The organism is Bradyrhizobium sp. 149 (genome assembly GCF_023073915.1).
GTDB lineage: Bacteria > Pseudomonadota > Alphaproteobacteria > Rhizobiales > Xanthobacteraceae > Bradyrhizobium.
Window position 1 is genome coordinate 1,686,033 of the sequence record NZ_JADPKK010000022.1, and the last position, 56,600, is coordinate 1,742,632.

General features: G+C 64.3%; 53 protein-coding genes (2 of these 53 cut by a window edge). 21 read left to right on the plus strand and 32 right to left on the minus strand.

What is annotated here, in order from left to right; all coding sequences use genetic code 11:
* Both IVA88_RS25795 and IVA88_RS25800 read left to right on the plus strand, forming a co-directional pair.
* Positions 1-88, plus strand: partial view of a sugar ABC transporter permease gene (locus IVA88_RS25795; protein WP_247499962.1) — the end only. It extends 869 nt beyond the left edge of the window; only the last 88 of its 957 coding nucleotides appear in the window; its start codon lies beyond the left edge, outside the window; the stop codon is at positions 86-88.
* Complete coding sequence (locus IVA88_RS25800) at positions 81-977, plus strand: carbohydrate ABC transporter permease (protein ID WP_247499963.1); 897 nt, start codon at positions 81-83, stop codon at positions 975-977. Before IVA88_RS25795 ends, IVA88_RS25800 begins: the two co-directional genes overlap by 8 nt.
* A 445-nt stretch (positions 978-1,422) precedes the next feature.
* Here the strand turns inward: IVA88_RS25800 and IVA88_RS25805 are convergent, their stop codons facing one another.
* The 6 genes from IVA88_RS25805 to IVA88_RS25830 all read right to left on the minus strand — a co-directional run bounded on the left by IVA88_RS25805 (position 1,423) and on the right by IVA88_RS25830 (position 6,826).
* Positions 1,423-2,253: an energy transducer TonB gene (locus IVA88_RS25805; RefSeq protein WP_247499964.1), complete on the minus strand. Its 831-nt coding sequence runs from the start codon at positions 2,251-2,253 to the stop codon at positions 1,423-1,425.
* Entirely contained in the window at positions 2,253-2,699 is a 447-nt protein-coding gene (gene exbD, locus IVA88_RS25810) for a TonB system transport protein ExbD (RefSeq protein ID WP_247499965.1), read from the minus strand. The genes IVA88_RS25805 and exbD overlap by 1 nt, the downstream gene beginning before the upstream one ends.
* A gap of 3 nt (positions 2,700-2,702) precedes the next feature.
* Complete coding sequence (gene exbB / locus IVA88_RS25815) at positions 2,703-3,479, minus strand: tonB-system energizer ExbB (RefSeq protein WP_247499966.1); 777 nt, start codon at positions 3,477-3,479, stop codon at positions 2,703-2,705.
* 27 nt (positions 3,480-3,506) lie between these two features.
* Positions 3,507-4,022 (minus strand): heme utilization cystosolic carrier protein HutX, encoded by a 516-nt coding sequence (gene hutX / locus IVA88_RS25820; RefSeq protein WP_247499967.1) that lies wholly within the window; start codon positions 4,020-4,022, stop codon positions 3,507-3,509.
* Between the two features lie 26 nt (positions 4,023-4,048).
* The gene (locus IVA88_RS25825) at positions 4,049-4,381 is read right to left on the minus strand and encodes an antibiotic biosynthesis monooxygenase (RefSeq protein WP_247499969.1); all 333 of its coding nucleotides are present in this window, start codon (positions 4,379-4,381) and stop codon (positions 4,049-4,051) included.
* A gap of 99 nt (positions 4,382-4,480) precedes the next feature.
* Positions 4,481-6,826 (minus strand): TonB-dependent hemoglobin/transferrin/lactoferrin family receptor, encoded by a 2,346-nt coding sequence (locus IVA88_RS25830; protein ID WP_247499970.1) that lies wholly within the window; start codon positions 6,824-6,826, stop codon positions 4,481-4,483.
* 256 nt (positions 6,827-7,082) lie between these two features.
* Between IVA88_RS25830 and IVA88_RS25835 the strand changes: the two genes are divergently transcribed.
* The 4 genes from IVA88_RS25835 to IVA88_RS25850 are packed head-to-tail and all read left to right on the plus strand — an operon-like array spanning position 7,083 to position 10,149.
* Complete coding sequence (locus tag IVA88_RS25835; RefSeq protein WP_247499971.1) at positions 7,083-7,289, plus strand: hemin uptake protein HemP; 207 nt, start codon at positions 7,083-7,085, stop codon at positions 7,287-7,289.
* A 6-nt stretch (positions 7,290-7,295) separates the two neighbouring features.
* Positions 7,296-8,249 carry a hemin ABC transporter substrate-binding protein gene (locus tag IVA88_RS25840; RefSeq protein WP_247499972.1) on the plus strand — a complete coding sequence of 318 codons (954 nt, stop codon included), beginning with the start codon at positions 7,296-7,298 and terminating at the stop codon, positions 8,247-8,249.
* A complete protein-coding gene (locus tag IVA88_RS25845; RefSeq protein WP_247499973.1) occupies positions 8,246-9,343 on the plus strand; it encodes an iron ABC transporter permease in 1,098 nt (365 codons plus the stop codon). The genes IVA88_RS25840 and IVA88_RS25845 overlap by 4 nt, the downstream gene beginning before the upstream one ends.
* Positions 9,340-10,149, plus strand: a complete 810-nt coding sequence (locus IVA88_RS25850; protein ID WP_247499974.1) for a heme ABC transporter ATP-binding protein — start codon at positions 9,340-9,342, stop codon at positions 10,147-10,149. Before IVA88_RS25845 ends, IVA88_RS25850 begins: the two co-directional genes overlap by 4 nt.
* Here IVA88_RS25850 and IVA88_RS25855 read toward each other — a convergent pair.
* The 4 genes from IVA88_RS25855 to IVA88_RS25870 form a co-directional block, all read right to left on the minus strand.
* Positions 10,146-11,822 carry a mucoidy inhibitor MuiA family protein gene (locus tag IVA88_RS25855; RefSeq protein WP_247499975.1) on the minus strand — a complete coding sequence of 559 codons (1,677 nt, stop codon included), beginning with the start codon at positions 11,820-11,822 and terminating at the stop codon, positions 10,146-10,148. The genes IVA88_RS25850 and IVA88_RS25855 overlap by 4 nt on opposite strands.
* A gap of 437 nt (positions 11,823-12,259) precedes the next feature.
* Entirely contained in the window at positions 12,260-12,895 is a 636-nt protein-coding gene (locus tag IVA88_RS25860; protein ID WP_247499976.1) for a GNAT family N-acetyltransferase, read from the minus strand.
* A gap of 22 nt (positions 12,896-12,917) precedes the next feature.
* Positions 12,918-13,568: a CoA transferase subunit B gene (locus IVA88_RS25865; RefSeq protein ID WP_007596236.1), complete on the minus strand. Its 651-nt coding sequence runs from the start codon at positions 13,566-13,568 to the stop codon at positions 12,918-12,920.
* 15 nt (positions 13,569-13,583) lie between these two features.
* Positions 13,584-14,291, minus strand: a complete 708-nt coding sequence (locus IVA88_RS25870) for a CoA transferase subunit A (RefSeq protein WP_247499977.1) — start codon at positions 14,289-14,291, stop codon at positions 13,584-13,586.
* 289 nt (positions 14,292-14,580) lie between these two features.
* Here IVA88_RS25870 and IVA88_RS25875 point away from each other — a divergent pair, with 289 nt between their 5' ends.
* The 4 genes from IVA88_RS25875 to IVA88_RS25890 all read left to right on the plus strand — a co-directional run bounded on the left by IVA88_RS25875 (position 14,581) and on the right by IVA88_RS25890 (position 19,917).
* Positions 14,581-16,509: an AsmA family protein gene (locus IVA88_RS25875; protein ID WP_247499978.1), complete on the plus strand. Its 1,929-nt coding sequence runs from the start codon at positions 14,581-14,583 to the stop codon at positions 16,507-16,509.
* 207 nt (positions 16,510-16,716) lie between these two features.
* Positions 16,717-18,102: an ABC transporter substrate-binding protein gene (locus IVA88_RS25880; RefSeq protein WP_247499979.1), complete on the plus strand. Its 1,386-nt coding sequence runs from the start codon at positions 16,717-16,719 to the stop codon at positions 18,100-18,102.
* Between the two features lie 94 nt (positions 18,103-18,196).
* On the plus strand, positions 18,197-19,069 hold the full coding sequence (locus tag IVA88_RS25885) for a sugar ABC transporter permease (RefSeq protein WP_247499980.1): 873 nt from the start codon (positions 18,197-18,199) through the stop codon (positions 19,067-19,069).
* Entirely contained in the window at positions 19,066-19,917 is an 852-nt protein-coding gene (locus IVA88_RS25890; RefSeq protein WP_247499981.1) for a carbohydrate ABC transporter permease, read from the plus strand. Before IVA88_RS25885 ends, IVA88_RS25890 begins: the two co-directional genes overlap by 4 nt.
* 132 nt (positions 19,918-20,049) lie before the next feature.
* Here the strand turns inward: IVA88_RS25890 and IVA88_RS25895 are convergent, their stop codons facing one another.
* The 5 genes from IVA88_RS25895 to IVA88_RS25915 form a co-directional block, all read right to left on the minus strand.
* A complete protein-coding gene (locus IVA88_RS25895; RefSeq protein ID WP_247499982.1) occupies positions 20,050-20,862 on the minus strand; it encodes an ABC transporter permease subunit in 813 nt (270 codons plus the stop codon).
* Positions 20,863-20,866: 4 nt separating this feature from the next.
* The gene (locus tag IVA88_RS25900; RefSeq protein ID WP_247499983.1) at positions 20,867-21,781 is read right to left on the minus strand and encodes an ABC transporter permease; all 915 of its coding nucleotides are present in this window, start codon (positions 21,779-21,781) and stop codon (positions 20,867-20,869) included.
* Entirely contained in the window at positions 21,778-22,947 is a 1,170-nt protein-coding gene (locus tag IVA88_RS25905) for an ABC transporter ATP-binding protein (RefSeq protein ID WP_247499984.1), read from the minus strand. Before IVA88_RS25905 ends, IVA88_RS25900 begins: the two co-directional genes overlap by 4 nt.
* Before the next feature lie 75 nt (positions 22,948-23,022).
* Positions 23,023-24,483, minus strand: a complete 1,461-nt coding sequence (locus tag IVA88_RS25910; RefSeq protein WP_247500413.1) for a glycerol-3-phosphate dehydrogenase — start codon at positions 24,481-24,483, stop codon at positions 23,023-23,025.
* A gap of 135 nt (positions 24,484-24,618) precedes the next feature.
* Entirely contained in the window at positions 24,619-27,306 is a 2,688-nt protein-coding gene (locus IVA88_RS25915; RefSeq protein ID WP_247499985.1) for an EAL domain-containing protein, read from the minus strand.
* 202 nt (positions 27,307-27,508) lie between these two features.
* Here IVA88_RS25915 and IVA88_RS25920 point away from each other — a divergent pair, with 202 nt between their 5' ends.
* A complete protein-coding gene (locus tag IVA88_RS25920) occupies positions 27,509-28,612 on the plus strand; it encodes an NAD(P)/FAD-dependent oxidoreductase (RefSeq protein WP_247499986.1) in 1,104 nt (367 codons plus the stop codon).
* 106 nt (positions 28,613-28,718) lie between these two features.
* Here the strand turns inward: IVA88_RS25920 and IVA88_RS25925 are convergent, their stop codons facing one another.
* Positions 28,719-28,898, minus strand: coding sequence for a DUF465 domain-containing protein (locus tag IVA88_RS25925; protein ID WP_247319677.1), 180 nt, complete (start codon positions 28,896-28,898; stop codon positions 28,719-28,721).
* Positions 28,899-29,227: 329 nt separating this feature from the next.
* Between IVA88_RS25925 and IVA88_RS25930 the strand changes: the two genes are divergently transcribed.
* The 3 genes from IVA88_RS25930 to IVA88_RS25940 all read left to right on the plus strand — a co-directional run bounded on the left by IVA88_RS25930 (position 29,228) and on the right by IVA88_RS25940 (position 30,044).
* Positions 29,228-29,434: a DUF465 domain-containing protein gene (locus tag IVA88_RS25930; protein ID WP_027519980.1), complete on the plus strand. Its 207-nt coding sequence runs from the start codon at positions 29,228-29,230 to the stop codon at positions 29,432-29,434.
* 116 nt (positions 29,435-29,550) lie between these two features.
* Positions 29,551-29,769 carry a hypothetical protein gene (locus tag IVA88_RS25935; protein ID WP_247499987.1) on the plus strand — a complete coding sequence of 73 codons (219 nt, stop codon included), beginning with the start codon at positions 29,551-29,553 and terminating at the stop codon, positions 29,767-29,769.
* Positions 29,770-29,792: 23 nt separating this feature from the next.
* A complete protein-coding gene (locus tag IVA88_RS25940) occupies positions 29,793-30,044 on the plus strand; it encodes a hypothetical protein (protein ID WP_247499988.1) in 252 nt (83 codons plus the stop codon).
* Here the strand turns inward: IVA88_RS25940 and IVA88_RS25945 are convergent, their stop codons facing one another.
* Entirely contained in the window at positions 30,045-30,782 is a 738-nt protein-coding gene (locus IVA88_RS25945; RefSeq protein WP_247499989.1) for a GGDEF domain-containing protein, read from the minus strand.
* Positions 30,783-30,923: 141 nt separating this feature from the next.
* On the opposite strand from IVA88_RS25945, the gene purE reads away from it, so the two are divergent.
* Together purE and IVA88_RS25955 are read left to right on the plus strand one after the other, a co-directional pair.
* Positions 30,924-31,412, plus strand: coding sequence for a 5-(carboxyamino)imidazole ribonucleotide mutase (gene purE, locus IVA88_RS25950; protein WP_247499990.1), 489 nt, complete (start codon positions 30,924-30,926; stop codon positions 31,410-31,412).
* On the plus strand, positions 31,409-32,515 hold the full coding sequence (locus tag IVA88_RS25955) for a 5-(carboxyamino)imidazole ribonucleotide synthase (protein ID WP_247499991.1): 1,107 nt from the start codon (positions 31,409-31,411) through the stop codon (positions 32,513-32,515). The genes purE and IVA88_RS25955 overlap by 4 nt, the downstream gene beginning before the upstream one ends.
* Positions 32,516-32,551: 36 nt before the next feature.
* Here the strand turns inward: IVA88_RS25955 and aqpZ are convergent, their stop codons facing one another.
* The gene (gene aqpZ / locus IVA88_RS25960; RefSeq protein ID WP_247499992.1) at positions 32,552-33,274 is read right to left on the minus strand and encodes an aquaporin Z; all 723 of its coding nucleotides are present in this window, start codon (positions 33,272-33,274) and stop codon (positions 32,552-32,554) included.
* 262 nt (positions 33,275-33,536) lie between these two features.
* On the opposite strand from aqpZ, the gene rpsU reads away from it, so the two are divergent.
* Positions 33,537-33,851 carry a 30S ribosomal protein S21 gene (gene rpsU / locus IVA88_RS25965; RefSeq protein WP_007614218.1) on the plus strand — a complete coding sequence of 105 codons (315 nt, stop codon included), beginning with the start codon at positions 33,537-33,539 and terminating at the stop codon, positions 33,849-33,851.
* Positions 33,852-33,977: 126 nt separating this feature from the next.
* Positions 33,978-34,628 carry a tetratricopeptide repeat protein gene (locus IVA88_RS25970; protein ID WP_247499993.1) on the plus strand — a complete coding sequence of 217 codons (651 nt, stop codon included), beginning with the start codon at positions 33,978-33,980 and terminating at the stop codon, positions 34,626-34,628.
* Positions 34,629-34,655: 27 nt separating this feature from the next.
* Here IVA88_RS25970 and IVA88_RS25975 read toward each other — a convergent pair whose 3' ends face one another.
* From IVA88_RS25975 to IVA88_RS26025, 11 genes are all read right to left on the minus strand, one after another.
* Positions 34,656-35,624 (minus strand): hypothetical protein, encoded by a 969-nt coding sequence (locus IVA88_RS25975; RefSeq protein ID WP_247499994.1) that lies wholly within the window; start codon positions 35,622-35,624, stop codon positions 34,656-34,658.
* Positions 35,625-35,716: 92 nt separating this feature from the next.
* A complete protein-coding gene (locus IVA88_RS25980; protein WP_247499995.1) occupies positions 35,717-36,001 on the minus strand; it encodes a cupin domain-containing protein in 285 nt (94 codons plus the stop codon).
* A 35-nt stretch (positions 36,002-36,036) separates the two neighbouring features.
* Entirely contained in the window at positions 36,037-37,134 is a 1,098-nt protein-coding gene (locus tag IVA88_RS25985) for an ionic transporter y4hA (protein WP_247499996.1), read from the minus strand.
* A 139-nt stretch (positions 37,135-37,273) separates the two neighbouring features.
* The gene (locus IVA88_RS25990) at positions 37,274-38,755 is read right to left on the minus strand and encodes a sodium:proton antiporter (protein WP_247499997.1); all 1,482 of its coding nucleotides are present in this window, start codon (positions 38,753-38,755) and stop codon (positions 37,274-37,276) included.
* Positions 38,709-39,506: an alpha/beta hydrolase gene (locus IVA88_RS25995; RefSeq protein WP_247499998.1), complete on the minus strand. Its 798-nt coding sequence runs from the start codon at positions 39,504-39,506 to the stop codon at positions 38,709-38,711. The genes IVA88_RS25990 and IVA88_RS25995 overlap by 47 nt, the downstream gene beginning before the upstream one ends.
* Before the next feature lie 171 nt (positions 39,507-39,677).
* On the minus strand, positions 39,678-41,075 hold the full coding sequence (locus IVA88_RS26000) for an NAD(P)(+) transhydrogenase (Re/Si-specific) subunit beta (RefSeq protein ID WP_085349147.1): 1,398 nt from the start codon (positions 41,073-41,075) through the stop codon (positions 39,678-39,680).
* 42 nt (positions 41,076-41,117) lie between these two features.
* Positions 41,118-41,435, minus strand: a complete 318-nt coding sequence (locus IVA88_RS26005; protein ID WP_018453812.1) for a proton-translocating transhydrogenase family protein — start codon at positions 41,433-41,435, stop codon at positions 41,118-41,120.
* A gap of 11 nt (positions 41,436-41,446) precedes the next feature.
* A complete protein-coding gene (locus tag IVA88_RS26010; RefSeq protein WP_247499999.1) occupies positions 41,447-42,574 on the minus strand; it encodes a Re/Si-specific NAD(P)(+) transhydrogenase subunit alpha in 1,128 nt (375 codons plus the stop codon).
* A 135-nt stretch (positions 42,575-42,709) separates the two neighbouring features.
* Positions 42,710-42,862: an aa3-type cytochrome c oxidase subunit IV gene (locus tag IVA88_RS26015; RefSeq protein WP_008546229.1), complete on the minus strand. Its 153-nt coding sequence runs from the start codon at positions 42,860-42,862 to the stop codon at positions 42,710-42,712.
* A gap of 186 nt (positions 42,863-43,048) precedes the next feature.
* Positions 43,049-45,940 carry a cell division protein gene (locus IVA88_RS26020; RefSeq protein ID WP_247500000.1) on the minus strand — a complete coding sequence of 964 codons (2,892 nt, stop codon included), beginning with the start codon at positions 45,938-45,940 and terminating at the stop codon, positions 43,049-43,051.
* A 212-nt stretch (positions 45,941-46,152) separates the two neighbouring features.
* Positions 46,153-48,105, minus strand: coding sequence for a M3 family oligoendopeptidase (locus IVA88_RS26025; protein WP_247500001.1), 1,953 nt, complete (start codon positions 48,103-48,105; stop codon positions 46,153-46,155).
* 127 nt (positions 48,106-48,232) lie between these two features.
* On the opposite strand from IVA88_RS26025, the gene IVA88_RS26030 reads away from it, so the two are divergent.
* The 3 genes from IVA88_RS26030 (at position 48,233) to IVA88_RS26040 (ending at position 54,174) form a co-directional block, all read left to right on the plus strand.
* Positions 48,233-49,726, plus strand: coding sequence for a sigma-54 dependent transcriptional regulator (locus IVA88_RS26030; RefSeq protein ID WP_247500002.1), 1,494 nt, complete (start codon positions 48,233-48,235; stop codon positions 49,724-49,726).
* Between the two features lie 373 nt (positions 49,727-50,099).
* Positions 50,100-52,262, plus strand: a complete 2,163-nt coding sequence (locus IVA88_RS26035) for a L,D-transpeptidase family protein (protein ID WP_247500003.1) — start codon at positions 50,100-50,102, stop codon at positions 52,260-52,262.
* Positions 52,263-52,551: 289 nt separating this feature from the next.
* Positions 52,552-54,174 (plus strand): DUF882 domain-containing protein, encoded by a 1,623-nt coding sequence (locus IVA88_RS26040; RefSeq protein WP_247500004.1) that lies wholly within the window; start codon positions 52,552-52,554, stop codon positions 54,172-54,174.
* 51 nt (positions 54,175-54,225) lie between these two features.
* Here IVA88_RS26040 and IVA88_RS26045 read toward each other — a convergent pair whose 3' ends face one another.
* From IVA88_RS26045 to IVA88_RS26055, 3 genes are all read right to left on the minus strand, one after another.
* The gene (locus tag IVA88_RS26045) at positions 54,226-55,992 is read right to left on the minus strand and encodes an adenylate/guanylate cyclase domain-containing protein (RefSeq protein ID WP_247500005.1); all 1,767 of its coding nucleotides are present in this window, start codon (positions 55,990-55,992) and stop codon (positions 54,226-54,228) included.
* Positions 55,993-56,080: 88 nt separating this feature from the next.
* The gene (locus IVA88_RS26050; protein WP_007596286.1) at positions 56,081-56,353 is read right to left on the minus strand and encodes a DUF2312 domain-containing protein; all 273 of its coding nucleotides are present in this window, start codon (positions 56,351-56,353) and stop codon (positions 56,081-56,083) included.
* A gap of 209 nt (positions 56,354-56,562) precedes the next feature.
* Positions 56,563-56,600, minus strand: partial view of a DUF1244 domain-containing protein gene (locus tag IVA88_RS26055; protein WP_247500006.1) — the 3' portion only. Its footprint extends 265 nt past the window's final position; 38 of the gene's 303 nt are visible here — the last part of the coding sequence; its start codon lies beyond the right edge, outside the window — the gene reads right to left on this strand; the stop codon is at positions 56,563-56,565.

Below are 56,600 nucleotides of genomic sequence, written 5' to 3' on the forward strand. Positions count from 1 at the left end.
GATGATCCCGTTCCTGGTGTTCGCGACGCTGTTCTCTTATTTCGGCCTGGCGCGCCGCAAATGGCAGCAGGGAGAGAGCAATGACTGATACTGCCGCCCAACCCGCCGCCGTCGCGACGGCCGCACCCGACACCATGTCCTGGGATTCCGGGCTGCGGCGGCTGATGATGATCTACCTGCCGCTCGGCTGCTTCGTGCTGATCCTCCTGTTTCCGTTCTACTGGATGGCGATCACGTCATTCAAGCCGAACGCAGAGCTGATGAACTACAAGGAGCACAATCCATTCTGGATCTCCTCGCCGACGCTTGCCCACATCAAGCATCTGCTGTTCGACACCGCCTATCCACGCTGGCTGTGGACGACGATGCTGGTCGCAGTCGGCTCGACCACGCTGTCGCTGATTGCGAGCACGCTGGCCGCCTATGCCATCGAACGCCTGCGCTTTCGCGGCAGCCCCTATGTCGGCCTGGGCATTTATCTCGCCTATCTCGTGCCGCCGTCGATCCTGTTCATTCCCCTCGCAACCGTGGTCGTGCAGTTCGGCCTGTTCGACAGTCCGCTTGCCCTGATCCTGGTCTATCCGACCTTCCTGGTGCCGTTCTGCACCTGGCTCCTGATCGGCTATTTCAAGTCGATCCCCTACGAACTCGAGGAATGCGCGCTGGTGGACGGCGCCACAAGGCTCCAGATCCTGCGCCGGATCACGCTGCCGCTGGCGGTGCCCGGCCTGATCTCGGCCGGCATCTTCTCCTTCACGCTGTCCTGGAACGAGTTCATCTACGCGCTCGCCTTCATCCAGAGCGGCGCCAACAAGACGGTCCCGGTCGCGATCCTGACCGAGCTCGTCACCGGCGACGTCTACCAGTGGGGCGCGTTGATGGCGGGATCGCTGCTCGGCTCGCTGCCGGTTGCGATCTTCTACTCGCTGTTCGTGGATTACTACGTTTCGTCGCTGACGGGCGCGGTAAAGGAGTAGTCGGCGGGCGCCTTTACAGGCAACGATCACCTGCATAGGCTCCAGGGCATTGATTTTGATGTTCTGGAGCATTTGACATGAAGACATTGGCGTTGACCGTCATCGCAGTTCTGTTTCTCGTCCCCGCTGCGTCCAGCGCACAGGCCCAGACCGGAACCTCGACTGCAACCAAGAAGAGCAGCAAGCAACCACAGACCAAAAATCTTCCGCGGTGCAGCCGCGCAATGCAGATGGCCGGCAAGCCGTGTTACGGCGGATAACGCCACCGGCAAGCGCGTCGACGCGCTCGGCACGGTGATGGGACAAGAAGGCGAAGAAGCCGCTCAATGACGGCGTCTACACCTTCCCGTTCTTGACCATCGAGATCGTCCATCGTGTCGCCGAAGCCCATATCATCGTCGGCAACGCCTGGCGTAGCCGGGTGGCGGGCATGACAGCGGAAGGACTATCTGACCGTAAACTCCACCGGGATCGAAAAACGCATCGAGCCGCTCTTGATCTCGTCCGGGATCGGCGGAAACGGCGAGGCCTGACGGACCATCGACATGGCCTGGGCGTCAAACGCGGCAACACCGGACGAGCCACTGAGCCGGCTTCCCGTGACCTGCCCGCTACGGCTGACCGTGAAGCTGAGCCTCGCAATGCCGCGCTGGCCGCCACCGCCGGACGGATACTGGTGGAAGCGCATCAAATGCGCGCGGACGCGCTGATTATAGGATGCGATCACGGAGGCCACCGCGCCGGCGCTCATCGCGGATGCCATCGGCGCCTCGCGTTCGGCGCGCGGCGGAGCGCTGGTGCGCGGCGCAGGCATCGCCTCCGATGGCTTCCTGGCCTCGCGACGGACCAGCTTCGGCTTCGCCGGCGCAGGCTTTTCGACCGGCACAATCTTCGCCGGCTCGGGCGTCGCCGGTGTCGGCTTGAGCTTCTGCTCCGGCGGCGCGACGACGTCGGGCTTCTGCTGCCGCAGCGTCGGTGCGATGGTCTCCTCGATGGCCTGCCGCTGCAGCGGCTCCGGCGGGGAGGCGTCCGCCTCCTGCATCACCGGTCCCGGCGCTATCTCGTCCTGCACGGATTGCGGCGCCGAGGTCACCGGCGCCATGTCGATCATGATCGCCGGCAGGCTGACGCCCTGCTCGGGCTGCGACCTGAGCCAGCTCATGGCAAGAAGCGCGGCCGCGACGTGCAACGCCACGATCACCGCTGCCGATGCGCCCCATCGTGCGCCCTCGCGCTCGCCGAGTGGCTCGTGCAGGGCAAAGGCGTTCACCGCCATCAGCTGCGTCCGTCGAGGCCGACCAGCGCGACCTTCAAATAGCCGGCGTTGCGCAAGGTGTTCATCACCTCCATCAGGTCGCCATAGGAGACGGCCTTGTCGGCGCGCAGATAAATCCGCTCCTCCTTGCGGCCCTTGGTGGCGGCATTGAGCGAGGTGCCGAGCGCATCGCGGGCGACGACGTCCTCGCCGACCGCGATCGAGAGATCCGGCTTCACCGTGAGGAAGACCGGCTTGTCCGGCCGCGGCGCCGGCTCTGCCGCGGTGGCCGGCAGCTCGACGCCGACATCGACGGTGGCAAGTGGGGCGGCCACCATGAAGATGATCAGGAGCACCAGCATCACGTCGATGAACGGCGTGACGTTGATCTCATGGGTGACGTCGAGATCACCCGGGTCGCCGCGCTTGAGCGGCGATCCCGAACGTGCGCCGAGCTTCGCCGCCATGGCCTACTCCGCCGCTCGCGCCATGCGGAACTCTCTGTGGTCGCGCTGCCGGCTCACCAGCAGCATGAGCTGCGCCGAGGCATCGCCCAGCAGCGCACGGTAATTGGCGATGCCGCGGACGAGGTGATTGTAGATCACGACCGCCGGAATCGCGGCGACGAGGCCGAGCGCGGTCGCGAGCAGCGCTTCCGCGATGCCGGGCGCGACCACCGCGAGACTCGTGGTGTGGCTCTCGGAGATGCCGATGAAGGAATTCATGATGCCCCAGACCGTGCCGAACAGGCCGACGAACGGCGCCGTGGCGCCGATGGTCGCAAGCACGCCGGTGCCGCGCGCGATCTGCCGCGACATCGCGGCTTCGACCCGCTCCAGCCGCAACGCCACGCGCTCCTGAAGGCCGTCGTCGAGGATGCCGCCGGAGAGCCCTGCTTCCTTCGCGCAGGACTGGATGAGCTGGGCGACCGCGTCATGCGCATCGCCGGTCTGTTCCGCCACATCGCTCAGCTTCATATTGCCCTCGAGCGCGCGCGTCCGCTGCAAGGCGAGTGCTCCCTTGCGCCGTAGCTCGATGGTCTTGGCGAGCCAGACCGTCCACGTCATCAGCGAGGCGACGGCGAGCCCCACCATCACCGTCTTCACGACGATGTCGGCACCGAGGAACATGCCCCAGGGCGACAAATTGCGCGGCAACAGCGCCTCGTCGATCGCGAAGGCCGGCGTCGGCGCAAGCGCCAGCGCTATTGTTACGATCGCGTGCCGAAGCCTGGAACTGCCTTGCATTCCTGATCTCCCGACAGACAGAGAAAGCTACGCCGCCGGCTTTGCGGCTGTGCGCTCCGCAAGCTGCCGGAATCGCACAAGTTGGTCCGCGCGCAGCGCCCGGGTCTCGTCGCGGCCGACGAAGACCTTGAACATGATGCCGCCGTCGGCATTGACGAAGGCGACGAAAGCGGAAGTCTTGCCCATGAACGGACGCTCGACGAAAGCAAGAGCCGCGCAGCGCTCATGGCGGAGATGGCCGTGCAGGCCCTTCGGCTGCATCAGGTTGAAATAGCCGCGGCCGATCTCGCCCGCGGGAATTGCGCCCGTGAATTCGAAGATCGCGTCCTCCGTATGCACGATCAGCGTCACCTCGCCCCATTGTGCGATGTCCTGCATGACGGCGGCGAAATGCTCGCCGCCACCCATTCGAACCATCAACGGTGGCAGCGCCTCGATCACCACGCGCGGCGTGACCTTGCGCTCGCGCGCGACGTCCTCGATCACCGCGCCGGGATTGTCCGCCATATACGCCTTGAGATCGGCGAGATCGGTGCTCAGCATGTCCGGCTCCTTTGGTGCCCGGCTGCTCACGCAGCCGCGGCCTTGCGCTCGCTCTGGATCACCTCGAAGCCTTCGAACTTGGGATGGCCGAGATAGAGGCTCTCACCGGTCGGATTGTCGGCGCGGGCATGAGCACGGCGAAATTGGTCCGAGCGCGTCCAGGCCTCGAACGCCGCCTTGTCGACCCAGCTGGTGTGCGAGGAATAGAGCGTGTGGTCCTCGGCCTCAGGGCCCTTCAAGAGATGAAATTCGACGAAGCCCGGCATGCTGCCGAGATAGGATTCGCGGGTGGCCCAGACGGTTTCGAACGCAGTCTCCGCGCCCTTCTTCACCTGGAAGCGATTCATGGCGATAAACATATAAGTCTCTCCTTCTCATCAAGACGAAAACGCGGCGGAGCCGCGCTGGAGCATCAGCGCGGTCCGGCGGATATTGAGGGTGTGGCGACGCCCTGCGGCTTACGCACCTCCAAAGTGGATCTTCAGGCCGGCCTTGTAGACCCTGCCCGGCCCCGGGCTCGACCACAGCACGTCGTTCTGCGTGGTGCCGTCGGTCGAGCTGCCGGGAATGGCGTAGGGCCGGTAGTACTGGTTCAAGAGGTTGTCGATCGAGGCCGAGAACACGATGTCTCTGGTCGCGTTGTAGGTCAGGTACAGGTTGACCAACTCGTATCCGGTCGCGGGCAGATAGCCGGCGGGCACGTCGTTGTTGGGACCGAACGAGGCCCACTGCGCCGTCAGGATCAGGGAGCGATCGAGCAGGCGGACGCCGCCGGTGGTGACGACCTTGCGCGGGGTGATGGTCGCAAGCCCGACATTGGTCGCGGCGTTCTTGCCCTGGATGTAGTGCCCGGCGACACCGACGAACCAGTTGCCGGCGTCGTACATGGTCTCCGCCTCGAAGCCCTGGATGCGGGCCTGCGCGATGTTCTGGTACTGGTAGTACTGGCTGAGTAAACCGAACGGCGTCGCAACCGGCGTCGAAGGAACAAGGTCGATGTAGTCGCTGACGTCATTGCGGAACAGGTTGATCTTGCCGCGGAACGAGTCGGACGCGGCGAAGATGCCGTCATATTTCAGATTGAAGCCGACTTCCTTGTTCTTGCCGACCTCGGGACGAAGGTTCGGGTTGGGCAGGAAGCAGAACAGGCCGCTGGTCCCGTCGGGGCAGGGAAAGAAGGCCGGTCCGCCGCCGGTCGCATGCGCGCCCGAGATCACGGTTTCTGTGATCGATGGGGCGCGATAGCCTTCGGCGTAGCTGACATAAGGTTGGAAGCCGGCCACCGGCGTGACGCCAAGGGTGATCTTCGGCGAAAAGCGGTCGCCACCGGTGCTGGTATTGCCTGACTGCAGATTATAACGGTCATAACGAATTGCGCTCACCGCCTCGAACCAAGTGCCGTAGTTCTGCTTCAGTTGCAGGAAGCCGCCCGACACGGTGCGGATGCCGCTTGGCGTGGTGATGTTGGAGTTACCGCGGCTGTCGGTCGTGACGACGTCGTCCTGGAATGCGTCAACGCCGTAAGTCAGCGCATTGCGCCAGTCGCCGACATTGAAGCGCGTGGTGTTGTTGGCATCGACGCCGTAGGTATTGAGGACATAGCCGCGCTTGTCGCCGACGCAGCCAGAGACGTTGTTACCGAAGCCGCCGTTGCAATAGGCCGACGGCGTGGTGCCATAGTGATAGGCCTTGGTCTGGTCGTTATCAGTGCGATTGCCGTAGACCGACATATGCCAGTCGAACAGATTGTCGCTCGGCAACGCATAGTTCCAGGTGATGGTGCCGGTGTAGTTCTTGGCATCGGACGCATAGACCGACGAACCGCGATTCAAGGCGACCAACGCAGGGGTTGTCGTCGCGCCCCTGTTGAACTGGCCGATATCGTATTGATAGTCCTGGAAGATGGCACCGAACTTGACCTCGTGGCCGAGGGCGGGACGCACCGTGAGCTTCATCAGGCCGCTCTCGACCTGGTTGCCGGTGTTGCCGATCTCGGTGCCGTTGCCGTCCTTGTAATTGCCCTGCGTGCGGTAGACCGCACCGCCAAAGATATCGACATCAGGCGTGGCGCGTACACCGCCGAATACCGAACCAAGGCCGCGGTTGTTGTTGGAGCCGTACGAGCCGGAGAGATCGAGGCCCCAGCGCTCGCCGGGGCGCAGCACGTCTTCGATATCCTTGGTGCGGAACGAGACAAGGCCGCCGATCGCACCGGAGCCGTAGATGTTGGCGGTCGGACCGCGCACGACATCGACGCCGCCGATCAATTCAGGATCGAGGAAGAACGAGCCGTTGGCGTTGTGCCCGGTGCGCTGGTAGTTCTGCCGCGCCCCGTCGACGACCACGGCGACGCGCCCGAAATCCTGCAGGCCACGGACGTTGATGACGGTCGCGGGATCGTCGCCGCGCTCCTGGAACGACACGCCGGGCACGGCATAGAAGACATCCGACAGCCGGTTTGGCTGGAGACCCTGGATCTTGTCGAGCGAAACGGAGCTGACCGGTGCGAGCGCATCGATTGCGCGCTCCGGAGTCTTGGTTGCCGCGACCGTGATGGTGTCGAGCGTCTGCACCGGCGCGGTACCGCCGGTCTGGGCGCGGGCATTCATGACATCGGGCGCCGCCTGCTGCGCGACCGGCGGCTTGGCCTGCTTGCGTTTTGCCTGTTTCGGCCGCTCGGGCGACACACTTTCGGCTTGCGTCGGAGCAGTCTGCGCAAGACCGCTCTCCGTCACCAATGCCGCAATTGAAACCACCGACGCGCCCAAAATAAGGGCGCGCGAATACCTAGCCCCGTCAGCCATATCAGCCCCAGCCTGCACTTCACTTTTTGGAGTCTTTTGGCTGGCGTGCGTTCGCAACGCGAACGACTGGCTGGCTGATTTTCACAAGACGCGGACAAGCTGTCCGCTGCCATATTTGGTTACGTGGCAACACTTCGACGGTCAATGACATCAGGCTGCAGTTTATATCGATTGTAAATCGTCGTCGTTGGAAAGCGCTTCACGCCGCCTATACAAGCAGGACGCATCTGAAATTCGAAGGCGCATCGCACTTATCATGTCAGCAAGGTCCGGAGACAGCGGCGCCGATGCGGCAGGGCCGACACAAAGCCCTTCTGCAACAACGAGAACTTTGACCATGCGCGGGAGCCGGATCGACAGCCGCGAGCTCTTTGCGGCCGAGCGCGAGATCATCATCGCGCATGGCGAGGACAATTATCGCCTGCGTTTGACCTCGCAGAACAAGCTGATCCTGACGAAGTAACCTGCAATGACATTTTGTCGCATCCTCACGAACCTCCTGCTCTCCGGCACGATCGCGCTCGCGTCCAGCGCGCATGCGGCCGGTATCACCGTCAATGACGCGCGCAACCGCGATGTCGCCGTCGCCGACTTCGCGCGGACGGTCTCGATCGGCGGCGCCATCACCGAGATTCTCTATGCGCTCGGGCTCGAGAGCCGCTTGGTCGGTGTCGACACCACCAGCCTCTATCCGGCAGCGGCGCTGCACGACAAACCCAATGTCGGCTACATGCGCCAGATTTCGGCCGAAGGCGTGCTCGGCCTCAACCCCACGCTGATCCTTGCGATCCAGGGGTCGGGTCCGCGCGAGACCATGGACCTGCTGGAGACGGCGAAGGTGCCGCTGGTGCTGGTGCCGGAGACGTTCACCGAGGACGGACTGATCGAGAAGATCAAATTGGTCGGACACGCCATGGGCGTCGACGCGCGTGCCGAATGCCTGAGCGTCGCGGTCGGCGCCGATCTCGCGCAGCTGCGCGCACTGCGTGCCAAGGTGACGAAGCCGGTCCGCGTGATGTTCGTGATGTCGCTCCAGAACGGACGCGCCATGGTCGCCGGTCACAAGACCGCAGCCGACGAGATCATCCAGCTCGCGGGCGCCGCCAACGCCGTCGACGATTACGACGGCTACAAGATCATCGGCGACGAAGCGATCGTAGCGGCGAAACCCGATGTCGTGCTGTCGATCGAGCGCGGCAAGGATTCTCTCCAGGCCGACGCGATCCTTGCCCATCCGGGCTTTGCGTTGACGCCGGTCGCGGCCAACAAGAGTTTTATCACGATGGACGGGCTCTATCTTCTCGGCTTCGGCCCGCGCACCGCGGCGGCGGCGCGTGATCTCTCCGTCAAGCTCTATCCTGAATTGGCCGACCAGGGCGGCACGTTCACGTCGGCCTTGGCGGCGGCGAACTGCCGGCAATGAGTGTCGCGATCGGAACCGGGGTGCGCGGCACCGGGCAAGGCGCCAGCAAGGGTCGCAAATTCACGTCGGTCGCGCTTCCTTTGCTCCTCGCAGCGCTCATGATCACGGCGATCGTTGCGTTGACCGTCGGCGCGGCCGGCATTCCCCTCTCGCGGCTGCCTGCCGCGCTCGGCTTTGCCGGCAACGCAGCCGCCGATGCCATGACCGCCCGCGACCAGCTCGTGCTGTGGTCGATCCGCATCCCCCGGATCGCGGCGACCGCGATGGTCGGCGGCCTGCTCGCCGCCGCCGGCGCGATCATGCAGGGCCTGTTCCGCAATCCGCTCGCCGATCCCGCGCTGGTCGGCGTCTCCAGCGGCGGCGCGCTCGCGGCTGCAAGTGCGATCGTCTTCACCGATTCACGCTTAGGCGAGACGCTGCGTTTCCTCCAGACCGAGCTGTTGCCGCTTGCGGCTTTCGCGGGATCGCTGGTCACGACCGCGATCCTCTACGGCATCTCCAGCCGCTCGGGGCGGACCTCGATCGCGATCTTCCTGCTCGCCGGCGTCGCCATCACCGCGATCGCCAATGCCAGCATCGGCCTGCTGGTGTTCGTCGCCGATGACCGCCAGCTCCGCGACATCACCTTCTGGCTGCTGGGCTCGATGAGCGGCGTGACCTGGACCAAGGTCGCCGTGCTCGCGCCCATCCTGGTCATCGGGCTCGCGGCCTGCGCGTATATTGCGCGCGGGCTCGATCTGTTGGTGCTCGGCGAGGCCGACGCCTTTCATGGCGGCGTCGACGTCGAGCGCCTGAAGCGGATCTCGATCGTCATGGTCTCCGCCATGACCGGCGTCGCGGTGTCGATCAGCGGCGTCATCGGCTTTGTTGGCATCGTCGTGCCGCATCTGTTGCGCCTCGTCATCGGCCCGACGCACCGCCTACTGCTGCCGGCCTCGGTGCTGCTCGGCGCGATCCTGATGGTCGGCGCCGACACGCTGGCGCGCACCATCGTGGCGCCCGCGGAGATGCCGATCGGAATTTTGACCGCCGCGGTCGGCGCCCCGGTCTTCTTAGGGATCCTGCTGCGGCAGCGCGGGTTCGCCTCGCTATGAGCGCCGTGATCGAAGCACGCGCTTTAGGCAAGCGCGCCGGCCGCGCGACGCTGCTCGATGGCGTCGGCCTGAATGTGGGAGCCGGCGAGATGGTCGCCATCATCGGTCCGAACGGCGCCGGCAAATCGACGCTGCTGCGGCTGCTCTCCGGCGACCTCCGCCCGAGCGAAGGCGAGGTGCGGCTGAAGCAGCGCGATCTCCGCAGCTATACGCCGCGCGAGCTCGCCGCGCGCCGCACGATGTTGTCCCAGCACATCAACGTCAGCTTTCCCTTCACGGTCGAGGAGATCGTGCTGATGGGCGCTGGCGACCGCAGCCTGCGCGATGCCGGTCCACTCGTCGATGCCGCGCTGGACGAGGTTGGCCTTACGCAATTTCGCGAACGGCAATTGCCGACGCTATCAGGCGGCGAGCAGCAGCGCGCCCAATTCGCCCGCGTGCTGGTGCAGCTCGCCTGCGGCGAGGCCGAGCATGGACCGGGCCTTCTGCTGCTGGACGAGCCGACCTCGAGCCTCGACTTGCGTCACCAGATCGACCTCGTCGAAGCCGCGCGCCGCCGCGCTGCGAATGGCACCGCCGTCATCGCGATCCTGCACGACCTCAACCTGGCAATCCGATTTGCCGACCGGTTAATCGTGCTGAACCGCGGCCGGCTCGCCGCCGACGGCCGGCGCGCCGACGTCGTCACAAGCGAGACCATCCGCAATATTTTCGAGATCGACGCCGTCGTCCGTCAGGCTGACGACGGCGTACCTTACGTGCTGCCGCAATCGATGCGGGCGGCGGCGCCTGTTGCGGGAATTTAGCCGGCCGGCACGATCACCATGCTCTTGTCCTTCGGCCAGCGAATGCGCCAGGCGAAGTTGATGTCCTTGACCTCACCGGGCCTGGCATCGAACGACCATTCCAGCACACCTCGCCGGTCGCGGATGTTGCTTGCGGTCGCCGGCGTCGTCGCGGGAAGCATCTCGACGATAATGTCCTCGTTCTCGCTGACCGGCAGCTGATCCTCGATCGCGACCTTGATCGGGAAGTCGTGACCATTGCGTACGGTGGTCTTGAAAGCGCGCTCGTCGGTCTTCGACGTTGTCACCAGGAGACCGGCCGAACCCTCGTTGCGCTTGAGCACGGCGCGCTCGACCTTGATCTTGTCGTCGGCGCCGAAGCCGAGCCGCACGATGTCATCCTTGGCCGAAGCCGAGAGCTTGCCGCGGCCGACGAAGACGCCGTCGCGATAGATCGCGAGCTTGCCCGGCAGCAGTGTCGCGTCATCGGTCTGCTTGAAGCTCGCTTCGAGGAAGGCGGTCGGATCCATCACGGGTGCCGCGCGCACCATGAGATCGGCGGGCACGTTCATTGAAGTGATGCGCAGGCTCTTGGCACCCTCGGCGGCGCCGAGGCTGACGCGGCCGGGAATCCGGAAGGTGGCCTGGAAATCGCCGATTTCGGCAACCGCCTGCTGTTCGTCGGCGCGCTCGCGGATATCATCGGCCACCTTGGCCGCGAGAGATTCCACCTTTCGCTGCATCGGTGCCGCTGCAGGCATTGCCGTATCAGAGACTGAACCCAATGCCCGCGGCTTCGGGACCTGCGGATATTGTGCAACCAGCGAATTCAACTCCGGCGCGCTGCCGCCACGACCGATCCGAACCGTGGAAACGCCGAGCGCGACGTTCGACCAGTCCTCGCCGGTCGATTGCGTGACCTCGGCGCGGCGGACCAGCTCGACTTGCGGCTTGCGGTCCTTGGCGCCGGTGTCGAGCCGGGCGTCATAGAGCGGCAGCCAGCGCGCGTTACGAACAGCATAAGTGACCCGCAGCGTTGCCTTGGTCGCAGCCGCCGAAGCGACGTCGATCCGCACCTCGAGCTTGTTCGGCGGCTTGGCCGAGCGCTCGGCTTCGAGCTGCGCGATCTGGCGATCGATCTCGCGCTGTTTTCGCGTTGCATCTCGGATCGCGGTGTCGGCGGTCGCGATCTCCTCACCGACCGCGCCAAAGGCCGCCCGCCATTCAGTGATCGGACGGGCCTCGCCTTTCTCGCCGAGGCCGGCAGGGGACGCTTCGGCAAACCGCTGAGCGAATTTGCGCCGCGCGACCGCCGCATCGATTGCTCCCTGCAAATCGGAGCGCTCGTCCTTGAGCGTTTCGATGCGCTTGTCGAGTTCGGACAGGTTGACGGGCGGCGCGGCACGCGGGGGCCGCGCATCGATGGTGCCGATGGTCAGCTTGGCGCCCGCCTCGCCTTCGACGCGAAGTGAGGACGGGTCGAGCGAAAGCGGAAAATCCCTGGCGACCAGCGTGCTGTCGCCGGAGGCAAGGTCCAGCGCGATGACACGGGTGACGGTGGCGCCATCGGGATAGACGGTGACGGTGTCGATAGCCGATGTGGCGTCGATATCGGCGGCCCATGACGGCAACGCGGCCGCATTGGTCACCAGGACCAGACTCGTCGTCGCCAGATATTTTGCGATGATGCGCATAAATTTCCTCCCTGCCGATATCGCCGCGCCGCCAGCCGGACGCGCGAAAAGATGCCGCGCCATGTGATGAGACGCGGCGGGGAAGGAACCGGTTCGATTGGGGTTTCCGTGGGGCGCAGCTGCGGCGGCACCATGGCCGCGGAACGTGTCGGCGTCCCACGGCGAGAGCCTTCAGATGATGCAGGCCGAGACCTGCGTGGGCGAACCTTGGCCGAAGATACGGGCGAGCAGATCGGTTGCGTTCTTGGCGCCGGCCTTCTTCAGGATGCCGGCGCGAGCCCTCGGCCGCGTATGCGCTCGGATGCATACGCCCGGCGATCGCGTCGACCGTCATGGCCATGCGCGGGCGCTTGAGCACGTCGAGGCCGAGTGGCGAAGCAGATCAAGTCATAGGCGCTCTGCAAGCGTCATGGCCTTCGCCAGGACGACACGGGAATTCAGATCGCCCGCACAAACATGCGAAAGCCCGGTGCGCCGATGATTGCCTCGAAGGCGGGATCACGCTTCTCTTCGGAAAAGAAAAAACCGGCCTTGGCGTAGGCGCGCTCGGCGGGCTCGTTGCCGATCAGGAACGATATTGTCGCCCGGGCGTATCCAGCCGCCCGCCCCTTTTCGAGCGCATGGGCGATCAGTGACTGCACCAGGCCGCGGCCGCGATAGGCGGGATCGGTCGCGACATACTCGATCATCCAGTCGCCCTCGCCGCCCTGAACCCAGCAGGCGCGCGCGTAGGCGCCGCGTTGACGGATGGCCTCCAGCTCTGCCGCGGCGAGCCCGGCCGCGGCGGCGACTTCCTCGATCGCACGCCAGGCCGCGAGCCCCGTGCCGGCCGCCGGTAGCGCACACAAGGCGGCAGCAGGCTTGCCATCGATCTCGGCGACCAGGAATTGCGAGACGTGCCACATCGACACCGCGCGGGCGGCTGCGACGCGCACGATGAAATCGCGGCACTGTGTTTCAGGCCAACCGAGCGCAACATCGAACCAGCCGCGCGGCCGGTAGCCGCGCTGCGATGACAGAATGGTTTGTGCGATGAAAACGGCGTCTTCGGGACGCGCAGACCGTATCGTCATGCGCGCCCCCTTTGCGAAGACCCTACGTGTTCTTCAGCGCGACGCGGAATTCGGCTTCGGTCTTGGCCTTGACCTCGTCGAGCGAGACGCCGTCGGCGAGCTCGATCAGCGCCATGCCGCCGCTGCCATGCTTGTCGATGGTGAAGACGGCCAAATCGGTCACGACCATGTCGACCACGCGCTCGCCGGTCAGCGGCAAATTGCATTGCTTCAGGAGCTTCGGACCGTCCTTGGCCGAATGCTCCATCACCACGACCACGCGTTTGACGCCGGCGACGAGATCCATCGCGCCGCCCATGCCCTTGACCATCTTGCCGGGGATCATCCAGTTGGCGAGATCGCCGTTCTGGGCCACCTGCATGGCGCCGAGGATCGACAGGTCCATGTGGCCGCCGCGGATCATGCCGAAAGAATCCGCGCTCGAGAAATACGAGGTCGACGGCAGCTCGCTCACGGTCTGCTTGCCGGCGTTGATCAAATCGGCGTCCTCTTCGCCCTCATAGGGGAACGGGCCCATGCCGAGCATGCCGTTCTCGCTCTGAAGGCTGACGTCCATGCCGTCCGGGATGTAGTTCGAGACCAGCGTCGGAATGCCGATGCCGAGATTGACGTAATAGCCGTCACGCAGTTCCTTCGCGGCGCGCGCAGCCATCTGTTCACGGGTCCAGGCCATATCGCTCTCCTGATCTCAAGCTGCCGTGCGCGGGCGGGTGTTGCGGAATTCGATGCGCTTCTTGGCCGTTCCGACCTCGACGATGCGCTTGACGAAAAGACCGGGCGTGTGGATGTGGTCGGGATTGAGCTCGCCGGCCGGAACCAGATGCTCGACCTCGGCTACCGTGACCTTGGCGGCGGTCGCCATCATCGGGTTAAAGTTGCGCGCGGTCTTGCGGTAGATGAGGTTGCCGGCAGTGTCGCCCTTCCAGGCGTGGACGATGGCGAGGTCGGCGAACAGGCCGCGCTCCATCAGGTACTTCTGCCCGTCGAATTCCTTCACTTCCTTGCCCTCGGCGATCAGCGTGCCGACGCCGGTCTTGGTATAGAAGGCCGGAATGCCGGCGCCGCCCGCGCGGATGCGCTCGGCCAGCGTGCCCTGCGGATTGAATTCGAGCTCCAGCTCGCCGGCGAGGAATTGCTGGGCGAACAGCTTGTTTTCGCCGACATAGGACGAGATCATCTTCTTGATCTGGCGGGTTTCCAGCAGGCGGCTCAGCCCGATGCCGTCGACGCCGGCGTTGTTGGAGACCACCGTCAGGCCCTTGACGCCGGAGTCGCGGATCGCATCCGACAACGCCTCGGCGATGCCGCAGAGGCCGAAGCCGCCCGACATGATCATCATGTTGTCTTTCAGAACGCCCTCGAGAGCCGACTTGGCGTCGGGATAGACCTTGTTCATGCAAAAAACCTCGACTGAACCTTCGGCTTGCAGGCGTCGTGCCTTATTGGCGGCGATTATTAGGCGAAATCGTCCGAAGCCGTCAATGATACGGGGTTCTCCGCTCCGCCCGTGGGTGATAGAAGCTGCCCAAGTCGTGGGCGCAACCGTTCCCGTGGCCTTGAAAGCGACAAGAAAACCCATCAAGTTGCGGCACTTAACAACATAGGGCTTGGGCGTGGGGCGCGCAGGTTTCCCGGCCCGCCCTTCCGGCTCCAGCGACCAACCCGATCAGGACATGCCATTGACCATGGCCCAAGGAATGAAGCGCCTCGGGACGCCGATCGCGGCGCTGCTCGGCGTCGTGCTGATCGCCCTGATCGCGACCTCATGGCTCATCAACCGCGACGCGCTGCGCAAGGCGGTGGAAACGCAGATCCGCGACGTCACCGGGCTCGAGGTCAATGTCGCGGGCGCGATCGACATTTCGGTGCTGCCGGCCAGCTACATCTCCTTCCATGACGTCGGCCTGAAGGGCGGCGGCACCAGCGATCCCGCGCTCCATGTCGACGTGCTCACCGCGAACCTGCGGCTGCTGCCGCTGCTGCTGCAGCGGTTCGAGATCGCCGACCTGACGCTGCTGCGGCCGCGCATCCATGTCAGCCTGAAGCCGGACGGCGAAAGCAACTGGACGCCGTTCATCCAGACCATCGCGCGCACCATGAAGCCCGGCGCCGAGAATCAGGTGTCGTTCTCGGAGATCCGGATCCAGGACGGCGTGCTCAATTACGAGGACGCTGCCACGCACGGCACCGAGAAGTTCGAGGACATCGACCTGTCGCTGGCCTGGCCCTCGATTTCGCGCTCCTTCGCCGCGACCGGGCAGTTCGACTGGCGCGGCGAACGGGTCGACGGCTCGATCAGCTTTGCCGATTTCGTCGCCGCCCTCTCCGGCGAGCGTTCGGGGTTGAAGGCGCGGATCGCGAGCGCACCGCTCAAGCTCGCCTTCGACGGCAGCGTCGCCAACCGCACCAGCCCGATGATGGAGGGCACGCTCACCATCGACAGCCCGTCCTTGCGCAACGCGCTACGCTGGACCGGCCAGCCGCAGCCCGCCAGCGGCGGCTTCGGCCGTTTCGCACTGAAGGCGCGCGCCAATGTCGTCGGCGCCTCGATCGCGCTCACCAACGTCAATGTCGAGCTCGACGGCAACGCCGCCGAGGGCGTGATGACCTACGCCAATAACGGCCGGCAGACGCTGCAGGCGACGCTCGCAGCCGATGTACTCGACTTCACACCTTATATCTCCACCTTCCGCCTGCTCGCGAGCGGCGCGCGCGACTGGAACAGGCAGCTGTTCGATCTCAACGCCCTGTCGACCACCGACCTCGACATGCGTCTGTCGGCGGCCAAGCTGACGGTCGGCTCGACCAAGCTCGGCCGCACCGCGATCGGCGCCAATTTGCGCAACGGCACGCTGGCGCTCTCGGTCGGCGAGGCCCAGGTCTATGGCGGCATCGCCAAGGGCTCGTTCGGCATCGCGCGCTCCGACACGGTCGCCGACATCAAGGCGCAATTCCAGTTCACCGACGTCGATCTTCAGGCCTGCGCCTCTGAGCTGTTCGGGCTCAACAAGCTGTCCGGCCGCGGCAACATCAACGTCTCGCTCCTCGCGTCCGGCTCGAGCCCGTTCGGCCTCGTACAGTCGCTCGACGGCAGCGCCACCGTGACCGGACACGACGGCGCGATTTCGGGCTTCAATGCCGAGCAGCTCCTGAAGCGGCTGGAGCGGCGGCCGCTGTCCGGCGGCGGCAATTTCCGCAACGGCTCCACCCCTTACGACAAGCTCACCATCGCGGTGAAGTTCTCCGACGGCGTCGCCACCGCCGAGGACATCCGCGTCGAAGGACCTGCGGCGAAGATCACGATGACCGGCACCGCCTCGGTGCCGGCGCGCGAATACGACATGAAGGGCGTGGCCAGCCTCAACAGCGCGTCGGGGTTCGAATTGCCCTTCGTGGTGCAGGGCCCCTGGGATGATCCCCTGGTCTTTCCCGATCCGGAAAGCCTGATCCGCCGCTCGCCGGCCTCCGCGCCCCTGCTCGACATGCTGAAGGACCGCAAGGCGGGCGACGCGGTGCGCTCGGCTATCGAGCGCATCACCGGCAGCGGAAAACGTCCCGCACCGGGCGAAGCGCCGACGGCGGAGAACGCCAAGGAAGGCGCGAAGTCCAACTGAGGGCAGGGATCAGGCGGCACCAGCCGACAGGCGCGAATTGATCAGGGTGAATTGATGCGGCGATTGGATCGATGCGCAGATTAAGCATCTCCACAGGCCTATCCCCCACGACCTATGTCTGACAACAAGCCGCTAGATCGTACCACGGCCATGCGCTAGTGTTTTATACGACCGGTTAAAAACACCGGCCGTTTGAGGGAGAAAAACGTGAAATCCAAGGTTATTGGCGCAGTATCACTGGCGGTCGCTGCGGCCGGGCTGTTCGCAGCCGCTGCACCCGCATTTGCGCAGCAGAAGACGATTACGGTCTGGTGGGGCAAGGGCTTCTACCGCTCCGAAGACGACGCGCTGATCGAGACGATCAAGAAGTTCGAAGCCAAGACCGGCATCAAGGTCGAATTGTCGCAGTACGCGATCCAGGACATGATTCCGAAGACGGTCGCCGCGCTCGATGCCGGCACCGTGCCGGATGTCGCCTATTCCGATTCCTATGACGTGCAGGCGCAGGGCAAGTGGGCCTATGAGGGCAAGCTCGAGGACCTCACGGACGTCATGGAGCCGATCAAGGGCCGGTTCGTCCAGAACACGCTGGATGCATCGATCCTCTACAATGACGTCACCAAGAAGAAAGCCTATTACGGCTTCCCGCTGAAGCAGCAGAGCATGCATGTCGAGATCTGGAACGACATGCTGGAGAAGGCCGGCTTCAAGCTTGCCGACATCCCGACCGACTGGGAAGGCTACTGGACGTTCTGGTGCGACAAGGTGCAGCCGGGGATCCGTAAAGCCACCAGCCAGCGCATCTATGGCGTCGGCCAGCCGATGGGCGTGGAATCCACCGACGCCTTCCAGTCGTTCTACACCTTCATGGACGCCTACCATGTCAAGCTGGTCGACGACGACGGCAAGCTCACGGTCGACGATCCCAAGGTCCGCGAGAACCTGATCAAGGCGCTGAAGGACTACACCGACACCTACATCAAGGGCTGCACGCCGCCGTCCTCCACGACCTGGAAGGATCCGGACAACAACGTCGCCTTCCACAACAAGACAATCGTGATGACTCACAACTTCACGATCTCGATCGCGGCGAAATGGTTCGAGGATTCCCAGAACCAGGCACTCACGCCCGAACAGCGCGAGGCCGGCAAGAAGGCCTATGAGCAGGACATCGTCACGGCGTCCTTCCCCAAGGCGCCGGATGGTTCGACCATCCGCTACCGCTCCGACGTCAAGACCGGGCTGGTGTTCACCGCGGCCAAGAACAAGGCCGAGGCCAAGCAGTTCATCAGCTTCCTGCTCCAGGAAGACAACGTCCGCCCCTATATCGAGGGCGCGCTCGGCCGCTGGTTCCCGGTGACGAAGGAAAGCCAGGCCAGCCCGTTCTGGCAGGCCGACAAGCACCGCAAGGCCGTCTATAACCAGTTCATCGGCGGCACCGCCGCGTTCGACTTCACCAAGAACTGGAAGTTCACGATCCTCAACAACGAGAACGTGTGGGCCAAGGCGATGAACCGGGTGGTGAGCGAGAAGGTTCCGGTCGACAAGGCCGTCGACGAACTGATCGCCCGCATCAAGCAGGTCGCGGGTTAACTCATCATCCCCTCTCCCCGATCTGCGGGGGAAGGTATAAGAACAACACCGGCCGCGTTTCGCGGCCGGCAACTCTTTGAAGAGTCCGAAAAGAATGGCGATTACGCTCTCTGGCGATCAGTCGATCCCCGCACCGCCCTTGTCGTCGCGGCTGACCCCGCCGCAAATTTGGGGCATCGCGCTGCTCGCACCCTATTTGCTCGTTTTCCTTGCCTTCGTCGTCTACCCCGTCGGTTACGGGCTATGGCTGGCGCGGGCCCCGTCGAATTATGTCGCGCTCTATAACGACCCGATCTTCGCGCGCGCCGCCGTCAACACGCTGATCTTCCTGGTCATCGGCATCAACATCAAGATGCTGATCGCGCTGTTTTTGTCCGGCTTTTTCGCGCAGCAGCGCACCTGGATCAAATGGCTCTCCGTGGTATTCATCCTGCCGTGGGCTGTGCCGTCGATCCCGACCATCCTGTCGGTGCGCTTCATGCTCAATCCCGAATGGGGCATGGTCAACCATCTCATCTTCAATTTGACTGGCGACGACGGTCCGAACTGGCTGAACGACCCGACCGTGGCGCTGACCATGGCAATCGGCGTCCACATCTGGAAGTCGCTGCCGTTCTGGACGCTGATCCTGATGACAGGGCGCCTTGCGATTGCGCACGATCTGTTCGAGGCCGCCGAGGTCGACGGCGCGAGCTGGTGGCAGAAATTCCGCTACATCACGTGGCCGTCGATGCAGACGCTCTACATCACCTGCACGCTGCTCTCGATGATCTGGACGCTCGGCGACTTCAACAGCGTCTATCTGCTCACCGGCGGCGGCCCGGCCGACCTCACTCACGTGTTGTCGACGCTCGGCATCCGCTATCTCCGGCTCGACCAGCTCTCGCTGGCGATGGCCTCCATCGTCTGCGCGATACCGTTCGTCCTGCCACTGATGTACTTCATGATGAAACGGTTGTCGCGATGAAGCTTCCCTCCCTGCGCGAAGTCGCGACCGAATCGCGGTTGCTGCTGATCGGCATTCCCGTCTTCATCTGGACGATGATCCCGATCTATCACATGTTCCTGTTCGCGATCTCGCCGAAGGAGGACGCGTTCTCGGGCAAGCTGTGGCCGGATCACCCGACGCTGCACAACTTCGAAATCGTGTTCAAGCAGCAGCATTATTTCCTGCGCGACTTCTACGTGCAGTTCTGGAATTCGCTGGTGATCGCGGCGTCCGTCGGCGTGCTGACACTGGTGATCGCGACCGCGGCGGCGTTCTCGATCTCGCGGCTGCGCGTGCCCGGGGGGCGCATCGTGATGAACCTGGCGCTGTTCACCTACTTCATCCCGGCGGCGTTCCTCGCGGTGCCGATGTACCGCACCATGGGCAATTACGGCCTGCTCAACAATCATTGGTCGCTGATCCTGGCGATGGTGACGATCGCCAGCCCTTACGCGATCTGGGTGCTCAAGCAGGCTTCCGACAAGCTGCCGGTCGAGCTGGACGAGGCCGCCGTGATGGACGGCGCGACGACCCTCCAGATCTTCCGCTTGGTCTATTTGCCGCTGATGATGCCCTCGTTGGTCGCGATCGGCACCTATGCGGTGCTGCTCGCCTGGAACGAATATCTCTACGCGTTCCTGCTGCTCTCGAACGACCGCGAGATCACCCTCCCCGTCGCGCTCGGCAACTTCCTCGCCGCCGACGACTCGCCGTGGGAGCTGTTGATGACGACCGGCTTCATCTACGCGCTGCCGCCGGCCGCAATCTACTACGCCTTCCGCCGCTACATGGTGGGCGGGCTCACGGCGGGCGCGGTGAAGTCCTAGCGGCCTCCCGTCATTGCGAGCGAAGCGAAGCAATTCAGAATCCTTCCGCTGAGACAATCCGGATTGCTTTGTCGCATCAGCGCAAAATTGCTTCGCAATTTTGTCGCGAGCTCCTCGCAATGACGCCGAGGCTCACAGCGGCGCCGCGCTCTCGCCCTGCGAGCTCGACAGTTTCGAGGCGAGCGAGGCGATCACGATGACCATCGCGATCAGAGCGATCACCAACGTGCAGATGGCGTTGATCTCGGGCTTCACACCGAGCCGCACCTCTGAATAGATCCGGATCGGCAGCGTCGCCGATCCGGGGCCGGTGGTGAAGCTCGCGATGACGAGATCGTCGAGCGACAGCGTGAAGGCGAGCATCCAGCCCGCGACGATCGACGGCGCGATCAGCGGCAGCGTCACGGCCACAAATGCGCGCAGCGGGTCGCAGCCGAGGTCCATCGCGGCCTCTTCCAATGAGCGGTCAAGTGAGCTGAGGCGGGACTGCACGACGACGGCGACGAAGCACATCGTCAGCGTGGTGTGTGCGATCGTCACCGTCCAGAAGCCACGCTCGGCGTTCAGCGCCACGAACAGCAACAGCAGCGACAATCCGGCGATCACTTCCGGCATCACCAGCGGCGCATAGAGCATGCCGGAGAACAGCGTCCGGCCGCGAAAGCGTTCGCCGCGCGACAGCGCCACCGCGGCAAGCGTGCCGAGCAGGGTCGCAATCGTCGCCGAGGAGACCGCGACCCGCAGGCTCATCCAGGCCGCCTCGATCATGGCGCGGTCGTTGAAGAGCTCGTGATACCAGCGCAGCGACCAGCCGCCCCACACCGTCACCAGCCGGGAGGCGTTGAAGGAATAGATGACGAGGATGAGGATCGGCAAATAGAGAAACGCGAGCCCCAGCGCGAGCGAGGCAATGTTGAAGCGGGACAGGCGGGAGATCTTGCGCATCGTCTCACCGTCCCTGTTCCAGCTGCCGCTTCTGGAGCCGTTCGTACAGCAGCAGCGGCACCAGCAGCACCATCAGCAGCACGATGGCCGCGGCGGAGGCCACCGGCCAATCCTTGTTGGTGAAGAATTCGAGCCACAGCGTCTGGCCGATCATCAGCGAATTGGAGCCGGCCAAGAGATCGGGAATGACGAACTCGCCGACGATGGGGATGAAGCACAGCAGCACGCCGGCGCCGACGCCGGGAAGCGACAGCGGGAAGGTGACCAGCCAGAACACCTGCCAGGGCGGCGCGCCGAGATCGGAGGCCGCCTCCTCCAGTGCGGGCTCCATTTTCGCGAGCGTGGCGTAGAGCGGCAGGATCATGAACGGCAGGTAGGAATAGACGATGCCGATATACATCGCGCTGTCGGTGGAGAGCCACACCACCGGCTGGCTGACCAGATGCAGTGCCAGCAGGATCTGGTTGAGCAGGCCGTCATGCTGGAGGATGTTGATCCAGGCATAGATGCGGATCAGGAACGAGGTCCAGAACGGCACGATCACCAGCACCATCGCCACCGCCTGCCAGCGCTTCGGCAGCCGCGCCATGCCGTAGGCGATGGGATAGCCGATCAGGAGCAGCAGCGCGGTCGCGGTGACGGCGACGGTGAGGCTGCGCACATAGGCGAAGACGTAGATATCGTCGGAGGCGAGCAGACTGAAATTGTCGATCGAGAGCGCGGCAAAGGCGGGTTTCAGCGCCGCCCAACCCGCCGTCAGGTCGAACACCGGCTCGTAAGGCGGCTGCGCGATCGCCGTCTGCGACAGGCTGATCTTCAGCACGAAGCCGAACGGCACCAGGAAGAACAGCACCATCCAGACATAGGGCACTATGGCGGCAAGGCGAGCCGGTCGCGCAAAAATACGGCGCGCGCTCATGACGGCAGCACCACGCAGTCGTCGGGCGTGAACCAGGCGACGACATGCTGGTCCAGGCTGTAGGAGTCGGCCTCGAGGCGCGCGCTGTTGGCGACTGCAGCCTGCACCGTGCCGCCGGCGCCGAGCTTCACCTTGTAGGTGGTGGTGCCGCCGAGATAGCAGATGTCGGCGATCACGCCCTCAAGGCGGTTGATCGCCGCCGCATGGCCGATCTCGCCCACTGGGCCGCGGCGGGACAGCTTGACCTTCTCCGGGCGAATGGCCACCGACAAACGACCCTCGCCGACCGGCTCCCGTGGCTCGGCGACCATCAGCGTACCCGCGCCTTGGGTGGCGATCACCAGGTGATGACCGTCGCGCAGCTTGAACTCGCCGTCGAACAGATTGACGTCGCCGACGAACTCCGCGATCCAGCGCGAGCGTGGCGCCTCGTAGAGCTCGCGGGGACTCGCGACCTGAGCGAGCTTGCCGTCCCTCATCACGCCGATCCGGCTCGCCATCGTCATGGCTTCTTCCTGGTCGTGGGTGACGATGATGAAGGTCATGCCGAGCCGTCGCTGAAGCTCCATCAGCTCGCCCTGGGTGCTTTCGCGCAGCTTCTTGTCGAGCGCTGCGAGCGGCTCATCAAGCAGAAGGAGCCGCGGGCGTCGCGCCAGTGCGCGCGCCAAGGCCACGCGCTGGCGCTGGCCGCCCGAGAGCTGGTCGGGCTTGCGTTTCTCGAGTCCGTCGAGCTTTACAAGCGCGACCATCTCCGCCACGCGCGTGGCAATGTCGGTGCGCGCCATGCCGGCGCGCTTCAGGCCGAAGGCGATGTTGTCGTGCACCGACAAATGCGGAAACAACGCGTAGTTTTGGAACATCATGTTGATCGGCCGCTCATGCGGTAGCGCCTGGGCGATGTCCTTGCCGCCGAGCAGGATGCGACCCTCATCCGGCGCTTCGAAACCGGCGAGCATGCGCAGCAGCGTGGTCTTGCCGCAGCCGCTCGGCCCGAGTAGCGCGAAGAACTCGCCGGCCTTGATGTCGAGCGACACGCCATCCACGGCCCGGAACGTCCCGAACGTCTTGGCGATGCCCTCGATGCGCAGCAGCGGCTCGCCGGCCGCGGACTGCGTCTCTCCGACCGCATCCTTAGCAGCGCCTGTTCTGGGCAACTCGTCAGTCATGGTTCTCTGCCAACCCAATCCCGCCGCACGCTAGCGGCCGATCGTCCCTAGCTCAACCGATTCGGGGCGGTTCGTTCAAATCGCATCCGCCATGAACGCAGCCAGCGCATCACGCTCCTCGGCTGGCATCGTGAGGCCGAGCTTCGAGCGGCGCCAGAGGATGTCCTCGGGAAACCGCGCCCATTCGTGGGTCATGAGGTAGCGCACCTCGGCGCCGGTCAGCTCGGGACCGAAGGCGGGGCCGAGATCGTCTGGGGTCTCCGCCTCGCCAAGCACCGCCGACAGCCGCGAGCCATAGGCGGCGACGAGGCGTTGGGCCTGCGTCTCCCCGAGAAAGCGCCAACGGTCACGCGCAAGATCGACCTCGGTATCGAAACGATCCCAGGCGAAATCGCCGCCCGGTAGCGCCGCGCCTGCGGTCCAGGGCGGCGACATCGGATAGAACGGCGTCAACTTCGTCACTGCCTGCTCCGCGCGCAGGCGCGAGGTGGTGACGTCACCGCCGAACATCGTGATCAGCGGCGCCTTGCGCCGCGGCGCGTGGAACAGCGTCGTGCCGTCGCGTCGGCGCGCGGACGCCAGCGTCAGGTTGACGCCGGAGACCGCACGCATCACGTCGGTCGGCGCGACACGCTCGCGGAAATAGCGACTGGCCGCTTCGCAGAGATAGCTGACGTCGGCCCCCGGCATCGCAACGATCGCGGGATCGCCGGTGAAATCGTGCGTGACTGTGCCGATCAGCGTGAAGTCGCGCTCGAAAGGGCTTGCAAAGATCAGCCGGCCATCGCTGTTCTGGAAGACGTAGACATGATCGGACTCAAACAGCCGCGGGACGATGATCTGGCTCATCTGCATCGCCGCGGTGGCGGGTTGCGGCTGCCGCAGCACGGTCTCCGCGACTATCGACGTCCAGCCGCCAGTGGCGTTGACCAGTGCCCGAGCCGTGATGGTGCGGCGATAGCCGCGGTCGACCACTGCGAGCCGCCATGTGTCGGTTCGATCGGCACGCACGCACCGTGCTCCGGTCCTAATCGCGGCGCCGCGCTCTGCCGCATCCAGTGCCGTGAGCACCACCAGGCGGGAATCGTCGACGACGCAGTCGGAATATTCGAAGGCGGTGCCGAACGGTCGTTTCAGTGCGTTGCCGACGGGATGATGCGTGATGTCGAGGGTTGCCGCTGCAGGCAAGCCGCTCCGGCCGGTGAGGCTGTCGTAGAGGAGCAGGCCAACGCGCAGCAGCCATGGCGGCCGCTCGTCGGAATGCGCCGGGATCACGAAGCGCATCGGCCGGACCAGATGCGGCGCGATCCGGAGCCAGGTCCGGCGCTCGGCAAGCGCCCGGCGCACCCGCCGGAAGCCGCGCCGTTCCAGCACCGAGAGATCGCCGTGGATCAGCCGCGGTGTTGCCGAGGACGCTGCGCCGCCCAGATCGCCCTGCTCCAACAGGATGACCCGCAGGCCGCGCCCGGCCGCATCGCGCGCGAGGCTGACACCGTTCAGGCCGCCGCCGATGATCGCAAGATCGTAATCCGCCATAAAGCCGTCGAATGGGAGCGAAACGCTCGCCATCTCTAGAGCCATTTCCGGTCCGATGAAATCGGAACGGGGCTCTAGATTCCAGTTTGGCGCGTTTTCTTGATGCGACCGCCATTCACTTCGCTCGAAAACGCTCTAGCCGGTCTTGAGCGCAAGCTCCATGACGTCGGCGCGGCCGACGAGGTCGGCATATTTCCCGATCGGCAGGGGCTTGCCCAGCAGGTAGCCCTGCACGCCGTCACAGCCTTCCTCGGCGAGGAAAGCGAGTTGTTCGAGCGTCTCGACGCCCTCGGCGACGATCGACATTTCCAGGCCATGGCCGAGATCGATCACCGCGCGCACGATCGCCGCCGATTGCGGGTTGCGGCCAAGATTCATGATGAAGGCGCGGTCGATCTTGATCTTGTCGAACGGAAACGCCTGGAGGTAGCTCAGAGAGGAGTAACCGCTGCCGAAATCGTCCATGGAGATGCGCACGCCGAGCGCCTTGAGCCGGCGCAGCAGCGCAAGACCGCGGTCGAAGTCCTCGATCAGCACTCCCTCGGTGATCTCGAGCTCGAGCCGGCCGGGTGCGAGACCCGTCTCGATCAGGATGGAATGGACCAGCCCGACCACGTCGCCGTGCATGAACTGCGCCGGCGACAGGTTGACTGCAACCTGGAGCGGCTTCGGCCAGGACGCCGCCTCGCGGCAGGCCTCGCGCAGGATCCACTCGCCCATCTCGACGATCAGGCCGCTTTCCTCCGCGATCGGGATGAATTCGGCCGGGGAGACCTGGCCGCGCACGGGATGTTGCCAGCGCGCCAGCGCCTCGAAGCCGATGATCTCGCTCTCGGCCACGCTGTGGCCCGCGGCGCCCTGCGGCTGAAAGGCGAGCGAAAGCTCGCCGTTCTTGATCGCCATCGAGAGGTCCTGATGCAGCACGCGGCGATCCCGGATCTGCTGATCCATCTCCGGCTGGAAGAGGCTGATCGTGCCGCGCGATTTCTGCTTGGCGCGGAACAGCGCCGCGCCGGCATTGGCGAGCAGCGAGGCGCCGTCGGCACCGTTGTGCGGGAAGATCGACATGCCTGTGGTGACACCAGCGCGGACCGGGCGGCCGTCGATCTGGAATTCCTTGGCGAGGGCGTCAGCGATTTGCTGCGCCAGCGCGAGACCCGCCTCAGGCTGTTTGCCGTCGATGATCAGGCCGAACTCGTCGCCGGACAGGCGCGCCACCACGCCGCCGCGCGCGGAGTCCTGGAGCCGCTGGGCCACCTCGACCAGAAGCTTGTCGCCGTGCGCATGACCGAAGACGTCGTTGACCTCCTTGAGCCCGTCGAGATCGACGCACAGAACCGCGAACTCCTCGCCGGTGCCCTCGCAGGCCTCGATCATCTGGGTCAACGCCTGCAGGAAAGCGGCACGGTTCGGCAAATCGGTGAGGCCATCGTGGTAGGCCATGTGCGCCATGCGCGACTCGGTCTGCCGGCGATCGGTGACATCCTCGTGGGTCTTGATCAGATATTGCGGCTCGCCGGCGTCGTTCAGCACGGTGGCGCGGCGGGTGAGGAACAGCCGCAGGCCATCCTTGGTGGAGATCGGGTGCTCTTCGGTGATCATCCCACGCTTCTTGATCGCGGCTTCGTCGCGCGCGATGATCAGCTTGGCTTCCTTGGGATTGAAGATGTCGGACGCAGTCAGGCCGGTGGCTTCCTCGCGCCTGCGGTTGAGGATCGTCTCCGCGCTGCGGTTGGCGAGCAGATAGCGGCCGTCCCTGACCTGCTCGACGATCAGGGCCACCGGGATGTTGTCGACCACGAGTTCCAAGAACTTCTTCGTGCTCTCCAGCTCTTGCGACAGCGAGCGGCGATCGGTGATGTCCTCGAACACGAGCATCAGGAATTCGGGCTTGTTGCTCTCGTTGCGAACAACGATCCGGATCGAGGCAACCATGCGTCGCTCACCGGCGCGGTCGACCTCGAATTCGTTGCGAAACTGGCCGTCCGGCGACTCGAGTGCCGCACGGTCGGTCGCCTCGATGCTGTCCGCCGAGACGGGTGCAAACAGCTCGCGCGCGTTCTTGCCGACGGCATGGTCGCGCGAGAAACCCCAGAAGCGCTCATAGGCGCTGTTGGCGAAGATGTAGCGGCCATCCTCGATGTTCTTCGCAGCCACGCAGGCCGGCACGTGGTCCAGCAATGTTCCCAGGAACTGTTTGGTGGAAGCGAGCTGTCGCGACAGCCCGCGCTGCTCGCTGACGTCCAGATGTGTCGCCACCGAGCCGCCGTTGGGCAGCACGAAATATTTCACCAGGATGGCCCGCCCGTCCGACAGTTCGGTGATCAGGCCGTTGGGGCTGGCCGCTTTCTCGTAGAACTCCTCGTCGGAGGCCCCGCCGAGCACCCCGCGCTGGCGTCGCAGCTCGAGGATGTCGGGGCCGGTCATGTTGGTCCAGAGATCCGACCGCATCAGGCCGTAAATCTCGAGATAGCGGTCGTTGCAGAAGATGATGCGCCGCTGCGCATCCGTCATCACCACGCCCTGGTTGAGATTGTTCATCGCGGAGGAAACGAAGGCATTGCGCCGCAACTGCAGACGCCTGGTCCGGCGCAGCGAGGAATGGATCCATAGCGCGATCGCGGCGAGGAACGAGCAGATGACGACGCCCGCGATCAGGGCTTCCCAGATCACGTTGGGATTGAGCTCGCCGAGATAGCTTGGAGGGGCGAAGCTGTCGGAGAGGGCAAAGGCGCGCGCAGGCGCGACCGCCGCGGCCAGGCACACGACGGCCTGCACCGCAATCGGAAGCGTGCTGCCCACGTGCCACTTCTTCTCAGCCATCAGCCACCCGCAATTTCAACGTCGGATTGTCTTTCCTCGCGGGTTTGGATCGGGTAAACGCCTGTATGTGCAACGGAAAAATGTGACGTCAAATACGGCAATTGCCCTGACATGATAAACGCTTCCTTAACGGAAAACGCCCACGCGCCGTCGTCCCCAGCCCTAAGGTCACCGTCGCTTCGCGCAGACGTCCTGCACAACTATGGATAGGGTCGATTGCGTCGTCATCGGAGCCGGCGTGATCGGGCTCGCGGTGGCTCGAAAGCTGGCGCAAGCCGGGCGTGAGGTGATCGTGCTCGAGGAAGCCGACGCCATCGGCACCATCACCTCCTCGCGCAACAGCGAGGTGATCCATGCCGGCATCTACTACCGCGCCGGAAGCTGGATGGCGCGCATGTGCGTCGACGGCAAGCACGCTCTCTACCGTTATTGTTCCGAGCGCGGCATCCCGCACAGGAATTGCGGCAAGCTGATCGTCGCGACCAATCCGAAAGAGACCGAGAAGCTGCAATCGATCAAGGCGCATGCCGAGGCCAACGGCGTGCTCGACATGCAGTTGCTCACGGGCAAGGCGGCATGCGCGCTGGAGCCGGCGCTCGCCTGCGACGCCGCGCTGCTGTCGCCGTCGACCGGCATCATCGACAGCCATGCCTACATGCTCTCGCTGCGCGGTGAAGCCGAGGAAGCAGGCGCGGCCTTCGCGTTTCACACCCCGCTGATCCGTGCCAAGGCGACCGCCGGCGTCATCGAGATCGAGGCGGGCGGCGAAGCGCCGATGACGCTGCAATGCAGCCTTCTCGTCAACGCCGCGGGGCTCTCGGCAACGACGGTGGCGCGCAGCATCGACGGCATGCCGCTGGAGCAGATTCCGCCGGCCTATCTCGCCAAGGGGAATTACTTCAGCTGCAATGCCAGGGCGCCGTTCTCGCGCCTGATCTATCCGGTGCCCGAGCCCGGCGGGCTAGGGGTGCATCTGACGCTGGATATGGCAGGGCAGGCACGTTTCGGCCCTGACGTCGAATGGATCGAGACGATCGATTACGAGGTCGACCCGTCACGCGCCGAGCGCTTCTATCCGGCGATCCGTAAATACTGGCCGACGCTGCCCGACGGTGCGCTCATGCCGAGCTATTCCGGCATCCGCCCGAAAATCGTGCCGCCGTCGGTGGCCACGCAGGATTTCCTGATGCAGGGACCGCGCGATCACGGGGTCGAAGGCCTGATCAATCTGTTCGGCATCGAGTCACCCGGATTGACGTCATCGCTCGCCATCGCGGATCACGTTGCCGAACTCGCAGGGCTCTAGCTCCCGCGCAATGATTGCGCGGCGCGCACCTTGCCGCAAGGATGAGCGCAAAAGCTCTCACCCTTGCGTGAAAGGGTACGATCAACTCTACGCTGTAAAGGGGTTACTAGTGGAGCGTGTCGCCGTGCCTCAGACGCTCGATCTGGTCCTTGACCATCAACTTCCGGCGCTTCAACTCAACAATTTGCAGGTCGTCTGTTGAAAGGTGCACGAGAGCGTCGTGCAATTCGTTTTCGAGAGTTTTGTGCTTCCGTTCCAATTCAACCAGATGTGCCTGAATTGTCATTCGAAACCTCCTCGGTAGGGGTGAACCTTGGATTCGATCCGGACGAGGAAGTGTACATCACCGATTCGTTCTGTCGATGGGTATCCGTGGTCGCAGTGTCATTTTTGAAAATTCATATGTAACGAAGCGTGAGTAAGGGAACCGCTCGGGAAAAATCCATGATATCAATGCGCTTGCGCAACGCCGTCACGAGCCGCAGAAATATGTTGCGGGAGATCGGCGCGCCACGGTCGCAGATCGCTTGCGATCACGCCGCGCAAGGACGATAGTTTCCACAGGGCATCCACAGCCTTAATCCCACGCCTATCGGTTTTTCGGCCACCGCAGACATGACCAATGAAGATGCGCGCGAACTCGAATCCGAGCTCGCCCGGTTGCACCAGGAACACCGAGACCTCGATGCGGCGATCGATGCACTGCATCAGTCGCCCGCCCCCGACCTGTTGCGGTTACAGCGGTTAAAGAAACGCAAGCTGCTGTTGCGCGACCGTATCGCGTTCATCGAAGACCAGATCACGCCCGACATCATCGCCTGATCCACAGGCAGAGCTTTACGGCGGCCGCCGCGCGTGAATCCGCTTGACTCCAAAGGAACAAAATAAGAACATTTGGACATCCAACGCCCAGAAAAACCGCCCAAGGAAAAACGCAGATGTCGGCAAACGCCCTTCTCGACAACAGCCATTATGAACAAGCCTGCGATCAGGCGATCGCAATGTGCGACGGCAATCTGCGCAGCACCATCAAGGCGCTGATCATGGCCAATGAATATCTGGAGGCCGAGCTCGAGGAATTGCAGGCGGCGATTTCCGCCGGCTGCATTCCGGAGACCTCGCGCAGCAAGATGCGGAGCAAGAGCAGCGCCGCCTGACTTGTCAGCTATCGGAGCCGACCATGTCCGATGTCACCTATTACGTTGCATTGCCCTTCCTGATCGACGAGGACGGATCGCCGGTCGCAGGTGCGGCCGAGGAATGCCAGACTTCGGCGGCCGCGTTACGGCGCGCCGAGATTATGTCGCACGGCGCCGGCCATACCGGCGCGGTCGCGTTCAGCCGCAGCGGCAATCCCATGACCGGCGAATTCGGTGACGCCAAACTGCTCCGCAGTTTCGGCGATGTACCGAAAGACCTCGGCACGCTTTAATTAACTGCTGACGAGTCTGATGCGCGGCTCGTGCCGCCTGTGCGCCTTGCGCACATACATGGCGGCATCGGCCTCCTCCAGGGCGCGGATGGCGTCGGACTGCACGCCAAGCAGGGCGACGCCGGCGGAAGCGCCCGCGCTCACGTGCTGGCCGCGAAAGACAAAGGACAATTCGTCGATAGCCTGCTCGAAAGCCGCGGCTTTCGCCTTGGCGTCGGTCTCGCTGAGATTCCAGAGCAGCAGCGCGAACTCGTCGCCGCCGAGCCGGCCGACCACGTCCGAGGCGCGGATCTGCCGCGTCAGCGTGGCGGCAATCGCCTTCAGCACCTCGTCGCCGGCGGCATGGCCGAAGGAATCGTTGATCGGCTTCAGCCGATCGACGTCGAGCACGATCAGTGCGCCGCTGGCGCGGTAGCGCTTCATGTAGGCGACGGCGCGGGCGAGTTCGCGTTCGAAGCCGCGCCGGTTCGGAATTTCGAGCAGGAAGTCGGTGTCGGCGGCCGCCTCGAGCTCCGCGACCCGCCGCAGCGCCCGCTTGAGCTTGCTCCGGAGGTCGCGGATAGCAGCCTTGACAGCCGCCTCGGCGCCGTCATCGGCCGGCGCTTCGCGCCGCGACGGTCTGGTCGGAGGCCTCACCGGACGCTTGGCCGGACGCTTGGGGGCAGCTTTGGAACGGTTGGCGCTGGTCTTCGGGCCCTTTTTGGCCTTCGTAGCGCTCGCCCTTTTTGGTTTCTTCATGGGCATCCTGCTCAATGAAGGCTTGCGGGGATTCACCAAGACAGGATAGTGCATTCCCTTCTCCTTGCCACCGCCTTGCGAGCCACCGGCCGGAACCGTTAATCTGGCCTATCTTTCTGTTTTTCGAGCACAATTGACGTCATGACCGCGCCGATCGCCATCATCATGGGAAGCCAGTCGGACTGGGACACGATGCGGCATGCCGCCGACACGCTTGCAGCGCTCGGCCTTGCCGCCGACACCCGCATCGTTTCGGCACACCGCACTCCCGACCGGCTGTTTGCGTTCGCCAAGGGGGCCAAGACGGCCGGTTACAAGGTCATCATCGCCGGCGCGGGTGGCGCAGCGCACCTGCCCGGCATGGCGGCGGCGCTGACCGAACTGCCCGTGTTCGGCGTTCCCATCGAATCCAGGACGCTCAAGGGCATCGATTCGCTTTATTCGATCGTCCAGATGCCCGCGGGCATTCCGGTCGGCACCCTCGCCATCGGCAAGGCCGGCGCCATCAATGCGGCGCTACTGGCGGCCGCCGTGCTGGCCTTGTCCGACCCGGCCTTGTCCGACCGCCTCGCCGCCTGGCGCAAGGCGCAGACCGAGGCGGTTGCCGAGCGCCCGGAGGACAAGGCGTGACTGACGCAAAGCAGGTGAAGCTGAAGCCCGGCGACACCATCGGAATCCTCGGCGGCGGACAATTAGGGCGAATGCTGGCGATGGCGGCGGCACGGCTCGGCCTGCGCTGTCAGGTGTTCTCGCCCGATCCGGACTCGCCTGCCTTCGACGTCGTCCTGAATGCGACCTGCGCCGAATATGCCGACGTCGAAGCACTTGAGCTGTTCGCCCACGACGTCGACGTTATCACCTACGAATTCGAGAACGTGCCGTCCGCGGCCGCGATGGTGCTGGATGCGCGTCGCCCCGTGCTGCCCAACCGCAAGATCCTGGAGACCACCCAGGACCGGCTCGCCGAGAAGGATTTTGTCTCGCGGCTCGGCATCGGCACGGCCGCTTACGCCGACGTCACATCGGTGGCTTCGTTGCGCGAGGCGATCGTCAGGATCGGCCTTCCGGCGGTGCTGAAGACCCGCCGCTTCGGCTACGACGGCAAGGGCCAGGCTATCATCCGCGAGGGCGACGACATCGCGAAAGTGTGGACCAGTCTCGCCACCAAATCGGCGATCCTGGAAGCCTTCGTGCCGTACGAGCGCGAGATTTCCGTGATCGCGGCCCGCTCGGCCACAGGTCAGGTCGAGTGTTTCGACGTCACCGAAAACGAGCACCGCGACCACATCCTGAAGATCTCCCGTGCGCCCGCCCGGATCCCGGACGTGCTTGCCGAGGAAGCGCGCAGCATCGCCGGCAAGATCGCGGGCGCGCTCGATTATGTCGGCGTGCTTGCCGTCGAGATGTTCGTGCTCGCCAGCGGCAGCGGACCGAAGGTGCTGGTCAACGAGATCGCTCCGCGCGTGCATAATTCCGGACACTGGACGCTCGACGGTGCATCCGTCTCGCAGTTCGAGCAGCACATTCGCGCTATTGCCGGCTGGCCTCTCGGCAAGCCCGTGCGCCACGGCGAGATCGTCACCATGACCAATTTGATCGGCGACGAGATCAAAGACTACGACAAGTGGCTGAGCGTGCCGGGCGCGACCGTGCACATCTACGGCAAGGGCTCGCCGCGCCCCGGCCGCAAGATGGGCCACGTCACCCAAGTGCGACCCACGACCGGCAAGTAAGGGGACCGCGGCGGATGCCGCGATCCCGCTTTGCGGTTACGCCGTCTTCGCACCCACGACGACGCCGGTGGGCTCGTCGCTGAGCCAGCGATAGATCACCCCGCCCAGCGCACCGCCAATCACTGGCGCGACCCAGAACAACCAGAGCTGCGCTGTCGCCCAGCCGCCGACGAACAGCGCGGGACCCGTGCTGCGCGCCGGATTCACCGAGGTGTTGGTGACGGGGATGCTGACGAGATGGATCATCACCAGCGCGAGCCCGATCGCCAGCGGCGCAAAGCCCGCGGGCGCACGGCCGTGGGTCGCGCCCATGATGATGAACAGGAACATCATGGTCATCACGACTTCGGTGAGGAAGCACACGATCATGCTGTACTGGCCGGGCGAATGGGCGTCGTAACCGTTGGACGCGAAGCCTTTGCTGACGTCGAAGCCGGGAGCTCCACTTGCGATGACGTAGAGGAGCCACGCGGCCACGATCGCGCCGGCTACTTGCGCGATCACATAAGGCAGGATCTGTCCGGCCGGAAAACGTCCGCCGACAGCAAGACCGACGGTGACCGCCGGGTTGAGATGGCAGCCGGAGATGTGGCCGATCGCATAGGCCATGGTGACCACGCTCAGCCCGAATGCGAGGGAGACGCCGACTAGGCCGATGCCGACCTGCGGAAAGCCGGCTGCGATCACCGCACTTCCGCAACCTGCGAATGTGAGCCAAAAGGTGCCGATAGCCTCGGCGGCGTATTTCTTCATATCCATGTGTGTCGTCCCCTGCTTTCAAAGATTCCGGAACAAAGCTCCGGAAACGGCCCCACCCTTGGCGTCAAATCTCCCAAATCAGGGCCGCACAGAGGTATTCTGCCTCATTTAATGGCTGAACTTGGCCCGAAAACCCGCTTGGCCGGTGGACATCCCAGGTTTTGTCTGATACATCCGCGCCCTCAAGGTTAAGGGCTTGTGCGTTTCGCCATCCCCTTTGACTTACCAGAATTCAAATCCGATCCACTGAAGAGGATGCCGCGTGCAGGTTCTCGTTCGCGATAACAATGTCGACCAAGCCCTCAAGGCGCTGAAGAAGAAGATGCAGCGCGAGGGTATTTTCCGCGAGATGAAGCTCCGCGGTCACTACGAAAAGCCCTCCGAGAAGAAGGCCCGCGAAAAGGCCGAAGCCGTGCGTCGCGCGCGCAAGCTGGCCCGCAAGAAGCTGCAGCGCGAAGGCCTGCTGCCGATGAAGCCGAAGCCGGTGTTCGGCGCTGGCCCCGGCGGTGATCGTGGCGGTCGTGGCGGCCCGGGTGCGGGTGCGGGCGCAAGTGCTGGTCCGCGCGGACCGCGCTGATTTCCCAAGCTTGAAAAGACTACAGTTTTCGATGACGCGGGCCCCTGGCTCGCGTTATTGTTTTGTGAGCGGTGCCTTTCTGGGACGGGGCACTACCGATGCGGCACCAGCGCGAGCGAACCGTAGATGGCCTCCCCTTTCCCCAAGCGCGGCTTGGCGCGGTTACGCCAGATCTGGCTGCAGCCGCTCGCGCTGACCTTGATGGGGATTTCGCTGTGCGGCTGCTCCTTCGATCTGGGATCGCTGACGCCGGAGAAGGACAAGCCGCAGGAGGCCCCCAAGGCAGCCACGACCGCCGAGAACGTGGTCAGCGCCGGCAATGTCAGCGAAGCCCAAGCCCGTACGGCAAAGGCCCAGGCTCTGGCAAAGTCCGGCGAGACGGCGGCCGCGCTCGACGAATTCAGTCACGCGGTCGGGCTCGATCCCTACAATGCGCAGGCGCTCTATGGCCGCGCCCTGATCTACCAAAGTAAAAACCAGCACGATTTCGCGATCGCCGATTTCAGCGCCGCGAGCGGACTCAACCCGCAGAAGGTCGAGCCGCTGCTCGGCCGCGCCACCAGCTATCTCGCCCTCGGCAAGGTCAAGGAAGCTGCGGCCGATCTGGATGAGGCTTCCGAGGCCGATCCGCACAATGCCCAGGTCTGGAGCACGCGCGGACAAGCCTATGAACGGCTGGGCGACAGGACCAAGGCGGCGGCGTCCTACACCAAGGCGGTCTCGCTTCGGCCACGCGACGACGCCGCCCGCAGCGGCCTCGCCCGCGTCGGCGGCTGACGATCCTGACGCAGCGCAGGCGCCGTCTTAATCCGGGGTGACGCTCTTCGGCAGAACGGAATGGAACATGGACTTGACGCCCGACAGCATGTCGTCGGCGACATTGGTCTTCGGCCGCGGCATGGACGCGCCGGCATCGGCGCGCAGATCGAGCGGGGGCGCGATCATCGGGACCGGAATATCGGCCGGAGGCGTCAGCCGATTCGGGTTCTCGTTGCCGACCGATGCCGTGTAGGGCGGGATCGCCTGCGACGAGCCACCATTGCCATAGGGCTCGGGTGCGGGCGTCGAGACGGTGATCGGCGGCGGCAACGGACGCACCATGGACGGGTCCATGGGGATAATACGCGGGGCTTCCGGGGTGCGGGCGGCCTCCCGCACCGCAGGCTCCTGGGTCCTCTCGGGCGACTTGCTCTCGGAGGCCTTGGTCTCGGAAGATTTGGTCTCGGAAGATTTGGCCTCGGAAGACTTGCCCTCAGGCGACTTGCGCAGGCGCTCGATCGCGGCGCGCACGAGATCGTTGGCGTCGGGGGTTACGGACGGCGCGGCAGCAGCCGGCGCAGAATTGGCTTCCACCACCGGGGTGGCGGCAATGGGTGCAGTGACGGCCGGGGTGGACTTGGCGACCGCCTTCTCGCGCGCGGACGGCCTGCCGCGCGGGGTGGGCTCGGCCGGCGCTACGTCCGCAGTCGCCTTCTCGGTCGTCTTCTCAGTTGTCTTGGACTCAGCGCCCGGCTGATCGGCAGCCTTGTCGGCCGCCGGCTTGTCCGTCACGTTCTTCTCGGAGATGCCCTTGGCCTTGACGCCGGGCGCGGGGAGATTGGCCACATCGGCGGGCTTGCCGTTCTTGCCGGCTTCGACAGGCGCCATCACGGCCGCGGGCGCATCCGCCGCCGGCTTGGCGTTGATGTAATGATTAACGATGTACGCCCCGATGATCGTTGCGAGCACCGAGGGGAAGATGTCCATCGAGATTTTAGCGACGTATTTCAGCATTCCGGCCACTCCCCGCGCGATCTGATGCGGGAACTTTGAGGCATAGTGAGGGATCAACTGCGACGGATCAATGGCAAAGGGGTACGCCGGACTTACGGCTTGAGCTCGACTTCAAGGAACACGATCTCGGTTGCGGTTTCGTTAAGCACGTCGTGTTGGACGCCAGCCTTGCGAAAGTAGGATTTTCCAGCCGCGAGCTGCGCCTTGGAGCGCTCGCCATTGGGCGCCACGATGGTCATTTCGCCGGCGACCACGGGAACAATGACGTAGTCCATGCCGTGGGTGTGATGCCCCGTGGCGCTGTTTGGCGCGAGCCGCCACTCGGTCACCCGAACCTGCTCATTGTCGACCTGAACCTCGGAATTGGCGGCAAGCATCGGAACTCTCCTGGGGCATGATCCGGAAAACGGGTTCAGGGCACGAAAACCATGAACACGTAGACGGCAAATACCACCATATGGACCAGCCCGAACAGGACATTGGTCCTGCCCGTACCGAAGGTCAGCATGCTCAGGAAGAAGGTCAGGAGCAAAAGGACGCTGCCCTGCGCGCTGAGGCCGAGCGTGAGCTCCTTGTCGAGCGCATAGGTGGCGACACCGACGGCCGGGATGGTCAGCCCGATGGTGGCCAGCGAGGAGCCGAGCGCGAGGTTGATGCTCTTCTGGAGGTCGTTCTTGCGGGCCGCCGAGACCGCCGCGACGCCTTCCGGCAGCAGGATCAGGAGCGCGACCAGAAGCCCCGCAAAGGCGGGCGGCGCACCGATCCTGGCCGCGACGGCGTCGACCACCAGCGAGAACTTCTTGGCCAGCAGCACGACCGCCAGCAGCGCAATGAGCAGCAGCACGACGCTGAGCACCAAGGTCCGGCCCGACAGATGCGCCTCGCCGCTCCCGCCCCCTGCCCGATCGTGAACGAAGTAATCCTTGTGCAGCACGGTCTGGGTGTAGAGAAACACCCCATACAGCGCGAGCGTGACCACGTCGACGAAGCCGAGTTGAACCGCCGAATAGACCGGGCCCGGCGTGGTCGTCGTGTAGTTCGGCATGATCAGGGTGATGGTCGCGAGCGCGAACAGCACGCTGAGATAGACGTTGGCGCCGGAGAGCTGAAAGCCCTGCTCGCGATAGCGCAGCCCACCGATGAAGATGCAGAGCCCGACGAGGCCGTTGCAGACGATCATGACCACGGCGAACACGGTGTCGCGCGCCAGTTCCGGGGCCGGCTTGTTGCCCAGCATGATCGTGGTGATCAGCGCCACCTCGATGATGGTCACCGAGAGCGTCAGCACCAGCGTGCCATAGGGTTCGCCGACCCGTTCGGCGATCACTTCGGCATGATGGACCGCGGCAAACACCGTGCCGAACAGGATGACCAGGAGCACGAGGGCGAAGACGAGCCCGCCGAACGACAGCGTGAACACGTAGTCCGTTGCGCTGACGGCGGCGAACAACAGCACGGCCAGCGCCGGAAAGATCCAGGCCGACCGGGGCATCGGGCTATGCGCGCTCATCCATCGGCTCCAATTGCTTCGCGCACGACCCGGAAAAGTATGTCGCGGCTCTCCGAACGGATCGTGCTCAAACGAAAAGCCCAAGATGCGACGAAATTCATCGCATCTTGGGCGAGCAGTAGCAAATCGGCCGGTAGATTCAACGCCAGTGCAGGATCGGCGCGAACGGCAGCAGGGTCAGCAGCACGAACAGCGGGATCAGCACCGCGCTGGCGCGCACGAAATAGCCGAAGAAGCTCGGCATCGCGATGCCGTTCTCGCTGGCGATGCTGCTCACCATGAAGTTCGGCGCATTGCCGATATAGGTGAGCGCGCCCATGTAGACCGCGCCCATGGAGATAGAGGCCAGCGTGCCCGAGAGCTCGTGCATCAGCACCTGCGGATCGCCGCCGGCGAGCTCGAAGAACAACAGATAGGTCGGCGCATTGTCGAGGAACGCCGACATCAGGCCGGTGAACCAGAAATAGGCAACCTCGCGCGGCGTGCCGTCCGTCGCCGTGACGGCGGACAGCAGCCAGGCGAACGCGCCGTGATGGCCGGCATTGAGCATGGCAATGACCGGGATGATCGCGACAAAAATGCCGGCGAACAGCTTTGCGACCTCGCGGATCGGCTCCCAGGTGAAGCCGTTCGCCTGCCTGTGCTCGTCCGGCGTCAACCACACCGACAGGGCCGCTATGGCCAGCAGCGCCGCGTTGCGGGCGATGTCTTCCAGCTCCAGCCTGGTTCCGAGAATGTCGAACGCGATGCCGGGCTTCCACATCGCCGAAGCCAGCAGGGTCGCGACGATGGCTGCGATCAGCACCAGGTTGACGAGGCCGCGGATGCGGACCGGCTTCCCGGCACCGGCGCCGGTGAGCAAGGGTTCGCTACGGAAGCGCCAGACGTCGACGGCGACGAAGATCGCGAGCAGCAGTCCGGCAACGATGGCGGTCTGTAGCCAAATGGTCCGCGTGGTCCAGAAGAAGTCCACGCCATGCAGGAAGCCGACGAACAGCGGGGGATCACCGAGCGGGCTCAGCGCGCCGCCGACATTGGCGACCAGGATGATGAAGAAGATGACGACGTGGGCGTTGTAGCGCCGCGGACGGTTGGCGCGGATCAAAGGGCGGATCAGGATCATGGCCGCCCCCGTGGTACCGACGACGCTCGCCATCAGCGTGCCGAGCGCGAGGATGCCGGCATTCGCCGCCGGCGTCGCCTTGATGTCGCCGGTGACGAGAATGCCGCCGGCCACGACATAGAGCGAGAACAGCAGCACGATGAAACCGAGATATTCGGCGAGCATGGCGTGAACGAGCGCCGCCAGCGTCGCCATGCTCCCGGCCAAGATGACGAGCGAGGCGAGCGCCAGCAGCGACCAGACCGCGGCGATCTTGCCGTAATGGTGGTGCCAGACCTTTGCAAACAGCAGCGGCCCGAGCGCGATCGACAGCAGCAGGCCGGCAAAGGGCAGCGCATAGGGCCAGCGCATCGCCGCGCCGTCCAGCCCGGTCGCCGCCCATGCGTGCTGTGGCAACAACACGACGAGGATCGCGGCGATGAACCCGCTCCCGCACCGAACAACAAGCCGTCTAGGAAGCAATGAAGCGCCTCGCCGTTTCGATCGCACCGAAAGCATCGAGATTGTCGTGTCCGCCACCCGCAAAGCGAACGAACTGTTTCGGTTCATGCGCGAGCGCGAACAGACGGTCTCCGAACACGATCGAAATGACAAGGTCATTGGTGCCATGCATCACCAATAGCGGCACAGTGACGCGCGGGATGCGCTCGTCGGAATGAAAGGGATCTCGCATCAGCAGGCGCACCGGAACAAACCAGAACGATGAAGCAGCAATGTCGGCCGTCGACGTATAGGGAGCTTCCAGGATGAGTTTTCCAACACGATGCTCCGAGGCGATCGCGACCGCCACGCCGGTCCCGAGCGAAAAGCCCCAGGCGACGATTCGTTCCGCCGCATAGCGCGCAGTGGTGAAGGCGTAGGCGGCCGCTGCATCGTGCAGCAGGCCCTCCTCGCTCGGCGCACCGCTCGAGCCGGCATAGCCGCGATAGGACAGCGCGACGAGGCCCATGCCGTCCGCCGTCATGGCCTTGAAGCGGCTGACGCGACCGGCAAGATAATCGCCATTGCCCGGAAAATACAGGATCACGGGGCGGCCGGACCTCGCCGGCACGTGCCAGACGATGACCTTCTCGCCATCGGAGGTGGTCAGGACGTGCTCTTCGGCCTCGGGGAGGCCCGCGGCGTCCGGTGTGGTGCGACCGACGGGCGGGATCGGAAACAGCATCTCGCGCTGCCTGACATACAGCACGACGAGACCGGCGCAATAGACGGTCACGAGCAGGATGGCGATCCACTTGACGATGGTCATGATGACGCAGCCGGTCTCCGGCTCACGGCTTGCGACAGCTCCGCAGCAATTTCATGACCTCGGCGGAGACACGCCGGAACGTCACCGCAGCAGCCGCATGTCGCGTGGCGAGCGGGGTACGAATGCAAACGCTGCCCGCGTCGCATTCGCCACGGTCCGCTTCCTTCCGCGTTACATCGCCTTGACGATGTTCTCGGTGACCTTCTTGGCGTCGCCGAGCAGCATCATGGTGTTGTCGCGGTAGAACAGCGGATTGTCGATGCCGGCATAGCCCGAAGCGAGCGAGCGCTTGATGAACATCACGGTGCCGGCCTTCCAGACCTGGAGCACCGGCATGCCGTAGATCGGCGAGGTCTTGTCCTCTTCGGCCGCCGGGTTGGTGACGTCGTTGGCCCCGATCACGAAGGCGATGTCGGCCTGGGCGAACTCGGAGTTGATGTCCTCGAGCTCGAACACCTCGTCATAGGGCACGTTGGCTTCGGCCAGCAACACGTTCATGTGGCCAGGCATGCGGCCCGCGACCGGGTGAATGGCGTATTTCACCTCGACGCCTTCCTTCTTCAGGATGTCGCCCATTTCGCGCAGCGCATGCTGAGCCTGCGCCACCGCCATGCCGTAGCCCGGCACGATGATGACCTTCTGCGCATTCTTCATGATGAAGGCCGCATCGTCGGCCGAGCCGAGCTTGGCCGGCTTCTGCTCGCCGCCGCCACCACCGGCCGCCGCGGTCTCGCCGCCGAAGCCGCCGAGGATGACCGAGATGAAGGAGCGGTTCATCGCGTGGCACATGATGTAGGACAGGATCGCGCCGCTTGATCCCACCAGCGCGCCGGTGATGATCAGTGCGGAATTGCCGAGGGTGAAGCCGATGCCGGCAGCGGCCCAGCCGGAGTAGGAGTTCAGCATCGAAATCACGACCGGCATGTCGGCGCCGCCGATCGGGATGATCATGAGCACGCCGAGCGCCAGCGCGATGATGACGATCAGCCAGAAGTCGAGGGCGCTGCCCGTCATTACCAGCCCGACGATGAAGACGACGAGGGCGATCGCGAGCGCAATGTTGATGATGTGACGGAACGGCAGGATGATCGGGGCGCCGCTCATCCGCGCGGACAGCTTCAGGAACGCGATCACCGAGCCGGTGAAGGTCAGGGCGCCGATGGCGACACCGAGCGACATCTCGACCAGGCTCTGCGGATGGATGTTGCCGGGGCTGCCGATGTCGAAGGCCTCGGGCGCGTAGAACGCGCCGGCGGCGACCAGCACCGCGGCCATGCCGACCAGCGAGTGGAAGGCGGCAACCAGCTCCGGCATCGAGGTCATCGGCACACGGCGGGCGATCACGGCGCCGACGCTGCCGCCGATCGCGATGCCAAGGATCACGAGGATCCAGGCGAGGCCGTCCGCCGGCGGATGGCTGGCCAGCGTGGTGGCGACCGCGATCGCCATACCGATCATGCCGAAGAAATTGCCCTGCCGCGATGAGGCGGGGCTGGACAGCCCGCGCAGTGACAGGATGAACAGCACACCCGCCACGAGATACAGAACTGCAGCCAGATTGGCGTTCATCTCAGGTCCCCTTTGTCTTCGTCACCCCGAGGTGCACGCCGCTCACTTCACCTTCTTCTTGTACATCGCCAGCATGCGCTGGGTGACAAGGAAGCCGCCGAAGATATTCACGCAAGCGAAAATGAGCGCGATGAAGCCGAAGCCGCGCGCCCAGCCCGAGCCGCTCGAGATCATGCCGACGCCGACCGCGAGCAGCGCGCCGACCACGATCACCGAGGAGATCGCGTTGGTCACGCTCATCAGCGGCGTATGCAGCGCCGGGGTCACCGACCACACCACGAAATAGCCGACGAAGACGGCGAGAACGAAGATCGACAGCCGGAAGACGAAGGGATCGACGACTTGTGCAACATGCTCCATGACGGCTCTCCTTAAACCTTCGGCTGGAAATTCGGGTGGATCACGGCGCCGTCCCGGGTCAGTGCGGTCGCTTTGACGAGCTCGTCGTCCCAGTTCACGGCCAGCGCCTTGCTGGTCTTGTCGACCATCGTTTCGATGAAGTTGAACAGATTGCGCGCGTAGAGGCTGGAGGCCGACGCCGCGACTCGGCCGGCGACGTTGGTGTAGCCGACGATCTTGATGCCATCGACCTCGGCGACCTCGCCCGCCTTGACGCCTTCGACATTGCCGCCGCGCTCGACGGCGAGATCGACCAGCACCGAGCCCGGCTTCATCGACTTGACCATGTCGGCCGTGACGAGCTTCGGCGCCGGCCGGCCCGGAATCAGCGCGGTGGTGATCACGATGTCCTGCTTCTTGATGTGCTCGGCGGTGAGCGCGGCCTGCTTGGCCTGGTATTCCTTGGACATTTCCTTGGCGTAGCCGCCGGCGGTCTGGGCGTTCTTGAATTCCTCGTCCTCCACGGCAAGGAATTTCGCGCCGAGCGATTCGACCTGCTCCTTGGTCGCGGGCCGCACGTCGGTCGCGGTGACGACGGCGCCGAGACGGCGCGCGGTCGCGATCGCCTGCAGGCCGGCAACGCCGACGCCCATCACGAACACTTTTGCGGCAGGCACGGTGCCGGCGGCGGTCATCATCATCGGGAAGGCGCGGCCGAAGGCCTCGGCGCCCTCGATCACGGCGCGGTAGCCGGCGAGGTTGGCCTGCGAGGACAGCACGTCCATCACCTGCGCGCGCGTGATGCGCGGCATCAATTCCATCGCGAAGGCGGAGACGCCGGCATCGGCGATCGTCTTCAGCGCGGCCTCGTTGCCGTAGGGGTCCATGATGGCGATGACGAGCGCGCCGCGCTTGTACTGCGACAGCTCAGAGGCTTCAGGACGCTTCACCTTGATGATGATGTCGGCATCCTTCAGCGCGTCGGCGCTGACAGTGGCCCCCACGGCGGTGAATTCGGAATCCGGCAGGCCCGACTTGAGGCCGGCGCCCGGCTCGATGGCGATCTCGGCGCCCAACGCCTTGAACTTCTTCACCGTATCAGGCGAAGCGGCGACACGCGGCTCCGACGGATCGATTTCCTTGGCAACGGCGATCTTCATAGGCCCTCCGGCGACGCGGGAAAAGCGCGCACGCAAACTTAGCGTTACTCCCGCAACGTTGGATACCGGTTTCAATCCGGCTTGAATGCAAATATTATGGGCACCGACGACGCTGGCGGTGCTACAGGCGGTAGATCAGGTCAGGAAGATCGCCATCAGGATCACGATGAGCGCGACCGAGACCGTGCCGTACTTCACCAGCTTGATGAAGCCCTCATAGGTCTGCTCGTGGGCAACATAGTCGTTGCCGTCGGCCGTGGTGTAGGCCACTTCGCTATGGTCCGCCATGGATTGTCCCCAGTCGAAAGTCGAATTCCCGGCTGGCAATAGCGCAAACTTTCGGGCAGGGCAACGGCGGGCAGGCGCGGTTTTCCGGCAAATCAGGCCATTTGGAATTCCGATTGACGGGAATCCGGCTCAGGCCGGTGGTCCGCCCGTTGGAGGCGGTCTCCGGCGCGACAAGCCGAAGGTCTCTCAGCGCAGGCCGAGCGCACGGCGGACTGCGCCGATCGGCTCGACCTTGCTGTCGCAGAAGTTTCGTTTGGCGCAGCGTTCGCCGGGAACGTTGACGACGATCGCATCGGCGCCGGCATCCTCGGTGAGAAAACCGTGCGTCATGTGAAAACCCAGCGCGCGGTAGACTTCGAACTGCTCCTCCGAGAAGAACTGGTCGCCCGTGGTTTCGTGCGGGAAGGTGTCGTTGCGGCGTGCATAGTCACGGATGTAGTCGTTCTCGTCTCCGGTCAGGGACGCCTTGATGTACACGAGGTAGCCCTTTTCGCCCGAGCCGTAGTGGATGGTGCCGACCGCGATGTGCGGTCCGCCCGCCGCGCGCCGGGCTATGGCCGGGGATTTGGTTGCGTTGCACTTCATCCACTCGAGCGTGGTGTTGCGGATCGGCGTCCAGGGCAGGTCGATGATGATCCCGAGATCAATGCGCGCATAGCGCTGCAGCGTCACCAGCGACGAGAAGTTCATCGGCGCATCGGCTTCGGCGTCAACCGCGATGATCACCTTGCAGCGTCGGCGCAACAACTCGTAGACACCGAGATTCTCGATGTGCCCGCCGTCCGTCAGGTAGACCGCATCGGCATTCTCGTAAAGCCGACCCGAGATCTCGGACCATAGAAACAAAGGGGTCGAGTGGTGCTGCGGCTTGTCCTTCGTCGAGACCCACCGCGGGTTCTTCAACCAGTACCCCAGGCGCACGTTGAGGAGCGCCAGGGTCGGGGTCAGCGAGCGGATCGAACCCGAGCCCATGTTCGACGAAGCGGCGGCCCCGGAGATCGCCATCGCGGTCGCAAGATCGAGGCCCGGCGCGACCTTCTCGAATGCCGGTGTATTCGCATAGCCGGTGGCTTCGCTGCCGACGTGCAGCGGCGAGAATATGAAGAAATCAGCATTCCGTCCCCGCCGATTGGCGAAGTCGGATCCCTGGATGTTCAGGGCGGCGTTGATGATGGGATATGGCGAGGCCAGGCTGCATTTTTTCGATGGCGTGATCGTCATCGCTTTCGCTGGATCCACGCGGTAGACCATCTGATGCAGCAGACCGCTCAGCTTCTCGTCGTCGAGCGGAAGGAAATCCCTCCCCTGGTCCAGGCTCGGCATGTTCCGCGACGGCTCCCCGTCGGCGTAATAGAGCGGATTGAACAGGAAGGCCTTGCTGAGGCGATCACGATAGAGCCGGTGCAACGAATTGGCATTCGGCCCGAGAACCCACGACAGGCCGAACAGGGCCGAGCCCGACAAGAAATAGAGCAGCACCATCCGCCAGCTGACACTGTTGCCGAACTGGTACTTCGACCAAGTGAATGTGCCCGGGGACGGCAATGACGCAACGGAAAACAGCCATGCGGGGATGTGCGAGATCGGCCCCACCGGCTTTGAGACGACGGCCATCGCTTCGCCATTGCTGATCTCGGCCGAGAGCTTGCGCGTCGCCGAATCGAACTGGACATTTCCCTTGACGTCGACACCGGCCGCAGGCGGCACGGGTTGCACGCCAGCCGCCCCCCACTCCTCGATCATGGGGTATTGGCGGTAGACGGCGTCGAGCGTCTTGTCGTTCGCGATGCCCCAATAGCAAAGATAGAGATATCCGACCCAGATCAGCAAGGGCAGCGCCAGTCCCGCAACAAGCACGGCTGCTTTCGCCGCATGGGCGAGCAGGCGTGAGCCCAGGTCCGAGGCGCCGGCGCCCTTCAGCAGGTCTGCGAATTGCTGCCGGAACAGCGTGACGGCCGCCGCAACCGGCGCGGTGATGGCCGCAAGCGATTGGACCCATTTGATTGCAACGCCCCCAACGATGCCGCCGGACTGAGCCAAGTTGGCGTCGGCGACGTCGAACATCTGGGCGATCATGAAGGGCTGAAATTCGAAGAAGCAGATGGCGGCAAACAGGACGAGATACGTCGCGCCGACAGTCGACGGATAGCCGCGGAATTCACCTCCCTTGGTCGATGAAATCGATCGCAGCACCGCCCAGCCGAAGAAAAGCACAAGGCCGAGCAGGACCGCTGCGAGCGAAAGGCCAAAGTGATCGACGTTCAGGCAGCTGGCGATCGCGCAGATGAGTCCCATCGCAAACGCAAGACCGGCCAGGTAGCGAAACAGCTCGCGCCGCCCGACTTTGAAAAGCCGCCCGACCAACAAAAGCAGCAAGGCGGCAACAAGGCCGAGAAGAAAGTAGGCAGGCATCAATCCCAGGCTGGAGAGGGGACCAAGGTTGTGGATGTCGTCGACGCTCAGCCCGAAGAAATTGGTCGTATAGAGTGACGAGCGTGCCGCGTTGGACAGGATCGTGACCACGGCAACGAGCAGTACGACCGGCAGCGTCAGGCTCAGATTGGCAACGAGCCCGCGCACGACGATTGCGACGCCGGTGATCAGGTCCCGCGCGCCGGCCGGAACGAGGTAGTTCGAGTAGTTTCGGATATGGCCCACTGCGGGTGTGTCACTGATCTCGTTGGCACTCTCGGCACCGGGTGTCGGCGTGCTTCCGAAGACGAAATTCTGCGCTCGCGTCATGGTCGCCGTGAACGAACAGCCGGTGTAACCACCGCCTGATACGGTCGACAGATAGTCGATGTGCTTGATCAACCCGTGGTGATTGAAAGCCTGCAAGACGCCGAGGCAGATTGCGGAGGACCGGATCCCGCCACCCGACAGCGCAAGCCCGACCGTATCGATCGCTTTTTCGTCGCCAGGGTATGCGACGGGATTCATGCCCTGGGCGCGGCGGCGGTTGTTGATGGCTGCGAGCTCGCGCTTGACGATCTTCCGGTGCTGCGTCCCCCACGGCTGCTGCTCCTCGACAGCCCGTGGCGGCTCCGCCTTGGGGTCCGGGGCACCGATCCTGGCCATGTTCGCCTCCCTGGCCGAGCACACCACGACGATCTACAATCAAAGATTGCGTTGCAGGTCGAAACCCGCTCGCAAGAATTAGTCTGGCTCCAGGCACAAACGTTCAATGTGCAGGGCGGGAACTATACAACCCGCCTTGCGCATCGTCGGAACAAGGGGACAATTCGGACGGCCAACCAGACCCGCTCGCCCCAGCGCCGAGACGGTTCGTCTCAGCCCATCGCCTCCAGCTCGTCGATCATACCGGCGATGACGCTCAGGCCGCCGTCCCAGAACTTCGGATCCTTGGCATCGAGTCCGAACGGCCGCAGCAGCTCGGAATAATGCTTGGTGCCGCCGGCGGCGAGCATGTCGAGATAGCGCTCGGCAAAGCCTTCGGCCGCATTCTCGTAGACGGCGTAGAGCGAGTTCACGAGACAATCGCCGAACGCATAGGCGTAGACGTAGAACGGCGAATGGATGAAATGCGGGATGTACATCCAGTAGTTCTCGTAGCCCGCCTTGATCTCGATCGCCGGCCCCAGGCTCTCGCCCTGCACCGAGAGCCAGATCTCGCCGAGCCGCGTCGCGGTGAGCTCGCCGTTCTTGCGTTCGGTGTGGACCGCGCGCTCGAAGGAATAGAACGCGATCTGCCGCACCACGGTGTTGATCATGTCCTCGACCTTGCCGGCGAGCAGTGCCTGGCGCTGCTTTGCGCTCCTGGTCTGCGCCAGCAGCCGGCGGAAGGTGAGCATCTCGCCGAACACGCTCGCGGTCTCCGCCAACGTCAGCGGCGTCGGCGCCATCAACGCGCCGTTCTTTGACGCGAGCACCTGGTGCACGCCGTGGCCGAGCTCGTGCGCGAGCGTCATCACGTCGCGCGGCTTGCCCTGGTAGTTCATGAGCACGTAAGGGTGCGCCGAGGGCGTGGTCGGATGCGAGAACGCGCCCGGCGCCTTACCCGGGCGCACCGGCGCGTCGATCCAGCGGTCGGTGAAGAAGCGCTCGGCGATATCGGCCATCTTCGGCGAGAAGCCGCGATAGGCGCTCAGCACCATGCTTCGCGCGTCTGGCCAGCCGATGATTTCGGTCGCCGCGAATGGCAGCGGCGCGTTGCGGTCCCAGGAAGCCAGGCGCTTCTTGCCGAACCAGCGTGCCTTCAGCGCGTAATAGCGATGCGACAATCTTGGATAGGCTGCGCGCACCGAGGCGACCAGCGCATCCACCACCTCGCGCTCCACGCGGTTGTTCAAATGGCGGGAATCCGCCACGTCCTTGAAGCCGCGCCAGCTGTCGGAGATGTCCTTGTCCTTGGCCAGCGTGTTGGTGATCAGCGCAAAGGTGCGCTCGTTGGCCTTGAAGGTCTTTGCGAGCGCCTCGGCCGCGGTCTTGCGCTTCGCGCCGTCGCGGTCCTGCAACAGATTGAGCGTCGGCTCGATCGCGAGCTCCTTGGAGCCGACCTTGAAACGCAAGCCCGAGATGGTCTGGTCGAACAGCCGGTTGAAGGCGGAATAGCCGGTCTGCGCCTTCTCCAGGAAAAGCTGCTCGAGCTTGTCGTCGAGCTGGTACGGCTTCTCCTTGCGCAGATCCTCGATCCAGGGACGGTAGTGCGCGAGCTCGGCGGCCTCCATCGCGCGGTTCAAAATATCGTCATCGACACGATTGAGCTCGAGCGCGAAGAACAGCAGATGCGTCGATGCTGCCGTGAGGCGCTCGGAAACGTCGCCGTAAAACTTTGAAATCGCGGGGTCCACGCTGTCGCCGGCATGAACGAGGCCGGCGTACGAGCCGAGCCGGCCGGCGAGGTCGTCGATCGCCTCATAGCGTCGCACGGCTTCAGCGAGCCATTTTCCGCCATCTTCCTTTGCTGTTCCTGTTGCGAGCTTGCCCTTGTAGTCCGTCTCGAACGCGACGCAATCGGCGTCCATCTTTTCCAGATCGCGCGCCACTTCCGGCGCATCGATCCCGGAATAGAGATCGGCGAGGTTCCACTCCGGAAGCTTGCCGGTCTTGCTCGCAGGCTTGGCGGGCGAAGACTTGGCAAGCGAAGGCTTGGCAATCGAAGACTTGGCGAGCGACCGCTTGGAGGATTTGACCTTGGCTGCGGATTTCTTGGTGTTCGGCTTGCGGAGAGCGGATTTGCTGACGGCGGACTTTTTAGCTGCAGATCTGGAACGCGAATTCATTGTGTGGGAAACCTGTGTTCAACAATCGCGACGGCGGGCGGGGGCATCAAGGTTTAAGAGTGCGTTAATCGGCTTCGGCCAGAGTGCCCCGATTCGAGACAGATAGTAGTAGCGTGCGGGGAACACCATGGCTGCCAGTATTTTGATCGCCGACGACGACGCTGTAGCCCGCCGGCTGGTCGAAAACATGGTGCAGAAATGCGGCTATGAGACGATCGTCGTGGACTCCGGCGACGCCGCGATCGCCGCTCTCACCGCTCCTGACGCGGCCATCGACGGCGTCATCCTCGATCTCGTGATGCCCGGTCTCGATGGCATGGGCGTGCTGGCGAAAATCCGCGAGGCGGGCCTCAGCATCCCCGTCATCGTGCAGACCGCCCATGGCGGCATCGATAATGTGATCTCGGCGATGCGCGCGGGCGCGGCCGATTTCGTGGTCAAGCCGGTCGGCCTGGAGCGGCTCCAGGTCTCTCTTCGCAACGCGCTCAATTCGTCCGCGCTGAAGGGCGAATTGCAGCGCATCCGTCACAGCCGCGAGGGCCGGCTGACCTTCTCCGACATCATCACCCGCGCCGAAGCGATGGCGTCCGTGATGCACGCGGCGCAGAAAGCAACAAACTCCTCGATCCCCGTGCTGATCGAAGGCGAATCCGGGGTCGGCAAGGAGATGTTCGCGCGTGCCATCCATGGCAGCGGCGAGCGCAAGGCAAAGCCCTTCGTCGCGGTCAATTGTGGCGCGATCCCCGACAACCTCGTCGAGTCCATCCTGTTCGGTCACGAGAAGGGTGCCTTTACCGGCGCCACCGAACGCCACACCGGCAAGTTCGTCGAAGCCCATGGCGGCACGCTGTTCCTGGACGAGGTCAGCGAGCTGCCGCTGACCGCGCAGGTCAAGCTGCTTCGCGCGCTCCAGGAAGGCGCGGTCGAGGCGGTCGGCGGCCGCAAACCGGTGAAGGTCGACGTCCGCATCATCTCGGCGACCAACCGCAGGCTGCTTGAGCGGGTCAAGCAGGGCCACTTCCGGGAAGATTTGTTCTATCGCCTGCACGTGTTGCCGCTGACGATCCCCTCGCTGCGCGCCCGGCGGGAGGACATCCCGCATCTGCTCAGGCATTTCCTGGCGCGCTTTGCCGCCGAGGAGAACCGTCCCATCACCGGCATCAGCGGCGAGGCCGTCGCGCACCTGGCCCAGCTCGATTGGCCCGGCAACATCCGCCAGCTCGAAAACGCGGTCTACCGCGCCGTGGTGATGAGCGAGGGCGACCAGCTTGGCCTTGACGACTTCCCCCTGATCGCCTCGCAGCCGCATCCGGGAACAGACATTCCGACCGCGCCGCTGATGCTGGAGCCGATCGCGGCCCCTTCCGTCGTGTCGGGTAATGAAATACCGATCGCGCCGCTGCCACTGGCGGGTGCCCTCTCCATACTCACCGCGACCGGCGACGTCCGACCGCTGGAGGACATCGAGAACGAGATCATCCGTTTCGCGATCTCGCATTACCGCGGGCAGATGTCCGAGGTCGCCCGCCGCCTCAAAATCGGCCGGTCCACCCTCTACCGCAAACTCGACGAAGCCGGGGTTCCCGGCCATGGCGGCAAAAGCGGTGAGGAGACGCACTGAGCCTGACGCGAACGGAGGTTCGTGCGGGCGGTGCGAGACTACTGTAAGCCGTTCGCATGACGACGGAATTCGACTGCGATGTGAACCGTGACTCGACCGTGACTTGGAAGTGACAGACACAGGGAAAAGCGCGTGGCAGAACCGCACAATCCGTTGCCAAGAGGCTTCCTTGAAGTCAGTTTGTCGTGAGTTGTCCCGGGTAGCGCTGGCTGCGAAATCGGGGCCTGTATATCGTCCGCGTAAGATTCGTCTGCGTGGGAATCGTTGCGTGCAGGCGTGCAACTTTCGAGAGGCCGGCGCGGTTTAGCCGAAGCTCAATAGGCGATAACGAAGCTGTTCCACGGGGGACAGTTCACCCGAGGGGTGCGACACAATGCGTGACTGTTTGAACCACCGTGCAGGCTTTGACCGTGTCTTGATGACCGTCGCGGCGACCTTCCTCACGGTATCGGCCAGTTCGGCCCTGGCCCAGGATCAGGCGCGCAGCAGTGCTGCCGAGCTCGCGATCGAAGCCGCGATCCCGCGCCCCGAACCCGCAAACGTCCCGCCCCCGACCGCATCCGACATCAAGCTCGACACCACCGCCACGGTTCAGGAGGCTGCAAAGGAGGCCGTGAAGACCGAAGCCGCGCCGGCTCCCGACAAGGTCGAAACCAAGCCTTCCGACGTCGCGGCGACGCCCGCCACCGCAGCGCTGAAGAGTGAGACCGCCAACACGGAACCTGCCGCGGCGCCCGCCGTCGCAGCGACTCCGGCCGAGCCGCCGAAGGACGTCGCCAGGGAGCAGCCGGCCTCAGAGCCGGTGAAGGCCGCGAGCAACGTCCCCGCCGCCGACCAGCCGGTCGCGGACAAGCTCAAGGACATCATCGGCACCAAGACCTCGCGCTATTTCGACCGCAAGAACGAGCGCGCGGCGATCGAGAAGTTCTACGGTGCACGCGACTTCGCGCCGGTGTGGACCCAGGGCGGCAGCCTGACCACTGCTGCCAGGGGCGTGATCGCACGGCTGAAGGATGCGGGGTCCGACGGTCTCAATCCCGCCGATTACCCGCTGCCGGACTTCGCGGCCGCCCCGACACCCGATGCGCTCGCCGATGCCGAGCTCAAGCTCACCGCCAGCATGTTCGACTATGCCCGCCACGCCCAGAGCGGCCGCATGCACTGGTCGCAGGTCAGCGGCGACATCCTCTATCCCGAGCATCCGGTTGATCCGAGCGAGGTGCTCGCCAAGGTCACGATCGCGGCGGACGCCTCCGCGGCGCTGGACAGCTACAATCCCCCGCAGAAGCTCTACAAGGAGCTGAAGGCAAAGCTCGCGGAGCTGCGCGGCCAGGGCAACGGCCCGGTGATCGAGATCGCCGACGGTCCGGCGCTGAAATACACCCCGGCCGGCAAGAAGCAGGCTGAAATCGTCGTTGAAGATCCGCGCGTACCGCAGCTGCGTGCCAAGCTCGGCATTGCCGAGAACGCCACCGACCCCCGCTATGACGCGGCGGTCGCCGAAGCAGTGCGCAAATTCCAGAACAGCGCCGAGCTCAAGGCGACCGGCATCCTCGACGACAAGACGGTCAAGGCGATCAACACCCCGAAGCGCGACAAGCAGATCGACGTGGTGCTGGTGAACATGGAGCGCTGGCGCTGGCTGCCGCGCGACCTGGGCGTGCCCTCGCTGGGCGATGCCTATGTCATCCTCAACATTCCCGACTACACGCTGAAGGTGATGCAGCGCGGCCAGCAGGTCTGGACCACCCGCGTCGTCACCGGCAAGCCGGGTACGCATGCGACCCCGCTGCTCACCGAGACGATGAAGTACATCACCGTCAATCCGACCTGGAACGTGCCGCCGTCGATCGTCTACAACGAATATTTGCCGGCGCTTCAGCAGGACCCGACCGTGCTGCAGCGCATGGGCCTCAAGCTCGAACAGAACCGCGATGGCTCCGTGCACATCTCGCAGCCGCCCGGTGAAGCCAACGCGCTCGGCCGCATCCGCTTCAACTTCCCCAACAAGTTCCTGGTCTATCAGCACGACACACCGGACAAGAACCTGTTCGCCCGGGACGAACGCGCCTTCAGCCATGGCTGCATGCGCGTGCAGAACCCGGATCAGTACGCCTCGGTCCTGCTCAACATCGCGATGCCGAACGAGAAGTACACGCCGGAGCGCGTGCGCAGCATGTACGGCAAGAGCGAGATCGACCTGAAATTCCCGACTCCGATCCCGGTCAACATCACCTATCAGACCGCGTTCGTGGATGATGGCGGCAAGCTGCAATTCCGCAAGGACGTCTATGGCCGCGACGCGACCATGATCAACATCCTGAAGAACAGCCGCGGCAAGGATCTCGAGAACGTCGTGGCGCACTCCCAGCCGAGCTATTCGCGCCCGGCAACGACGCTGCCGAACGGCGTGTTGGCGGCCAATAATGGCGGCTCGTCCGGCCCCAATTTCTTCGAGCGGTTATTCGGAGCCCCGACCCCGCCGCCGGCTCCGGTCGGACGCCGTCCGCAGCAGCAGCGGGTGTTCACCCGCTGAGCCAGACCGCATCCGGCGCCTGATTTCCTGAAATTCATCAATAAAATCAGCGACCTCATCTTCTGGATGGGGTCGCTTAACGTTAACCATTCTCCACCTGACCTCGGGCAGCGGGCGTTTTTTTGCCACACTCACCCGGTTAGGATTGTAGTCTGACTTGGTTTGGGGGCGGGAAGGTCAACCTCGAATTAACCTTCTCGCTTTAACAAAGCGTTCATCCTCTTTCGCGCGCTAACGGGGTTAGCGGGAGAGTCCATTTTGAACGCTCGTCGACTGGGTGGGCTCTAACGTGCTGACTGGTATCGCACGCAAATTCGCTGTGCTGTCGTTGTCCCATGCGGGAGTGAAGGCCGGATCACGGATCGGCCTCGCTGGCGTATTGCTGCTTGCTGCCGCAGGTTCGGTTCATAACGCCGCCGCGCTCAACGAGACCAAGACGCTCTCCTTCCACCACACCCATTCCGGCGAAGACCTCACCGTCACCTTCAAGCGCGACGGGCGCTACGACGAAGCAGCGCTGAAGCAGCTCAACCATTTCCTGCGCGATTGGCGCAGCCAGGACGAGACGGTCATGGACCGTCACCTGTTCGATATCCTCTGGGAAGTCTACCGGGACGTCGACGGCAAGCAGCCGATCCAGATCATCTCCGCCTACCGCTCGCCCGCCACCAACTCCATGCTCCGCCGCCGCTCCTCCGGCGTGGCGCGCTTCAGCCAGCACATGCTGGGGCACGCGATGGACTTCTACATCCCGAACGTGCCGCTGGAGCAAATCCGCTTCGCCGGCCTGCGCCTCCAGCGCGGCGGCGTCGGCTTCTATCCGACCTCCGGCTCGCCCTTCGTGCATCTGGACACCGGCAGCATCCGGCACTGGCCGCGCATGACGCATGACCAGCTCGCCCGCGTCTTCCCGGACGGCCGCACTGTTCATGTTCCCACCGACGGCACGCCGCTGAAGGGTTATGAACTCGCCAAGGCCGAGATCGAGCGGCGCGGCAGCGGCGACGATTCCGGCAGCAAGCCGAACTTCTTCGCCGCCCTGTTCAAGGGCAAGTCGGCTCCGGCCGCCACGAGCAACGACGAGGATGAGGAGGGCGCGCCCGCCGCGACGGCAAAGGCGGCTGCGCCGACCGTGGTCGCCGCCGCGACCAAGCCGGCCGATCCGGTACCGACGCCGCGCGCCAAGCCGTCGATCGCCGCGACGTTCCAGCTCGCTTCGGCCGATGCGCAGCTCGTTGCGCCGCCCAAGCCGAAGCCGGCGCCCGTGGCTGACAAGCCGGCCGCCGGCAAATCTGCTGACGCAAAGCCCGAGACCCCCGCCGACATCATCAATGCCCGTGGCTTCTGGGATGCCCCGGCTACGCCGCAGCAGGCGAGCCCGGCCCAAATTGCCGCACTGAAGGCACGGCAGGCACTTGCCGCCGCCACCGATCCGCAAGCAACTGCGAGCGTTTCCAGCGCCGCCTATCAGGCGCTGGCCTACGCGCCGGCGTCCGCCTCCCCGGTCGACCGCGCCAACGTCGTCGCCGCCTCCGCGCCGATCCCGCGCTCCGCCCGGCCCGCCTCCGCCTCGCGCAACCTTGCGCCCGCGACCGAGATCAACTCCGTGGTCGGCAAGCGCGTCGATGGCATGGTCGCGACCGCGACCCGGCTCTCCGCAGCCAAGGGCGAAAGCATCTGGCTCAAGATCGTGATGCTGTCGCCGAGCGCCAGCCGCGCGATGTCTGTCACGCTGATGGGCGAGCTCGACACGGCTGCGATGCGCGCCTACTTCGTCAAGCCGCAGTCCGTGATCGCCATGGGCTTTGCCGACGATCCGATGCAAGGCCTGTCCTGCGACAGTTTCTCGGGCACCGCGACCGCCAAGCTCGAGACGACATCCTTCGTCATGCGCACCGCCGCGTTGCGCTGAGAGCCCGAGGCCGGCAAGCGCCGCCCTCATTCTCGTTCCAGCTCGTAGCAATTATGCCGGCAGACCCGCCCTGATAAGGCCGGCTTCGTGGCGCTGACGATCGATTTCGCGCTTGTAGTGCAGGGTTGCAAGATGCGCTGCCACCGAAAACCCTGGCTCGCGTTTCAGAACCTCAGCGGCGTGAGCGCCAGCCGCGACGGCATTACACATCTGCGCGAAGGTCGCGGCAAGGAACGCGTGATGGGTATAGTCCGGTCGCGTGATCCTCGAAAATGCCTCAACAGCATCGGCGTATTTCTCAGCACAATAATAAGCGCGACCGAGATGGCTCCAGAATCGCTCAGGGTGATGAGGGTTGAGGCGCATCGCCTTCCTGATCCAGTCGATGCCCTCTTCAGGCAGGCCCAGCCAGGTCAGGAGCTCTCCCTGCTGCACGACGATCAGATCGTAGTTCGGGTTGAGGGCCAGCGCGCGCTCCTGATGATAGGTGGCTTTTCCATAATCGTGGCGTGTCAGATTGAGCGCGGCGAGGATGCGGTGCACATCCGCATCATTGTCGTCGAGTGACAGCGCGATCTCGAGTTCAGAAGCCACCTGCTCGAAGGTCGCGTCGCGATCAGCGCACCAGCCGTAGATCCAGCACTGGCCTAGCACACAAGCCTTCCAGGCGTGAGCGTGGGCGTAGTTCGGATCCATCGCCAGCGCCCGGTTGAGCAGTATCTGCGCCTGCGTGTTGTCCTCGCGTGTTGACCGATGATGCAGGAGCTTTGCAGCCAGCACGCATTCGTAGGCCCGCATGTTCTCCGTCGGCTTGCGCTTGGTGCGGTCATGCGCCGCCGCTTCCACGCGGCCAGGCAACGTGGCGACGATTGCGCGGGTCATCTCGTCCTGGATCGCGAAGATATCCTGTAGCTCGCGATCGTAGCGTTCGGCCCAGATATGGCGGTCGGTTTCGGCGTCGATTAGCTGCACGGTGACGCGGACGCGGCCCCCGGCTTTCCGCACGCTGCCCTCGATGACATAATCGACTCCGAACTCACGGCCGATGTCCTGGACCTTTACGGCCTTGCCTTTGTAGACGAAGGTCGAGTTTCGGGAGATGACGAGCAGCTCGTGGAAGCGTGAGAGCTCGGTGATGATGTCTTCCGTCAGACCGTCAGCGAAGAACTCCTGTTCCGGGTCGCCGCTCATGTTGGCAAACGGCAGCACGGCGATGGATGGCTTCTTTGAGACGATCGATGACGTGGCAGCAACCTTCATCGCATCGGGCAGGCTTGCAGGCCCCTCCGCCAGCCGAATGCGGAAGACGCGGATCGGGCGGGCGATATTCTTGACGTTCTGCTCGCCTAAATCGTCGAATTGAACTCCGTCCAGCCGATCGCCGACCTGATCGCGCACCGCGCCTGAAACGCAAATTCCTCCAGGCTCGGCGAGCGCCTCCAGTCGCGCCGCGACGTTGACCCCGTCACCAAAAATGTCGTTTTGATCGACGATCACATCGCCCAGATTGATGCCAATGCGGAATTGTATCCATCGGGGCGGCGGGACATCAGCATTGCGGCGCGCCATGCGGCGCTGAACCTCGGTGGCACATAGCACGGCGTCAACGACGCTGTGGAATTCGGCGAGCATGCCGTCCCCCGTCGTCTTGATGATGATGCCGCGATTTTTGGAAATGGCCGGATCGATGAGCTCGACCCGATGGGTCTTGAGGCGCGCGAGCGTGCCTGCCTCGTCGACCTCCATGAGCCGGCTAAAGCCGACCATATCGGCAGCGAGGACCGCAGCGAGCCTGCGCTCTGGTCCCGGCACATCCATCGCTCGGTCCCTTCACCGAGCACCTTAGCAGACGACGAGGCATTTCCCAAGCCGGATGGGCCTGCAGCCGGCCTTCGGGGAAGATACCTCAGATCATCCCCAGGGCTTGCATGTAGGTCTCGAGGATCGTCTCGGCCTCGGCGCGCTCGTTCGGGTCCTGCTTGCGCATGCGCACGATGGTGCGCAGCGCCTTGACGTCGTAGCCGTTGCCCTTGGCCTCGGCGAAGACGTCGCGGATGTCGTCGGAGATCGCCTTCTTCTCTTCCTCCAGCCGCTCGATGCGCTCGATGATGGACTTGAGCTGGTCCTTGGCAAATTTCGTCGCGGGCTCGTCGTCGCGAACGGCGGCGGAGGTGGCCATCTTGGTACTCCCAATGGAACTGGCAAAACGAGGTGACGCCGGTATGTCACCGCGCGTGCTGGTTAGACCCTTAGGGTTCGTACCTCTCGCGTTCAAGGCAGCATCGCGCTCGTCCACAGCGCGCCCACACATTCCTGCGGCGCGTCGAAGAAAGCTGTTGTGTGATGCGACTCAAGGGGCACCGCACAGCAAGCTGCCGGCAAGGCCGTTCAGTGCCCGGGATGAACCTTCTTCATGGCATCGAGCT

Coding starts and splice junctions, on each gene's coding strand:
- IVA88_RS25920 (WP_247499986.1), top strand. CDS start 27,509: ATGGATAGGGTCGATTGCGTCGTCATCGGAGCCGGCGTGATCGGGCTC.
- IVA88_RS25860 (WP_247499976.1), bottom strand. CDS start 12,895: ATGACGATACGGTCTGCGCGTCCCGAAGACGCCGTTTTCATCGCACAA.
- IVA88_RS26050 (WP_007596286.1), bottom strand. CDS start 56,353: ATGGCCACCTCCGCCGCCGTTCGCGACGACGAGCCCGCGACGAAATTT.
- aqpZ (WP_247499992.1), bottom strand. CDS start 33,274: ATGGATATGAAGAAATACGCCGCCGAGGCTATCGGCACCTTTTGGCTC.
- IVA88_RS25835 (WP_247499971.1), top strand. CDS start 7,083: ATGTCAGCAAGGTCCGGAGACAGCGGCGCCGATGCGGCAGGGCCGACA.
- IVA88_RS25830 (WP_247499970.1), bottom strand. CDS start 6,826: ATGGCTGACGGGGCTAGGTATTCGCGCGCCCTTATTTTGGGCGCGTCG.
- IVA88_RS25935 (WP_247499987.1), top strand. CDS start 29,551: ATGTCGGCAAACGCCCTTCTCGACAACAGCCATTATGAACAAGCCTGC.
- IVA88_RS25825 (WP_247499969.1), bottom strand. CDS start 4,381: ATGTTTATCGCCATGAATCGCTTCCAGGTGAAGAAGGGCGCGGAGACT.
- IVA88_RS26030 (WP_247500002.1), top strand. CDS start 48,233: ATGGCTGCCAGTATTTTGATCGCCGACGACGACGCTGTAGCCCGCCGG.
- IVA88_RS25990 (WP_247499997.1), bottom strand. CDS start 38,755: ATGCTTTCGGTGCGATCGAAACGGCGAGGCGCTTCATTGCTTCCTAGA.
- IVA88_RS25985 (WP_247499996.1), bottom strand. CDS start 37,134: ATGAGCGCGCATAGCCCGATGCCCCGGTCGGCCTGGATCTTTCCGGCG.
- IVA88_RS26045 (WP_247500005.1), bottom strand. CDS start 55,992: ATGGATGTGCCGGGACCAGAGCGCAGGCTCGCTGCGGTCCTCGCTGCC.
- exbB (WP_247499966.1), bottom strand. CDS start 3,479: ATGCAAGGCAGTTCCAGGCTTCGGCACGCGATCGTAACAATAGCGCTG.
- IVA88_RS26015 (WP_008546229.1), bottom strand. CDS start 42,862: ATGGCGGACCATAGCGAAGTGGCCTACACCACGGCCGACGGCAACGAC.
- IVA88_RS26010 (WP_247499999.1), bottom strand. CDS start 42,574: ATGAAGATCGCCGTTGCCAAGGAAATCGATCCGTCGGAGCCGCGTGTC.
- IVA88_RS25975 (WP_247499994.1), bottom strand. CDS start 35,624: ATGCTGAAATACGTCGCTAAAATCTCGATGGACATCTTCCCCTCGGTG.
- IVA88_RS25865 (WP_007596236.1), bottom strand. CDS start 13,568: ATGGCCTGGACCCGTGAACAGATGGCTGCGCGCGCCGCGAAGGAACTG.
- IVA88_RS25875 (WP_247499978.1), top strand. CDS start 14,581: ATGGCCCAAGGAATGAAGCGCCTCGGGACGCCGATCGCGGCGCTGCTC.
- IVA88_RS25905 (WP_247499984.1), bottom strand. CDS start 22,947: ATGACTGACGAGTTGCCCAGAACAGGCGCTGCTAAGGATGCGGTCGGA.
- IVA88_RS25930 (WP_027519980.1), top strand. CDS start 29,228: ATGACCAATGAAGATGCGCGCGAACTCGAATCCGAGCTCGCCCGGTTG.
- purE (WP_247499990.1), top strand. CDS start 30,924: ATGACCGCGCCGATCGCCATCATCATGGGAAGCCAGTCGGACTGGGAC.
- IVA88_RS25870 (WP_247499977.1), bottom strand. CDS start 14,291: ATGAACAAGGTCTATCCCGACGCCAAGTCGGCTCTCGAGGGCGTTCTG.
- IVA88_RS25800 (WP_247499963.1), top strand. CDS start 81: ATGACTGATACTGCCGCCCAACCCGCCGCCGTCGCGACGGCCGCACCC.
- IVA88_RS25890 (WP_247499981.1), top strand. CDS start 19,066: ATGAAGCTTCCCTCCCTGCGCGAAGTCGCGACCGAATCGCGGTTGCTG.
- IVA88_RS25980 (WP_247499995.1), bottom strand. CDS start 36,001: ATGCTTGCCGCCAATTCCGAGGTTCAGGTCGACAATGAGCAGGTTCGG.
- IVA88_RS25910 (WP_247500413.1), bottom strand. CDS start 24,483: ATGGCGGATTACGATCTTGCGATCATCGGCGGCGGCCTGAACGGTGTC.
- IVA88_RS26025 (WP_247500001.1), bottom strand. CDS start 48,105: ATGAATTCGCGTTCCAGATCTGCAGCTAAAAAGTCCGCCGTCAGCAAA.
- IVA88_RS25885 (WP_247499980.1), top strand. CDS start 18,197: ATGGCGATTACGCTCTCTGGCGATCAGTCGATCCCCGCACCGCCCTTG.
- hutX (WP_247499967.1), bottom strand. CDS start 4,022: ATGCTGAGCACCGATCTCGCCGATCTCAAGGCGTATATGGCGGACAAT.
- IVA88_RS26020 (WP_247500000.1), bottom strand. CDS start 45,940: ATGGCCAGGATCGGTGCCCCGGACCCCAAGGCGGAGCCGCCACGGGCT.
- IVA88_RS25855 (WP_247499975.1), bottom strand. CDS start 11,822: ATGCGCATCATCGCAAAATATCTGGCGACGACGAGTCTGGTCCTGGTG.
- exbD (WP_247499965.1), bottom strand. CDS start 2,699: ATGGCGGCGAAGCTCGGCGCACGTTCGGGATCGCCGCTCAAGCGCGGC.
- IVA88_RS26035 (WP_247500003.1), top strand. CDS start 50,100: ATGCGTGACTGTTTGAACCACCGTGCAGGCTTTGACCGTGTCTTGATG.
- IVA88_RS25945 (WP_247499989.1), bottom strand. CDS start 30,782: ATGAAGAAACCAAAAAGGGCGAGCGCTACGAAGGCCAAAAAGGGCCCG.
- IVA88_RS25845 (WP_247499973.1), top strand. CDS start 8,246: ATGAGTGTCGCGATCGGAACCGGGGTGCGCGGCACCGGGCAAGGCGCC.
- IVA88_RS25805 (WP_247499964.1), bottom strand. CDS start 2,253: ATGGCGGTGAACGCCTTTGCCCTGCACGAGCCACTCGGCGAGCGCGAG.
- IVA88_RS25995 (WP_247499998.1), bottom strand. CDS start 39,506: ATGACCATCGTCAAGTGGATCGCCATCCTGCTCGTGACCGTCTATTGC.
- IVA88_RS25925 (WP_247319677.1), bottom strand. CDS start 28,898: ATGACAATTCAGGCACATCTGGTTGAATTGGAACGGAAGCACAAAACT.
- IVA88_RS25970 (WP_247499993.1), top strand. CDS start 33,978: ATGGCCTCCCCTTTCCCCAAGCGCGGCTTGGCGCGGTTACGCCAGATC.
- IVA88_RS26000 (WP_085349147.1), bottom strand. CDS start 41,075: ATGAACGCCAATCTGGCTGCAGTTCTGTATCTCGTGGCGGGTGTGCTG.
- IVA88_RS25915 (WP_247499985.1), bottom strand. CDS start 27,306: ATGGCTGAGAAGAAGTGGCACGTGGGCAGCACGCTTCCGATTGCGGTG.
- IVA88_RS25895 (WP_247499982.1), bottom strand. CDS start 20,862: ATGCGCAAGATCTCCCGCCTGTCCCGCTTCAACATTGCCTCGCTCGCG.
- IVA88_RS25940 (WP_247499988.1), top strand. CDS start 29,793: ATGTCCGATGTCACCTATTACGTTGCATTGCCCTTCCTGATCGACGAG.
- IVA88_RS25840 (WP_247499972.1), top strand. CDS start 7,296: ATGACATTTTGTCGCATCCTCACGAACCTCCTGCTCTCCGGCACGATC.
- IVA88_RS25850 (WP_247499974.1), top strand. CDS start 9,340: ATGAGCGCCGTGATCGAAGCACGCGCTTTAGGCAAGCGCGCCGGCCGC.
- IVA88_RS25900 (WP_247499983.1), bottom strand. CDS start 21,781: ATGAGCGCGCGCCGTATTTTTGCGCGACCGGCTCGCCTTGCCGCCATA.
- IVA88_RS26005 (WP_018453812.1), bottom strand. CDS start 41,435: ATGGAGCATGTTGCACAAGTCGTCGATCCCTTCGTCTTCCGGCTGTCG.